Source organism: Microcoleus vaginatus HSN003 (genome assembly GCF_022701255.1).
Lineage (GTDB): Bacteria > Cyanobacteriota > Cyanobacteriia > Cyanobacteriales > Microcoleaceae > Microcoleus > Microcoleus vaginatus_B.
Genome location: NZ_CP031705.1, coordinates 3,467,672 through 3,525,342 on the forward strand (window position 1 = coordinate 3,467,672; position 57,671 = coordinate 3,525,342).

At 46.0% G+C, this 57,671-nt stretch carries 52 protein-coding genes and 2 pseudogenes (1 of these 54 cut by a window edge); 28 read left to right on the forward strand and 26 right to left on the reverse strand.

The window, feature by feature from the left end; translation table 11 throughout:
- Nucleotides 1-96: 96 nt before the first annotated feature.
- The 3 genes from D0A37_RS15020 (at nucleotide 97) to D0A37_RS15030 (ending at nucleotide 2,675) form a co-directional block, all read left to right on the forward strand.
- Nucleotides 97-1,683, forward strand: coding sequence for a chloride channel protein (locus D0A37_RS15020; protein ID WP_242715505.1), 1,587 nt, complete (start codon nucleotides 97-99; stop codon nucleotides 1,681-1,683).
- Between the two features lie 149 nt (nucleotides 1,684-1,832).
- Nucleotides 1,833-2,312, forward strand: a complete 480-nt coding sequence (locus D0A37_RS15025; protein ID WP_445242402.1) for a J domain-containing protein — start codon at nucleotides 1,833-1,835, stop codon at nucleotides 2,310-2,312.
- A 90-nt stretch (nucleotides 2,313-2,402) separates the two neighbouring features.
- Nucleotides 2,403-2,675, forward strand: coding sequence for a DUF3143 domain-containing protein (locus tag D0A37_RS15030; RefSeq protein WP_242715506.1), 273 nt, complete (start codon nucleotides 2,403-2,405; stop codon nucleotides 2,673-2,675).
- Between the two features lie 306 nt (nucleotides 2,676-2,981).
- Here D0A37_RS15030 and uppS read toward each other — a convergent pair whose 3' ends face one another.
- From uppS to lysA, 3 genes are all read right to left on the reverse strand, one after another.
- The gene (uppS, locus tag D0A37_RS15035) at nucleotides 2,982-3,728 is read right to left on the reverse strand and encodes an undecaprenyl pyrophosphate synthase (protein WP_015176364.1); all 747 of its coding nucleotides are present in this window, start codon (nucleotides 3,726-3,728) and stop codon (nucleotides 2,982-2,984) included.
- Nucleotides 3,729-3,748: 20 nt separating this feature from the next.
- The gene (gene cdaA, locus D0A37_RS15040) at nucleotides 3,749-4,642 is read right to left on the reverse strand and encodes a diadenylate cyclase CdaA (protein WP_242715507.1); all 894 of its coding nucleotides are present in this window, start codon (nucleotides 4,640-4,642) and stop codon (nucleotides 3,749-3,751) included.
- A gap of 230 nt (nucleotides 4,643-4,872) precedes the next feature.
- Nucleotides 4,873-6,291 (reverse strand): diaminopimelate decarboxylase, encoded by a 1,419-nt coding sequence (gene lysA, locus D0A37_RS15045; RefSeq protein WP_242715508.1) that lies wholly within the window; start codon nucleotides 6,289-6,291, stop codon nucleotides 4,873-4,875.
- Between the two features lie 185 nt (nucleotides 6,292-6,476).
- Between lysA and rimI the strand changes: the two genes are divergently transcribed.
- The 6 genes from rimI (at nucleotide 6,477) to D0A37_RS15075 (ending at nucleotide 14,989) form a co-directional block, all read left to right on the forward strand.
- Nucleotides 6,477-7,154 (forward strand): ribosomal protein S18-alanine N-acetyltransferase, encoded by a 678-nt coding sequence (rimI, locus tag D0A37_RS15050; RefSeq protein ID WP_242715509.1) that lies wholly within the window; start codon nucleotides 6,477-6,479, stop codon nucleotides 7,152-7,154.
- 472 nt (nucleotides 7,155-7,626) lie between these two features.
- On the forward strand, nucleotides 7,627-8,235 hold the full coding sequence (locus tag D0A37_RS15055; protein WP_242715510.1) for a hypothetical protein: 609 nt from the start codon (nucleotides 7,627-7,629) through the stop codon (nucleotides 8,233-8,235).
- A gap of 424 nt (nucleotides 8,236-8,659) precedes the next feature.
- Entirely contained in the window at nucleotides 8,660-10,378 is a 1,719-nt protein-coding gene (locus tag D0A37_RS15060; RefSeq protein ID WP_242715512.1) for an alpha/beta hydrolase family protein, read from the forward strand.
- 667 nt (nucleotides 10,379-11,045) lie between these two features.
- A complete protein-coding gene (locus D0A37_RS15065; RefSeq protein ID WP_006632591.1) occupies nucleotides 11,046-13,523 on the forward strand; it encodes an ATP-dependent Clp protease ATP-binding subunit in 2,478 nt (825 codons plus the stop codon).
- Nucleotides 13,524-13,847: 324 nt separating this feature from the next.
- On the forward strand, nucleotides 13,848-14,441 hold the full coding sequence (gene lepB / locus D0A37_RS15070; RefSeq protein WP_242715513.1) for a signal peptidase I: 594 nt from the start codon (nucleotides 13,848-13,850) through the stop codon (nucleotides 14,439-14,441).
- Between the two features lie 224 nt (nucleotides 14,442-14,665).
- Nucleotides 14,666-14,989, forward strand: a complete 324-nt coding sequence (locus D0A37_RS15075) for a DUF1825 family protein (protein ID WP_006632589.1) — start codon at nucleotides 14,666-14,668, stop codon at nucleotides 14,987-14,989.
- 55 nt (nucleotides 14,990-15,044) lie between these two features.
- On the opposite strand, the gene D0A37_RS15080 is transcribed toward D0A37_RS15075, so the two are convergent.
- Nucleotides 15,045-16,964, reverse strand: coding sequence for a transglycosylase domain-containing protein (locus tag D0A37_RS15080; protein ID WP_242715514.1), 1,920 nt, complete (start codon nucleotides 16,962-16,964; stop codon nucleotides 15,045-15,047).
- A 174-nt stretch (nucleotides 16,965-17,138) separates the two neighbouring features.
- Between D0A37_RS15080 and tyrS the strand changes: the two genes are divergently transcribed.
- The 4 genes from tyrS (at nucleotide 17,139) to D0A37_RS15100 (ending at nucleotide 20,043) form a co-directional block, all read left to right on the forward strand.
- On the forward strand, nucleotides 17,139-18,371 hold the full coding sequence (gene tyrS, locus D0A37_RS15085) for a tyrosine--tRNA ligase (RefSeq protein ID WP_242725553.1): 1,233 nt from the start codon (nucleotides 17,139-17,141) through the stop codon (nucleotides 18,369-18,371).
- 42 nt (nucleotides 18,372-18,413) lie between these two features.
- Nucleotides 18,414-19,124, forward strand: a complete 711-nt coding sequence (pyrF, locus tag D0A37_RS15090) for an orotidine-5'-phosphate decarboxylase (protein ID WP_242715515.1) — start codon at nucleotides 18,414-18,416, stop codon at nucleotides 19,122-19,124.
- 37 nt (nucleotides 19,125-19,161) lie between these two features.
- Nucleotides 19,162-19,758 carry a hypothetical protein gene (locus D0A37_RS15095; protein ID WP_242715516.1) on the forward strand — a complete coding sequence of 199 codons (597 nt, stop codon included), beginning with the start codon at nucleotides 19,162-19,164 and terminating at the stop codon, nucleotides 19,756-19,758.
- Between the two features lie 111 nt (nucleotides 19,759-19,869).
- Nucleotides 19,870-20,043, forward strand: a complete 174-nt coding sequence (locus tag D0A37_RS15100; RefSeq protein WP_242715517.1) for a hypothetical protein — start codon at nucleotides 19,870-19,872, stop codon at nucleotides 20,041-20,043.
- A 102-nt stretch (nucleotides 20,044-20,145) separates the two neighbouring features.
- On the opposite strand, the gene D0A37_RS15105 is transcribed toward D0A37_RS15100, so the two are convergent.
- Nucleotides 20,146-20,823 (reverse strand): uracil-DNA glycosylase, encoded by a 678-nt coding sequence (locus D0A37_RS15105; protein ID WP_242715518.1) that lies wholly within the window; start codon nucleotides 20,821-20,823, stop codon nucleotides 20,146-20,148.
- A 192-nt stretch (nucleotides 20,824-21,015) separates the two neighbouring features.
- Here D0A37_RS15105 and D0A37_RS15110 point away from each other — a divergent pair, with 192 nt between their 5' ends.
- Both D0A37_RS15110 and D0A37_RS15115 read left to right on the forward strand, forming a co-directional pair.
- Nucleotides 21,016-21,687, forward strand: coding sequence for a phosphoribosyltransferase (locus D0A37_RS15110; protein WP_242715520.1), 672 nt, complete (start codon nucleotides 21,016-21,018; stop codon nucleotides 21,685-21,687).
- A gap of 42 nt (nucleotides 21,688-21,729) precedes the next feature.
- Nucleotides 21,730-22,020, forward strand: coding sequence for a hypothetical protein (locus D0A37_RS15115; RefSeq protein ID WP_006632581.1), 291 nt, complete (start codon nucleotides 21,730-21,732; stop codon nucleotides 22,018-22,020).
- Nucleotides 22,021-22,165: 145 nt separating this feature from the next.
- Here the strand turns inward: D0A37_RS15115 and D0A37_RS15120 are convergent, their stop codons facing one another.
- Together D0A37_RS15120 and D0A37_RS15125 are read right to left on the reverse strand one after the other, a co-directional pair.
- Nucleotides 22,166-22,543 carry a VOC family protein gene (locus D0A37_RS15120; protein WP_242715522.1) on the reverse strand — a complete coding sequence of 126 codons (378 nt, stop codon included), beginning with the start codon at nucleotides 22,541-22,543 and terminating at the stop codon, nucleotides 22,166-22,168.
- Between the two features lie 49 nt (nucleotides 22,544-22,592).
- Nucleotides 22,593-23,213 (reverse strand): histidine phosphatase family protein, encoded by a 621-nt coding sequence (locus D0A37_RS15125; RefSeq protein ID WP_242715524.1) that lies wholly within the window; start codon nucleotides 23,211-23,213, stop codon nucleotides 22,593-22,595.
- Nucleotides 23,214-23,268: 55 nt separating this feature from the next.
- Here D0A37_RS15125 and D0A37_RS15130 point away from each other — a divergent pair, with 55 nt between their 5' ends.
- Nucleotides 23,269-23,736 carry a tetratricopeptide repeat protein gene (locus D0A37_RS15130; protein ID WP_242715526.1) on the forward strand — a complete coding sequence of 156 codons (468 nt, stop codon included), beginning with the start codon at nucleotides 23,269-23,271 and terminating at the stop codon, nucleotides 23,734-23,736.
- 146 nt (nucleotides 23,737-23,882) lie between these two features.
- Here D0A37_RS15130 and D0A37_RS15135 read toward each other — a convergent pair whose 3' ends face one another.
- Together D0A37_RS15135 and D0A37_RS15140 are read right to left on the reverse strand one after the other, a co-directional pair.
- Complete coding sequence (locus tag D0A37_RS15135; protein ID WP_242715528.1) at nucleotides 23,883-24,209, reverse strand: hypothetical protein; 327 nt, start codon at nucleotides 24,207-24,209, stop codon at nucleotides 23,883-23,885.
- A gap of 159 nt (nucleotides 24,210-24,368) precedes the next feature.
- The gene (locus D0A37_RS15140; RefSeq protein ID WP_242715530.1) at nucleotides 24,369-24,584 is read right to left on the reverse strand and encodes a hypothetical protein; all 216 of its coding nucleotides are present in this window, start codon (nucleotides 24,582-24,584) and stop codon (nucleotides 24,369-24,371) included.
- A gap of 108 nt (nucleotides 24,585-24,692) precedes the next feature.
- Between D0A37_RS15140 and D0A37_RS15145 the strand changes: the two genes are divergently transcribed.
- The 6 genes from D0A37_RS15145 to D0A37_RS15170 all read left to right on the forward strand — a co-directional run bounded on the left by D0A37_RS15145 (nucleotide 24,693) and on the right by D0A37_RS15170 (nucleotide 29,126).
- Entirely contained in the window at nucleotides 24,693-24,974 is a 282-nt protein-coding gene (locus D0A37_RS15145; protein WP_006632576.1) for a hypothetical protein, read from the forward strand.
- Nucleotides 24,975-25,283: 309 nt separating this feature from the next.
- Entirely contained in the window at nucleotides 25,284-26,111 is an 828-nt protein-coding gene (locus tag D0A37_RS15150; protein WP_039886987.1) for a PHP domain-containing protein, read from the forward strand.
- Nucleotides 26,112-26,312: 201 nt separating this feature from the next.
- Nucleotides 26,313-26,522, forward strand: a complete 210-nt coding sequence (locus D0A37_RS15155; RefSeq protein WP_190733750.1) for a CsbD family protein — start codon at nucleotides 26,313-26,315, stop codon at nucleotides 26,520-26,522.
- Between the two features lie 295 nt (nucleotides 26,523-26,817).
- Nucleotides 26,818-27,786, forward strand: a complete 969-nt coding sequence (locus tag D0A37_RS15160; protein ID WP_242715532.1) for a hypothetical protein — start codon at nucleotides 26,818-26,820, stop codon at nucleotides 27,784-27,786.
- Nucleotides 27,786-28,640 (forward strand): DUF1822 family protein, encoded by an 855-nt coding sequence (locus D0A37_RS15165; protein WP_242715534.1) that lies wholly within the window; start codon nucleotides 27,786-27,788, stop codon nucleotides 28,638-28,640. The genes D0A37_RS15160 and D0A37_RS15165 overlap by 1 nt, the downstream gene beginning before the upstream one ends.
- Nucleotides 28,641-28,922: 282 nt before the next feature.
- The gene (locus D0A37_RS15170; protein WP_242715536.1) at nucleotides 28,923-29,126 is read left to right on the forward strand and encodes a DUF433 domain-containing protein; all 204 of its coding nucleotides are present in this window, start codon (nucleotides 28,923-28,925) and stop codon (nucleotides 29,124-29,126) included.
- Here the strand turns inward: D0A37_RS15170 and D0A37_RS15175 are convergent.
- The 3 genes from D0A37_RS15175 to xseA form a co-directional block, all read right to left on the reverse strand.
- Entirely contained in the window at nucleotides 29,098-34,833 is a 5,736-nt protein-coding gene (locus tag D0A37_RS15175; protein ID WP_242715538.1) for an AAA family ATPase, read from the reverse strand. The genes D0A37_RS15170 and D0A37_RS15175 overlap by 29 nt on opposite strands.
- Before the next feature lie 629 nt (nucleotides 34,834-35,462).
- Entirely contained in the window at nucleotides 35,463-35,690 is a 228-nt protein-coding gene (gene xseB / locus D0A37_RS15180) for an exodeoxyribonuclease VII small subunit (protein ID WP_242715540.1), read from the reverse strand.
- The gene (xseA, locus tag D0A37_RS15185) at nucleotides 35,687-36,856 is read right to left on the reverse strand and encodes an exodeoxyribonuclease VII large subunit (protein ID WP_242715542.1); all 1,170 of its coding nucleotides are present in this window, start codon (nucleotides 36,854-36,856) and stop codon (nucleotides 35,687-35,689) included. The genes xseB and xseA overlap by 4 nt, the downstream gene beginning before the upstream one ends.
- A gap of 236 nt (nucleotides 36,857-37,092) precedes the next feature.
- Here xseA and D0A37_RS15190 point away from each other — a divergent pair, with 236 nt between their 5' ends.
- A complete protein-coding gene (locus tag D0A37_RS15190; RefSeq protein ID WP_242715544.1) occupies nucleotides 37,093-37,827 on the forward strand; it encodes a hypothetical protein in 735 nt (244 codons plus the stop codon).
- On the opposite strand, the gene gmk is transcribed toward D0A37_RS15190, so the two are convergent.
- From gmk to D0A37_RS15210, 4 genes are all read right to left on the reverse strand, one after another.
- Nucleotides 37,824-38,393, reverse strand: coding sequence for a guanylate kinase (gene gmk / locus D0A37_RS15195; protein WP_242715546.1), 570 nt, complete (start codon nucleotides 38,391-38,393; stop codon nucleotides 37,824-37,826). The genes D0A37_RS15190 and gmk overlap by 4 nt on opposite strands.
- A gap of 78 nt (nucleotides 38,394-38,471) precedes the next feature.
- Nucleotides 38,472-38,738, reverse strand: a complete 267-nt coding sequence (remA, locus tag D0A37_RS15200; RefSeq protein WP_006632566.1) for an extracellular matrix/biofilm regulator RemA — start codon at nucleotides 38,736-38,738, stop codon at nucleotides 38,472-38,474.
- Nucleotides 38,739-39,783: 1,045 nt separating this feature from the next.
- Entirely contained in the window at nucleotides 39,784-41,886 is a 2,103-nt protein-coding gene (locus D0A37_RS15205) for a M3 family metallopeptidase (protein WP_242715548.1), read from the reverse strand.
- A 164-nt stretch (nucleotides 41,887-42,050) separates the two neighbouring features.
- Nucleotides 42,051-42,932 (reverse strand): hypothetical protein, encoded by an 882-nt coding sequence (locus D0A37_RS15210; RefSeq protein ID WP_242715551.1) that lies wholly within the window; start codon nucleotides 42,930-42,932, stop codon nucleotides 42,051-42,053.
- Nucleotides 42,933-43,031: 99 nt separating this feature from the next.
- Here D0A37_RS15210 and D0A37_RS15215 point away from each other — a divergent pair, with 99 nt between their 5' ends.
- The gene (locus D0A37_RS15215) at nucleotides 43,032-43,214 is read left to right on the forward strand and encodes a hypothetical protein (protein ID WP_242715553.1); all 183 of its coding nucleotides are present in this window, start codon (nucleotides 43,032-43,034) and stop codon (nucleotides 43,212-43,214) included.
- A 692-nt stretch (nucleotides 43,215-43,906) separates the two neighbouring features.
- Here the strand turns inward: D0A37_RS15215 and D0A37_RS15220 are convergent.
- The 3 genes and pseudogenes from D0A37_RS15220 to D0A37_RS15230 all read right to left on the reverse strand — a co-directional run.
- Nucleotides 43,907-44,122 carry a hypothetical protein gene (locus D0A37_RS15220; RefSeq protein WP_242715555.1) on the reverse strand — a complete coding sequence of 72 codons (216 nt, stop codon included), beginning with the start codon at nucleotides 44,120-44,122 and terminating at the stop codon, nucleotides 43,907-43,909.
- Entirely contained in the window at nucleotides 44,103-44,579 is a 477-nt protein-coding gene (locus D0A37_RS15225; RefSeq protein WP_242715557.1) for a Panacea domain-containing protein, read from the reverse strand. The genes D0A37_RS15220 and D0A37_RS15225 overlap by 20 nt, the downstream gene beginning before the upstream one ends.
- A 444-nt stretch (nucleotides 44,580-45,023) precedes the next feature.
- Nucleotides 45,024-45,245: pseudogene (locus tag D0A37_RS15230) on the reverse strand (IS1 family transposase); the annotation flags it as partial.
- Nucleotides 45,246-45,356: 111 nt separating this feature from the next.
- On the opposite strand from D0A37_RS15230, the gene D0A37_RS15235 reads away from it, so the two are divergent.
- Nucleotides 45,357-46,499 (forward strand): IS4 family transposase, encoded by a 1,143-nt coding sequence (locus tag D0A37_RS15235; RefSeq protein WP_242715560.1) that lies wholly within the window; start codon nucleotides 45,357-45,359, stop codon nucleotides 46,497-46,499.
- A gap of 127 nt (nucleotides 46,500-46,626) precedes the next feature.
- Here the strand turns inward: D0A37_RS15235 and D0A37_RS15240 are convergent, their stop codons facing one another.
- From D0A37_RS15240 to D0A37_RS15260, 5 genes are all read right to left on the reverse strand, one after another.
- Complete coding sequence (locus D0A37_RS15240) at nucleotides 46,627-46,920, reverse strand: TIGR03792 family protein (RefSeq protein ID WP_242715562.1); 294 nt, start codon at nucleotides 46,918-46,920, stop codon at nucleotides 46,627-46,629.
- 26 nt (nucleotides 46,921-46,946) lie between these two features.
- Nucleotides 46,947-49,157 (reverse strand): PAS domain S-box protein, encoded by a 2,211-nt coding sequence (locus tag D0A37_RS15245; RefSeq protein ID WP_242715564.1) that lies wholly within the window; start codon nucleotides 49,155-49,157, stop codon nucleotides 46,947-46,949.
- A gap of 330 nt (nucleotides 49,158-49,487) precedes the next feature.
- A complete protein-coding gene (locus D0A37_RS15250; protein ID WP_242715566.1) occupies nucleotides 49,488-50,696 on the reverse strand; it encodes an AAA family ATPase in 1,209 nt (402 codons plus the stop codon).
- A gap of 71 nt (nucleotides 50,697-50,767) precedes the next feature.
- The gene (locus D0A37_RS15255; protein WP_242715568.1) at nucleotides 50,768-51,313 is read right to left on the reverse strand and encodes an RNA 2'-phosphotransferase; all 546 of its coding nucleotides are present in this window, start codon (nucleotides 51,311-51,313) and stop codon (nucleotides 50,768-50,770) included.
- A 323-nt stretch (nucleotides 51,314-51,636) separates the two neighbouring features.
- The gene (locus D0A37_RS15260) at nucleotides 51,637-52,320 is read right to left on the reverse strand and encodes a class I SAM-dependent methyltransferase (RefSeq protein ID WP_242715570.1); all 684 of its coding nucleotides are present in this window, start codon (nucleotides 52,318-52,320) and stop codon (nucleotides 51,637-51,639) included.
- 567 nt (nucleotides 52,321-52,887) lie between these two features.
- Between D0A37_RS15260 and D0A37_RS15265 the strand changes: the two genes are divergently transcribed.
- Entirely contained in the window at nucleotides 52,888-55,707 is a 2,820-nt protein-coding gene (locus D0A37_RS15265; RefSeq protein ID WP_242715572.1) for a diguanylate cyclase, read from the forward strand.
- 146 nt (nucleotides 55,708-55,853) lie between these two features.
- A complete protein-coding gene (locus D0A37_RS15270; protein WP_242715574.1) occupies nucleotides 55,854-56,435 on the forward strand; it encodes a Uma2 family endonuclease in 582 nt (193 codons plus the stop codon).
- 59 nt (nucleotides 56,436-56,494) lie between these two features.
- On the opposite strand, the gene D0A37_RS29465 is transcribed toward D0A37_RS15270, so the two are convergent.
- Both D0A37_RS29465 and D0A37_RS29470 read right to left on the reverse strand, forming a co-directional pair.
- Nucleotides 56,495-56,620, reverse strand: coding sequence for a hypothetical protein (locus D0A37_RS29465; RefSeq protein WP_445242550.1), 126 nt, complete (start codon nucleotides 56,618-56,620; stop codon nucleotides 56,495-56,497).
- 80 nt (nucleotides 56,621-56,700) lie between these two features.
- Complete coding sequence (locus D0A37_RS29470) at nucleotides 56,701-56,877, reverse strand: DUF6888 family protein (protein WP_445242403.1); 177 nt, start codon at nucleotides 56,875-56,877, stop codon at nucleotides 56,701-56,703.
- A gap of 215 nt (nucleotides 56,878-57,092) precedes the next feature.
- Here D0A37_RS29470 and D0A37_RS15275 point away from each other — a divergent pair.
- Nucleotides 57,093-57,671 (forward strand): annotated as a pseudogene (locus tag D0A37_RS15275) (IS630 family transposase) (it continues 377 nt past the right edge of the window).

Here is a 57,671-nt window from a genome sequence, read left to right on the forward strand (position 1 = left end):
TAATTAAGTTGTCAATTCCCCTAAAATAACTCAAAATGAAAATAAGAAATAAATTGTAATATTTATATAACTTCTCACCAAAGAATTAACCGCTAAATGAGACCCACCCCTCCTGTGGATCTGCCGCCACCTGGGCCAACCGCAGCAACTCCCCAAGCCTCCAGCCTCAGCCCGCTATTCAGCCGCCTGCACCCCAGCCCAGAAACCCTCCTGCTCATCCTCTCCCTAGTCATCGGGGGAGTTACGGGTGCAGGCGTCGTCACATTTCACTACCTCATCCACTTCATCCACAGCCTGATGCTGGAAGACTTCATGGGTGCGATCGCCTCGAAAGGCTCTTGGACGCTAGCCTGCATTCCCACCCTCGGCGGAGTCATCATCGGGCTGATGCGGTGGCGATTTCGGGATTTTGGCCCGAATATGTCTTCCTTAATTGCAGCCACCCGCGGGCTGCAAGAACTCTCCCCCCTCAAACCCATCACCAAAATGGTGGCCGCCTCAGTTTCCCTCGGCACCGGCGCCTCCCTCGGCCCGGAAGCCCCCAGCGTCGAAATCGGGGCCAACTTCGGAATGCTGCTGGCTCAAGTCTTGCAGCTTTCCCCAGAACGGCAGCGCTTGCTCCTAGGCGCGGGAGCAGCAGCAGGTTTATCCGCCGGATTTAACTCTCCCATCGCCGGAGTGTTCTTTGCCTTAGAAGTCGTGCTCGGAAGCACCTTCGCCACTTCGTCCGTCAGCGTTGTCTTGCTCTCCGCCGTAGTTTCGGCGCTCATCGCTCAAATCTGCTTGGGAGCTCAGCCGGCCTTTTCTTTGCCGATTTACGATGTCCGCAGCCCGCTAGAACTGCCTCTGTACATGGGATTGGGACTTTTGGCGAGCGGAGTGTCTCTAGCCTACACAGAAGCAATTCAATTGGCCGATGGCTGTTTTCAAGGAAAAGTCCGAGGATTTGCTTGGCTCGGACGACTGCCCCGGCCGCTTCACCCGATCATCGGCGGGGCCTGCGTCGGCTTAGTCGCCCTGCAATTCCCTCAAATTTTGGGTGTCGGGTACGAAACAGTCCAAGCAATGCTCCAAGATGTTAAATTTTCCTTGCCTTTGCTGCTGCTGCTGCTGTTTGTCAAACTGGCGGTGACAGCAATCAGCCTCGGCAGCGGTTTAGTGGGCGGCATCTTTGCTCCGGCGATGTTTTTGGGAGCTTCCCTGGGTTCGGCTTACGGCCTGTTTTTGGAAATGCTGCCGGCAATGAGCGATCGAGTCGCCGGTCCTCCCGCCTACGCAATGGTAGGAATGGCCGCCGTACTCGCCGGCAGCGCCAGAGCACCGCTGACAGCCATCTTGTTGATGTTTGAATTAACCCGCGATTATCGGATTGTCTTGCCTTTGATGGCAGCAGTCGGATTGAGCGTTTGGCTGGTGGAGTGGGTAAACCGTCGATCGACAGCCCACAGCCTCAACCTTCAGCAAATGGGCGTAGACGTGGCTCTCAATACGCCGATCAAAGCCAGAGAACAGTTGCAAGATTGGGAAGATGTTTTGGGCGATCGCATCGTCACAGAGTTGATTTCTTGCCAGCTCCCCACCGACGGCGAACACAGTATCGATCGACCAGAACCCACCGACGCCCCAGTGCTAGCCCTCGTTAATGCACACTTGTCCGAAAAAGTCAACCCCAATAAAGAATAAAAAACCGCGTGACAGCAAAAACAGACGAAGAACGGGAGAATTGAGAATTCTTCCCTCTTCCCTCTGCGCCCTCTGCGGTTAATCCCTCTTCCTTCAGATTTCAGCTAAAATAACCAAATATTATTAACAATAGGCAGAGAGGGGCTTCGGTGGCAGGAAACGAGGCAACTGCAAAAAACAAAAGTCAAAAAACACCCGGAAAAACCCCCTTGGGTTCCACTCATTACACCTTGTTAGGGCTGCATCCTTCAGCCTCAGCGATCGAAATTCGGCGATCGTACCGGGAACTGAGCAAACTCTACCATCCCGATACCACCGAGCTGCCGCCCGCAGTCGCCACCGCCAAATTTCAGCAGCTCAATAACGCCTACGCCACCCTCAGCAACCCAGAACGTCGCCTCGCCTACGACCTCAAAATAGGCTATTCTCGCCTGAACGTGATTGGGCCGCCCCCAGGCTTCAATACTCCGGTTTCGGGCTCCGGCAAAAAAACTTCCAACTCCGCTTACCTAGATCCCACGGATCGACCTCTTTCCCCCGGAGAAATGTTCGCTCTGTTTATCATGGGAGCTAGCTTAATAGGATGTTTGGTACTGGCGATCGCGATCGGCTTAATTCGCGGCAATTAAAGCCTCAAATCCCAAATGTCCAATCTAAAATCTAAAATCCCCAATCCGAAATCCCCAATCTAAAATCTAAAATCTAAAATCTAAAATCCCATGACTCTTCCTTCCGCTGACACTCCTTTGTACAACCATCCACTCCCGGAAATCGAGCAGTGGCTAAAAAGCCGCGGCTGCCAGCAAGATCGGCGAGAACTCCACTGCTGGCAGATCGAGCAAGTTACATGGAAAGCAGAACTCTCCCTTGATATTGACCAACTCACCGTCCGCTACATTGATGCTGGAGCCGACGGCCAAGACATTCAGCGAGCATTCAAATACTCCCTCTCACGTCAGGACATTGAAGCGGCCGTTTTCTCCGGCCCCTAATTTGATTTGAGATGCGAGATTTGTCCTCCAATCTAAAATCTAAAATCGTTAGGTTGAGCAAGATATGAGTGAAATTGGTATGAGATTTTAGATGGGGAATCCAGGTAAGAATCAGGAGCATCAAGCGTGCAAGCATTTACATGGGAGTGCGATCGTCCCCCTTGCTGTATTGTGCTGTGCGGGACGCTCGCAGGTCATCAAAACCTTTTTTACTTTCATGGAGATGCTCCTTCAGAATCCACACCTTTTTGGAAACTGAAAAATCCACCAAAAAATCTAAAATCTAAAATCCCAAATCCAAAATCGTTACACTTTGCCAAATCGGCGGCTGCGCTTCTGATAATCAGACAAAGCGCGGTGAAACTCCGATCGATCAAAATCCGGCCAGAGTGTCTCAGTAATGTAAATTTCCGAATAAGCCATTTGCCATAGCAGAAAATTGCTCAACCGCATTTCCCCGCTCGTCCGGATCAGCAAATCCGGGTCACAAACATCAGCAGTATACAAATAGCGTTTAAATAAAACCTCATCAATCTCCTCCGGCTGCAACTTGCCCTCTTTCACCTGAGTGGCGATCGCCCGACAAGCTTGTACAATCTCCTGACGCCCCCCGTAATTCGTCGCCACCGTAAACAAAATCCCCTGATTATGCTGAGTGGCCGTCACAGAACGCTCGATTTCCGCCTGCAAAGACTTCGGCAAAGCCTGCAAATTCCCCATAAATTGAATTTGCACGTCCTCGTCCACCATCTCCCGCAATTCTTGCCGCAACTTTCCCTCAAACAAACTCATTAAAAAATCCACTTCTCCGGCCGGCCGCCCCCAATTCTCCGTCGAAAAAGCATAGGCGGTTAAAGCTGGAATCCCCCAATCTTTGCAGCAGCGCAGCAGTTCCTTCAGAGTGCTAGCTCCTCGGCGGTGTCCCGCAATCCGCGGCAACCCCTTCTTCTTAGCCCAGCGCCCGTTCCCGTCCATAATCACTGCTATGTGCTTAGGCAGTAGTTCCTGTTGCAGATCCTCCGGCAACTTTTCCAAGCAAATTCCTTGACTCATGGTTTCTCCCGATTACCCGACTAACGGCGCAGTATCCGTTTTAATAGCGTCACTCCCTTCAATCCTATCTGGCGTCCGAGATTGCCGATCGGAATTGGAGGCACAGCTCTTTCTCCCTCCGACGGAAACAGCTTTGCTTCCAGCAATTCCTTAAGTTTGTTGCTAGTCAAAGGTCGATTTAAACTTCCCATCTGGGCTAAAGAAATAGAACCTGTTTCCTCGGACACCACCACGCACACGCAAGCTTGCACCCGTTCTGTAATCCCCATTGCCGCCCGATGGCGGGTTCCCAACTGCCGCGACGCAGTGCGATCGGACAAAGGCAAAATTACCCCCGCCGACACGATCCGCGAACCTCGAATCAAAACAGCTCCGTCATGCAGCAAAGTTTGCGGCTGAAAGATTGTCTGCAACAATTCTTTAGAAACTTCAGCATTTAGCTTTAGTCCCGGCACCGAAAAATCTCGATCGTCGATCGGAGAATCTGTTTCTATAATTAGTAAAGCGCCCGTGCGGTTTTGCGAAAGTTCTTTTACTGCGTCCACAATTTCATCTATTACGCTGTCCGGTTCGGGTTTTGGTCGGCGATCGCGTCCAAACAATTGCCGAAATTCCCCCCGACCCAATTGTTCCAGAAATCGGCGAAACTCCGACTGCAATATTACCGCCATTGCCACAGCAGAACCGGTCACCAAGCTGTTGAGGGCAACGTGCAACAGCCTCAATCCAGCCCAGTTGCTCACCGCCGCCGCCAGCATCAAAATAATAAATCCCCGTACCATCCACAGCGTTCTGCGCTCGCCAACAATGACGAGCACCAAATACGCAAGGGCAAAAACCAGTCCAATATCGATCCCTTGAATCAATAAGGACTGAACGAGGGCCAAGTCAAAGCCAGATTGTTGATTGTTCATGGTTCATCGAACGCTACCGCCTGTGAACCGCGAACCGTTATGCACTCGAACCCATGAACCATGAACAGTTGTTATAAGGAATATGCTGAAAATCCCCGTGTTTTTAGACCGGGGAGTGTCAATCCAATCGCGTGACTGAACAAGGCAAAAGTTAAAAGTAAAAAGGCAATCCTCACTAAGTAAACATGGATTGTCTTTCTTTTAACTTTTAACTTTTAACTTCTAAGTTTTTACTTTTGAGCTCCGAGTCGTTCAGGAAGGCGGTCAAGCCTCAGCAAATCCTGGTAAGTTTCCCGCTGTATAATCGTGTTAACTTCCCCATTTCTCACTAAAACCGCTGCCGGTCTGGGTACTCGGTTGTAGTTAGAAGCCATACTGTAATTGTATGCCCCTGTGGCCGGAACGGCGAGGATATCTCCTGCCTGACACTCTGGCAATTTGGCATCTTTAATCAAAACATCGCCTGATTCGCAGTGTTTCCCAGCAATTGTCACTGTTTCCGTTAAGGGATCACGCATTTTGCCGGCTGCGAGGACTCGATAAACTGATTGATAGGTAATAGGACGCGGATTGTCCGACATCCCGCCATCGACAGCTAGATACGTCCGCATTTCCGGAATGACTTTTTTAGAGCCAACGGTGTAAGCTGTAACGCAAGCTGTACCGACGAGCGATCGACCCGGTTCGCAAAGCAATCTAGGCAAGGGCAATTGCTGCCGCTCGCAAGCTGCTACCACTGCGGAGCAAATTGTACGAGCCCAATCTTCAATGCTAGGAGGATCGTCCGCTTCAGTATAGCGAATGCCCAACCCACCGCCAATATTAATTTCTGTTGCTGGCAAACCATAACTCTGTGCTTTAGTCAAGGCCTGAATTATGACTTCAGCTAAATCGTCATGGGGTTGCAGTTCAAAAATCTGAGAGCCGATGTGAGCGTGCACTCCCACGCAAAATAACGACGGCTGTTGGCTGATGAATTTAAATACTCGATCGAGCGAGTTGGGATCGAAGCCAAATTTACTATCGATTTGACCCGTCTGAATGTACTCGTGGGTGTGACACTCAATTCCAGGAGTAAACCGCACCATAACTCGTGTTGGCCCACCTGTGAGGCTGCTGACACCCAATTCTCCCAACTCTGCTAGAGTTTCTAAATCCCACCAATTGTCGGCTACGGTAATGCAGCCGCTTTCGACAGCTAGCTGCAGTTCCTCGCGGGACTTGTTGTTACCGTGGAAGTAGATTTTGTCAGGGCTGACGCCGGCTTTCAGTGCTGTGTGGATTTCTCCGGCGGATACGACATCTATGCCTAAACCTTCCGAAGCTGCGATCGCGCATATTGCCAAACAACTCCAAGCTTTAGAAGCATAAAGCACTTGAGATTCGCCCGGGTAGTAACGCTTAAAAGCATCCCGGTACTGCGTGCAAGCTGCCCGCAGCGTTTCTTCGTCTAAAATGTACAACGGCGAGCCAAATTGCTCCACCAAAGCTGTCACCTCGCAGCCTCCGATTTCCAACCGATCGCTGCTGTTAACACTGGCTGTCAGCGGTAACAGTTCTTGATTGGGCGATCGATTTTGCAGGGCTTGTTGAGACTCAGACAGATACTTAAGTCCCGATTCGACCCCGATAGATTGAGTTGATACCATCGCGCAATAACTATCCTAGGTTATTAGTCAGCAGTCATTAATCAGCAGTCAGCAGTCGGCAGTCATTAATCAGCAGTCATTGGTCGTTGGCAGTAGACTAATGTCTGGAGACTTGTGAGTCATGACTCAAAACTAGCAACAAACAGCTAATCGCTACTGTGTTTTCCAGTGTACAATTTACAGCCGTGCGTTTTCTACAAATTAAACATCTCACCGCCGAAGACCTCAACAGTGCAGTCGAACTCGATCGGCTCTGTTTTGGCGGACTGTGGACTTTAGAAGGCTATGGGCGCGAGTTAGGCAGTTCTAACAGCGATTTACTGGGTTTGTGGGCATCGGAAACCGAGGTCAGCGCATCAGAAGGATTCGACAGCGAACTTGAGTCGATCGAGCCCAACAGCATTCTCAACTCAAAACTGCTGAGTGTTGAGAATTCCTCGCCAGCAACTCCCAACTCAAAACTTACCCCAAACCTGATCGGTTTGGGCTGCCTGTGGGCAATTTTAGAAGAAGCTCACATTACAATTTTGGCAATTCATCCTCGCTTTCAAGGTCAGGGTTTAGGACAAGCTCTGCTTTGGGCTTTACTCACAAAGGCTCACTACAGACAATTAGAACGAGCCACTTTAGAAGTGCGGGGCTCTAATTTAGCCGCAGTGTCTCTGTACAATAAATTTGGTTTTAAAGAGGCAGGACGGCGGAAAAAATACTACAAAGACACCGGAGAAGATGCTCTGGTAATGTGGCGCAGCGGCATAGATAAACCTGAATTTAAGCAATATTTGACCGTTGAGAAAGTGCAAATTTGCGATCGGCTGCATCAGAAAAACTGGCATTTAGCGAGCGACAATTTTGAGTTTTAAATCTAATTTGTTGCAAATTTAATAAGACTTAGCATGAGGGCGCATCACCTTTTTTTTTTACCAAGGTGATGCGTTACAGCCTGCATATTCAGTAAAAAACCTGGGGGGTGAGCCAAGTCGAAACCCGGTTTCGATGAGTCGGAGTGCGATCGCGAACTGTTTAATAAAAAAACATAATACCCAAATCCCCAACTTCTTTAAGAAGTCTGGGGATCTAATATAATTACTGATATTTTCCCAAAATCTAGTTATTTGGGAGCCAAAACTCTAGTAAATTTACGGTATATAATACCGCTAGGAAGCTTTAATTTTTATTATTGCAAGATGTTGTTTTCGTTAATTGCTACGCGCCTAAAAAAACTCACTATTGTGGGTGAACCTTTCAAAGCAGGAATATCTAATGAACCTAAAATATGGACTGACCGCTATCGTGGCAACATATTTAATATCCACATTAGCAGGAGAGCCTGTTATGGCAACAACAATAGGAGGCACAATCAAAGTCAACGTCGTCAAAGTCACAGATCCCAACTTCGCTGGTGTCTACACCGGGGACTTTTCCTACGACGATACACATCTGACCAAAGTCGGCTCGGAGTTCATGACCATCAATGGCGGAAATGGAGATATACCGGGGCTGCTCTCTTTTAACTTTAGATTTCTGGACTTTGCTACAGGCTTAACTCCTGTCACCTATACGGCAAGTGATGATTTCAACTTCCCAGACGCTCCTGTTTTGGCTTTTGAGAACGGAATTCCCACTCAATTTGGTATCCAAGTTTCTCCTGGAAATGATGGCGGAGTTTGGGGTGGAAATAACGGATTTATGTTTGTAGATCCAGGGATATTTAAGTTCGTCTTGCGAAATGGAACTATTGGAGGTGAGGGGCTAGTGACCTTAGAAATTAACGAATCTCTTCCTACTCCCGTACCGGAGACTCCCCATTGGCCTCATTGTTGGCTTTTTTGGGGTTGGGTGCAGCTCACTTGTGGAGAAAGTCCAACAATTAATCATCTTTACCAACTTGACACTCCCCTGCCTAAAGGCGAGGGGATTCTTAATTCAGCGACTGACCATTAAGTGTTACGTCCTTTCGGCAATACTCAAACTTTTTAATCGTGGGAATCCCACCAATTAACGAGCCTGATTCGCAGCCACCCCAGAGGGTCTATCTCCAAAAGCGTACTAGGATATTGACCTAGAGTTCGGGTATGCCCTACCCTACTTAACAAGACTAAATAGTTTTTTTTTCTGGTTTGAGGTTTAGTTTTTTAGCCTCTAGCTGTTTAGAGAGTTTTCGCCGCTCTTTGTCCCCCGGTTTATGCCTAAAAGTGTGTCTCATATCCTGTTTCACGAGGGCATTGCGAGTTTGACCTTGACTATTGCAATATACCACGGTTACTGGATATCTTCGGTGATTTGCAAATGAATTGTAAAAATTAAAGCCGTCCTAGAAGGACGGGGTTTTAAACCCAATTTTCTGATAACTTGAGAGGAAGAGGCAATGACAGCGATAGATACTCCGTTTTTGGTAACAGGTGGCGAAACTAACAGACCACCTACCAATGCTTTTAGTCCTAGTCAACGTCAAATAAATATCCGTGCGCCCTTCGGGGTTCCCTCTGCGGAGCAATGGACTGGTCAAAAAGTATGGTTGCTGCTTCCTGGTTTCACAGCATCCAGCGATTCTTTTGATGCAACTGTGGCGACAGCCATCGATGATGCTAACCCAAACGATACAGTTTTAGCCCTTGACTGGACGCAAGTGAGCGGCACCCCAACAAATAATGCAGCAGCAGGGATCGCTATAGGAGACCTTTACAGGTCTGGTTCATGGATTACTCCAGTGGCAACAGCAGTCCAAAACAAACTTGTGGAGTGGGGAATGCCAGCCACAGCACTCAATATTGTTGGTCATAGTCTTGGTGCTAACCTTGCCAGCGAACTTGCCGCGAGTTTCAATACTACCTATGGGAGTCAAGTTGGTTCGGTTACAGCCCTTGACCCAGCATCAAATAGTGCGAGACTTGTCAGTCCCTACGATAGAATTAATGGCTTCGATACTGACCTATCAAATGGATATGTAAGGAATGGAGGAATTGCAGACCCAATCGAACGCTTAGACTTTGGTGCTACGGCTTCAAAAAGGAGTTTTAATGGCATCAGTAGTGTATCAGGAAATGAACCTCAAGCTGGAACTGCCAGGGAATCTTTCCTGTTTGACTTCGGCACCAATCCGCTTAATCCCGTAGACCAAGCTGCTCAACACAGCCGTGTCGTGACCGCCTACACAAATTTGGTTAAAACTGATGCAGCCGACAATTCTCGTTTAGCCACAAATATTCTCGGTCTGACTGACACGCAGCCCGATCATCAATTTCGACCAAACTTCTATAGAGGGGATTCTCTTAACTCTCTTCAAGTGCATGAAGGAGTGATTCCCGTTGATGCTCAAGATAATCCTTTGTTTCTGGTTGCTGCTAAGCTTAATGGCGGAACCAACGATCGCTTCATCTATGGGACTAACAGCAACGACGTATTAACAGGAACTGGGATTTTTGGGAAATATTACAACAACAACGGCAACCATACTTATTATTTTGGGGATGGAGACGATACTGTCTATGGTGGCACAGGTAGTGACCTCATCTTCGGCGGGGCTGGAGTTGATGCCCTTGGTGGCTCAGATGGGAATAATGTGATCTTTGGGGAGGCTGGTGGTGATTTGATCGCTGCCGGTACAGGGAATGACACCATTAATGGCGGGGCTGGAAATGACGACATTAATGCCGGAAATGGCACAAATACCATTCGCGGTGACGAGGGTAATGATATTCTCACTGGTGGAAACGGCATTAATATCTTGTTTGGTGGTTTGGGGAACGACACTCTCGGAGGTGGTGCGGGTCAGAACATATTAACAGGTTCAGAAAGCAACGGGCCGTCTGGCGTTGAGGTAGATACTTTAATTGGCACCAGCGGTAACTCGGTTAACGCATTTTATATTGGTGATAACACGACAAATTGGTACTCACTCGGTGGTGGAAATGATTACGCCCAAATGGTTAACTTTAATGCAACAACTGACATAATTGTAGGTGGCGTCAATATTGAGGCGCAAAACGTCATTACTCAAACCTTTCTCTGGTCTGGAAGTGAATTGATTGCAAAGATTGACGGTCTCTGGGCTTCGGAACTACTGTTCCCTGTAAGGATATTTTAGGCTTGACCTTTCTCCGGTTTTGCAGAGACCGCTGTGAGTTGTCAATCCTCAAAGTTTAGCAACACTACAAGAGATTTTTAGGTTTGTAGTTGCGCGATCGCGCAACTACAAACTTTCAGTCTTGGACGCACTCTGACGCTTAGAAACCGGGTTTCGACTTCGCTCAACCAGCAGGTTTTTTACGCCCGTGTGCGGGCTATAACGCGCCTTTTCGGAAAAAAAACCCGGTTTCTGGGCTCCCATGCCTGAGTCGTAACTTTTTTTCAATGTGCTAGATCGATCGCACCTAACCAATAAGTTTTGTAAAAAAACAGCCCTATACTTCGAGAATTATCAATTTTGCAGCTAGATACCACCCCAAAAGATTGTGCTAGAATCCTCAATACATAGTCGTAGGTTGGGCACAGACCGAGAAGAGCAATCTTCTTGCAGTCTAGGGGAGGTTGTAGGTCAGCCACCATTTGGGTCTTCCCAGTTGAAAGCCACCCTGCAACATGAGCCTGGAATCTGCAACCGCAGCCGAGTGCGGCAGATCGGTTGGGAGTGTCGCGCTAGAATAAGCAGTACGAGTAGGGACAGGGCATTGCCGTGTCCCTACGAGAAAATAAACGCTCGTTGTGCGAGCGTGACCTCGAAACGGGCACATAGCAGGTGATGGGAATAAATCATGTTTGAACGCTTCACAGAAAAAGCAATAAAAGTAATCATGTTGGCCCAGGAAGAAGCTCGCCGCCTGGGTCACAACTTCGTAGGGACAGAACAGATCCTCTTGGGTCTGATCGGTGAAGGAACCGGGGTAGCAGCTAAAGTCCTCAAATCAATGGGGGTCAACCTCAAAGACGCTCGGATTGAGGTCGAAAAAATCATCGGGCGCGGTTCGGGCTTCGTAGCAGTCGAAATTCCGTTCACCCCCCGCGCCAAGAGGGTTCTAGAACTGTCCCTCGAAGAAGCTCGCCAACTCGGACACAACTACATCGGCACCGAACACCTGCTCCTGGGCCTGATCCGCGAAGGTGAAGGAGTAGCGGCTAGAGTCTTAGAAAACCTGGGAGTAGACTTGTCGAAAGTCCGCACCCAAGTGATTCGGATGCTGGGAGAAACCGCAGAAGTCGCAGCCACCGGCGGCGGTGCCCGCACCAAAACCCCAACCCTCGATGAATTCGGCGCCAACCTCACTCAAATGGCGGTCGATGGCAAACTAGACCCAGTAGTCGGACGCCAAAAAGAAATCGAACGGGTAATTCAAATCCTCGGTCGCCGCACCAAAAATAACCCGGTGCTCATCGGCGAACCCGGAGTCGGCAAAACCGCGATCGCCGAAGGCCTGGCGCAGCGCATCGCTAACAACGACATCCCAGACATCCTGGAAGAAAAGCGCGTCGTTACCCTCGACATCGGCTTGCTCGTCGCTGGTACAAAATACCGGGGCGAATTTGAAGAACGCCTCAAAAAAATCATGGACGAAATCCGCACTGCGGGTAACGTGATTTTGGTGATTGACGAAGTTCACACTTTGATCGGTGCAGGTGCGGCTGAAGGGGCGATCGACGCAGCCAACATTCTCAAGCCGGCTTTGGCTAGAGGCGAGCTCCAGTGTATCGGTGCTACCACCCTAGACGAGTACCGCAAGCACATCGAGCGCGACGCAGCCCTAGAACGGCGCTTCCAGCCCGTCATGGTCGGCGAACCCACCGTTGACGAGACGATCGAGATTCTCTTCGGCTTGCGAGAACGCTACGAACAGCACCACAAGCTGAAAATCTTGGATACAGCCCTGGAAGCTGCAGCAAAACTCTCACATCGGTACATCTCCGATCGCTTCCTCCCAGACAAAGCAATTGACTTGGTAGACGAAGCAGGTTCGAGAGTCCGCCTGATCAACTCCCAACTGCCCCCCGCAGCCAAAGAACTCGACAAAGAACTGCGCCAAGTCCTGAAAGATAAAGACGAAGCGGTGCGTTCTCAAGACTTTGACAAAGCGGGCGAATTGCGCGATCGAGAAATGACGATCAAAGCCGAAATTCGCGCTATTTCCCAAGCCAAAAAAACCGACTCGGCCCGCACCGGCGAAACCGACCCATCGCCAGTAGTCACCGAAGAAGACATTGCTCAAATCGTGGCAAGCTGGACGGGAGTCCCCGTCAACAAACTGACCGAATCCGAATCCGAAAAGCTGCTGCACATGGAAGATACCTTGCACCAGCGCTTGATCGGTCAAGAAGAAGCAGTGAAAGCGGTTTCCCGCGCCATCCGCCGTGCCCGCGTCGGTTTGAAAAATCCCAATCGCCCGATCGCCAGTTTCATCTTCTCTGGCCCCACAGGCGTCGGCAAAACCGAACTCACCAAAGCCCTAGCCGGCTACTTCTTCGGTTCCGAAGACGCCATGATTCGGTTGGATATGTCCGAATACATGGAACGTCACACCGTCTCCAAACTCATCGGTTCCCCTCCGGGCTACGTCGGCTACAACGAAGGCGGCCAACTCACAGAAGCAGTCCGCCGCCGTCCTTACACAGTCGTGCTGTTCGACGAAATCGAAAAAGCCCACCCCGATGTCTTCAATATGCTTTTGCAAATATTGGAAGACGGCCGTTTAACTGATGCCAAAGGTCGCACCGTAGACTTCAAAAATACGCTGCTGATCATGACCTCTAACATCGGTTCTAAGGTGATTGAAAAAGGTGGCGGCGGCCTCGGCTTCGAGTTCAGTGACAACCAAGCCGATGCTAATTACAACCGCATTCGTTCTTTGGTTAACGAAGAACTCAAAAACTACTTCCGCCCCGAATTCCTCAACCGACTCGACGAAATTATCGTCTTCCGCCAGTTGAACAAGGAAGAAGTCAAGGAAATCGCGGTCATCATGCTCAAAGAAGTTTTCGGTCGTTTGACAGAACAGGGAATCACCCTCGAAGTGACCGAAAAATTCAAAGAACGGCTGGTAGAAGAAGGCTACAACCCCAGCTACGGAGCCAGACCCCTGCGGCGCGCCATCATGCGCTTGCTGGAAGACAGTTTGGCTGAGGAAATCCTTTCTGGCCGCATCAAAGACGGCGACACCGCTGTTGTGGATGTAGGCGAGGACGGAATTGTTAAGGTGCTGCAAGGTCAAAAGCGGGAATTGCTGCCCCAAGGCGCTGAGTAAGTTTGAGTAAGTGCGATCGCGAGTTAAGTTGGGAAATAACCAATCTCGCAGTCGCAAACCACTCAAAATCCTCACATAAAAAAGGTAGAGAATCTTATTTCTCTGCCTTTTTTATGAGTTAATATCAACAGAATGTACGCTTACTTTTCTAAGTATCTTCGTCTCAAAAAATAGGAGACAGATCGACTCGGTTTCTGTAGAACGGCGCCCCCGTGTTCGCCCTTCCGGGTTTCTGAATACCCCAACAAAGTTTTACGTTTAATTAGAGCAAGCTACTTCAATGGCCATTAGATAATTAGCAAGAACTATATAGTGGAGAAATAAATGACATCTGAAAAAAAGAATTTGGGTACAGAAGTAGCAGAAAATCCGCCTGAAAGCTGGTGGCAAAAAGCGTGGAAGTCGCAGCGAGAAAATCTTCAGATAGTGATGATTGCTTTGAGTTTAGCAATAGTGATTCGAGCCTTGGTCGCCGAACCGCGCTACATACCCTCAGATTCTATGGTACCCACTTTGCACGTGGGCGATCGCGTCGTCGTCGAAAAAATCTCCTACTACCTCGAACCTCCCAAAACTGGCGACATCGTAGTATTTGCCCCGCCCGAAAAGTTGCAAGAACAAGGCTTTACCCAAGACCAAGCATTCATCAAGCGGGTAATTGGCTTACCGGGTCAAACCGTCGCCGTTAAAAAAGGTTTAGTTTATCTCAACGACAAACCCCTCGTCGAAAAATATATTGCCGAACCTCCTAAATACCAGTGGGGGCCTTATCGCGTCCCAGAAAATGAATACTTTGTGATGGGAGACAACCGCAACAACAGCAACGACTCCAGCAGGTGGGGATTTTTACCTAAGCAGAATATCATCGGCCGTGCTGTAGTGCGGTTTTGGCCTCTAGAACGCATCGGGGAAGTTTGAACTCAGTTGACTGTTGACAGTTGACTGTTGACAGTTGACTGTTGTCATCGCAAGCCCAATGCCCAATGCTCAATGCCCATGCCTTATGCTGTACGGAAATTTCTACTTATTCTTGTACCTTGAGGGGTAGGGAGTTCCTCGGGCAACTGATAAAATAGTAGAAAAAGCAGCGGGATTTCTCGCCTCGATCGAAATTAGTTGAATATTAAAAAATTAGGAAAGCTATGGGATTTTTTGATTCAGAAATTGTTCAGCAAGAAGCCAAGCTGTTGTTTGAAGACTATCAATCTCTCATCAAACTAGGTGGCAATTACGGCAAATTCGATCGCGAAGGCAAGAAAATGTTCATCGCTCAGATGGAATCCATGATGGAGCGCTACCGTATTTTTATGAAGCGCTTTGAGCTGTCTGAGGACTTCATGGCTCAGATGACTGTAGAGCAGTTAAAAACACAGCTCAATCAATTTGGCATCACGCCCCAGCAGATGTTTGAGCAAATGAACTCAACGCTGGAGCGGATGAAATCTGAGTTGGAAAAACAATCATAAGTTCAACTGTTGACAGTTGACAGTTGACAGTTGACTGACTACTAATGACTGATAATTAAGGCCGCTCAAAAGCTGAAGGAGGTTTGAAACTTTCTGCGGGAACGCCTTCCAAAGCTTGGCTCATAAAATCGCGCCAAACAGGGGCGACAATAGTACCGCCAGTAGCACCGTAGCTCATCGGTCTATAATTGTCGTTGCCCATCCAAACAGCAACCGACAACTGTGGCACGTAACCCACAAACCAGATATCCCGTTCAGAGGAAGTTGTACCAGTTTTCCCAGCAGCCGGTCGCCCAAGTTGAGCAGCCCTTGCCGTTCCGCTGGTAATTACCCCTTGCAGGGTGCTGTTGACAGATGCCGCAGCCCAGGAATTGAGAACTAATTTGGGTTTGGGCGTATTGTCGAGCAAGACGTTGCCGCTGCTGTCAGTGACTTGCACGATAAACGTGGTGTCAGAATGCCATCCGTTGTTGGCGAAGGTAGCAAAAGCTCCGGCCATTTCTAAAGGAGTGAGGTCAACGGCACCCAAGGGCAAAGAAACCACTGGTTCCATCGGACTTCTGATGCCGAGCACGCGGCAAATCTCAATCACTTTATTCAATCCGACTTCTTGGCCAAGCTTGACGGCGGGAATGTTCAGAGATACTTCCAAAGCTCTGCGGATGCTGACTGCACCCGAGAAGCCGCCGCCGTAGTTTTGAGGGTAGTAGTAGCCGTCGCCGTCGCGGTAGCCGACAGGGGAGTCGTAGACAACTGAATCCGGGGCGTATTTGCCGCTAGCAAAGGCAGCGTAGTAGATAAAAGGCTTAAAAGAAGATCCGGGCTGGCGGCGTGCTTGAATGGCGCGGTTGAACTGACTCTTTTCGTAATCGACGCCGCCGACCATTGCTTTGACGAAGTGGGTTCGGGGATCGACGGCGGCTAGGGCAATTTGACCTTCCTCACGATCGTAAAATAGACCTTGGTAGTAAAGCCGATTGTGCCACGCTTTGACGGTTTCTTCGGCTATGCGCTGCATTTTGAGGTCGATCGTGGTTTGAACGCGCATTCCTCCCTTAACCACGGCATCTCGCCCAAAACGCCTTGTCAGTTCTTGGACTACGGCTTGTGTTACGTAAGGAACTTGAGAGCCGCCAAAAGAGGTGATTTTACCTAGCTTAATTTTTTCCTGGCGGGCAGCAGTTTCTTGGGCCGGCGTAATCCATTTAAGATCCTTCATGCGGTCTAAAACGAGGGTTTGCCGCTCTTTTGCCAACTTGTAATTGACGAAAGGACTGTATTCTTCAGGGGCAGAAATTAAGCCGGCCAGCATCGCTGCTTCTGAAAGAGTCAAATTACTTGCTGATTTGTTGAAATAGCTTCGAGAGGCTGTCTCTACGCCATACAAGTTGTGACCTAAGTAGATTTGATTCAGGTATAGTTGCAGAATTTGGTCTTTGTTGAGAATTTGCTCCAAGCGGATAGACATTACCGCTTCAGCTACCTTGCGACTAAATTTTGATTGGGGAGATAGAAACAAGTTTTTGACTAGCTGCATAGTCATAGTCGAGCCGCCTTCAACGGTTTTACCTTGTTCTAGGTTGACTATCAGAGCTCGGGCTATCCCGCCGGGGTTGATGCCTTTGTGGGTGAAGAAGCTGCTATCTTCGATCGCCAGAACAGCTCGTTTCAGGTTCGGGGAGATTTGCTCAAGGGGTACGACATCCCGGTTGGCTTCGTCGTGGATGCTGGCTAGCGGCTTGCCGTTGATGTCGTAAATGTGGGTAGTTTCTGTGGGAGAGTAGGTTTGCAAGATCCGAACATCTGGCAAATTGCGGAAGCTGATCGCTAAGCCAACCAGTCCACCAGCGACTACGGAACTGGCAAGCATTGTCATGCTGAGTATGGTTCCGGCGGTCACTTTACTGACTGACTGAACAAACTCGAATACGGGGGCTGAGTTTTCCGTGTTATTGCGGACTGCGTTGGTTGACACGTGGATTTCACTTCCTCACTCGATTTGGGTTTTAAGACTTTTAATTTTAGATGCGAACCCTAGAGACTGTCAGCTAATGAAAGCCGGTCAGCTTTGGGATTATAGTAGCGTGATAGTTATGTTTTTATGCGTCAACCAGTGAGTGTAACTAATTCTGGTGCACTTTGGCAAAATATGATGGACGATCGCTCCCCGATGATAACTCCTAACCTTTCAGCGCTTTACCGCGGCGTCAGCGAGATTTTTCCAGATCGACCTGATTCTAGCAACCCTGACGAAAATTTAGCTCAACTGCTGGCAAAAGTCGATCGACCGTTGCGCGTCAAACTCGGAATTGACCCGACAGGGAGTGACATTCACTTGGGACACAGCATTTGCGTCCGTAAGCTGCGAGCTTTTCAGGATGCCGGTCACACAGCGGTACTGCTGATCGGAGATTTTACCGCAAGAATTGGCGATCCGACAGGGAAGTCGGAGATGCGTACCCAGTTGACGGCCGAACAAGTGGCGGAAAATGCCAAGACTTATTTAGACCAAGTGCGTCCGATTCTAGATTTTGACACACCCGGACGTTTGGAAATTCGCTACAACTCCGAGTGGTTGTCGAAATTGGACTTGGCGAAGATTTTGGAACTGTTGGGAACGATGACGGTGCAGCAGATGCTCGCTAAAGAGGGATTTGATAATCGGATGCAGCAGGAGAATGCGATTTATCTGCATGAGTTTCTGTATCCACTAATGCAGGGTTACGACTCCGTGGCTTTGGAAGCGGATGTGGAGTTGGGGGGAACCGATCAAAAGTTTAATATTGCGGTGGGCAGAGATTTGCAGCGGCATTTTGGGATGAAGCCGCAGTTTGGTTTACTGATGCCGATTTTGCTCGGCACTGACGGCGTACAGAAGATGTCGAAATCTTTGGGCAATTATGTGGGTTTGTCGGAAGACCCGCTGACTATGTATTCTAAGTTGGAGAAAATTTCTGATAGTTCGATCGCCCAGTATTTTGAACTATTGACAGATTTGCCACTTGATGAATTGCCAGAAAATCCGCGAGAAAAACAGAAACTTTTGGCTTTGGATGTGGTGCGCCAGTATCGGGGGAAGGAAGCAGCCGATCGCGCACAACAAGATGCAATTGCGCTGGTTAAAGGTGCCGCGGGACAAGCTGATGCTGTGGCAGAGTTTTCTTTGGCAAACGTGCAGTTTCCGGCTAAGTTGTTTTATATTCTGAGTGCTAGCGGGCTTTGTAAAAGCAGCGGTGATGCCAGGAAGTTGATGCAGGGCGGCGGGGTGAAGTTGGAGGGCGATAAAGTTTCTGATGTTAACCTCACCTTTGAATCACCTGCTGAATTGGAAGGTAAGGTTTTGCAGGTTGGGAAGAATAAGTTTGTGCGATTGGTGTCTTGAATCTCTTTTTTAACCGCAGATGAATACTGCTGATGAACGCTGATGAACGCTGATAATCGAATTATTGTGGCTTTGGATGTTTCAAGTCAAGAAGAGGCGATCGCACTTCTTGACAAACTGCCTGATGTATCTTTCTGGAAAGTGGGTTTGGAACTGTTTGTGAGTTCCGGGCCGGGGATTTTGGAAATTTTAAAACAGCGGGAAAAGCGGATTTTTCTCGATTTAAAGTTTCACGATATCCCGAATACTGTGGCTGGTGCTTGTCGGGCTGCTGCTAAGTACAATGTGGACTTATTGACTATCCATTCTACTTGTGGTAAAGATGCTTTGAAAGCGGCACAGTTGGCTTTGACTGAAGGGGCGGCGGCGGTGGATAAACCGAGTCCTAAGTTGATTGCAATTACTCTGTTGACGAGTTTGAATTCGCGACAGTTGGCTTTTGACTTGAAAATACCTTTGGAGTTGCCGGAATATGCTTTGCACATGGCATTGTTGGCTAAAGAAACGGGTTTAGCTGGTGCTGTTTGTTCTCCGCAAGAAGTGGAACAGTTAAGAATGAGTTGCGGGGATGATTTTCTGTTAGTTTGTCCCGGTGTGCGTCCGAAATGGGCTGATGGAGGGGATCAAAAACGATCGATGACTCCAAAGGCTGCTTTGAAAGCTGGTGCGGATTATCTGGTGATTGGGCGGCCAATTACTGCTGCGTCTGATCCAGTGGTGGCTTTTGCGCGTATTTGTGAAGAGTTGGAGTAACAATAGGAATGTTGGTTTTTACCGCCGATAAACGCCGATGAACGCCCATGGAATTTTATCTGCGTTCATCTGTGTTTATCTGCGGATATTTGCGGTTGCAACTCCGACTTTGGCAGTTAATTTTGTGACAAATCATACTAACAGTATCAATGCAAGTCGGTATGGTTTGTTAGTGCGATCGCCCTGTCCCGCTGATTTAGAAATTTTGGTCGCTCGCCTGTTGCAAGATTTGCCGAGTTATGCTAATCGCGTAATTGTGCGATCGCACTTTTCTCCTAACAAAAACACACCGTTCGGTTACGCGCTGCCTCAAATAATTGTAGCCGGTCGCCCAGAGTTTGAACCGCTACCTTTAAATTCTGGGGATGCACTTCCTGAAAATGCCAGTCAAGTTTTCATTACTACTTTAGAACGGCAGTATCGCGGGGGAAAACCAGTCGAAATTCAGCAATATCATTGGTTGTTTTTTAGGCAAACTGCGAAGGGGTGGGAATTGGCAAAAATTGTTTCTCGGTTTGGTACTGCGGCGGATATTCGTCCTTTATTAGGTCAAGATAGTGAAAACGAAATTGCTGAGGCTATTCGTTTGTGGTTGCGCGATTGTCAGGCAAAAAGTAAGTTGTCCCGCAACTAAATTGTATTTTTGGGCGGGCGAGACGCCCACCCCACATGAAATATTGTTTATTGTGCAACAGGCATCTTGCCTGTTCCTGAGAGAAAATAATTTTATTGTGGAACAGGCATCTTGCCTGTTCCTGACAGAGGTATCAGAAAATCCACGAATTTTCTGTTGAGGGATTTATTGTTTATTGTGGAACAGGCATCTTGGCTGTTCCTGACAGAAAATAATTTTATTGTGGAACAGGCATCTTGCCTGTTCCTGACAGAGGTATCAGAAAATCCACGAATTTTCTGTTGAGGGATTTACCGTGGGGGCGGGTTTACGAGATTATCTGTTTTAAGCAATTATGGTGCGTGAAACCCGCCCATACAAAGGACAAACAAAAAAATATTAGAATTGCTATTTTAATTCATCCAATTTAGCCTTGATAGCCTGCATATCTTGCCACATAAACCATTTGGGAGTTTCCGGTTCTCGGGAGGGGTTTCGCAGCAAGTAAGACGGGTGGAAAATTGGCATACACAAACGATTTTCCCATTCAATCCATTGACCTCTGATTTTACTAATGGGCCGCTTGTCGCTTAGCAAACCTTTGAGGGCGGTTGCACCGGTTAATAAAATAATTTTGGGGTTTAAGATGCGAATTTGTTCGAGCAAGTATGGTTTGCAAGCTTCGATTTCTTTTGCTGTCGGAGGGCGGTTGTTGGGAGGGCGACATTTGATGACGTTGGCAATGAATACGTCGGTTTCTGCACTCAATCCCACAGATTCTAAAATCTTATCTAACAGTTTGCCCGATCGCCCGACGAAGGGCAATCCGGTTTCATCTTCGTTTTGTCCGGGCGCTTCTCCCACAATCAAAATAGAGGCTTGAGGATTGCCACGCCCGATGACGGCGTGAGTGCGCGTATTGCCCAATTCGCAGCGGTAGCAGCGGTTGCAGTGCTCGCCGATTTGTTCCATATTTTGATAAGTGCCGGGAGGAATGGGAATTTTGGCATTTGCTGGTATTGAGTCTGTTTGGAAAGTGGCACTTTGATTGTTGTCAAAAAGGCTGAGTTGCAAGTCGCTGGACATACATTTTACAATTAGGGAGATTTTTTTGAGTCTAGAGTTTATAGTTTAGATCGGGTTTGGTGATTTGAGATTGGCTAGATGCTTGTATGGGAGGCTGTCGATTCCCTACGGGATAGCTACGCTTCACGCAAAATCTCCAATTAACACTGGCAAAATCTCCAATTTTTTGGTTGAGCTCGTACAGGCAAAAATATGTTCTCTAACCCGTTTTTTGACGATCGCGCCGATGCAGGCGAAAAACTGGCCGAGGCAGTTGTGGACGAGTTCGGCAAGTTGAGTTTAATGCCACAGAAGGCGGTGCAACCGATTGTTTACGCCTTGCCGCGCGGGGGTTTGCCCGTTGCGGTGCCGATTGCGCGCCGCTTGGGCTGTCCTTTGGATGTGGTTGTTGCGAAGAAAATTACTCGCCCAGATAATTTAGAATTGGCGATCGGGGCTGCAACTGCTGACGGTCACGTCCTCTGGGAAAAGCAAAAGCAGCACAATTTACGCTTGCAAAAATTAGCGCTGCCCCTAGCCCAAAATAATGCTCAATCTCTGCTGGCAGATTTGTCTCCGGGACGCCCAAATATAAGCGCGGCTGGGGCTTTGGCGATTTTGGTAGATGACGGCATTGCTACGGGGATGACGATGGCTGTGGCGGCGAAGGCTTTGCAGTCGCAGCAACCGGCGGCTTTGTGGATTTGCGCGCCTGTCGCCCCGGCAGATTTGATGGGATTTTTGGCCGGAATGGGCGATAAGGTAATCGTCTTGGAGACTCCTCACCCTTTTTACAGTGTCAGTCGCTTTTATGGGCAATTTCCGCAGGTTGAGACGGCGGAGGCTTTAAGGTGTTTGCAGCAACAAACTGAATGGCGATCGTAGGTTAAGCTAGAAGGCTAAATCTAAAAGCTCGATCGCTAAAACATGAGACCTTGGCAATATTGGTTGGACACTTTGATTCTGTCTACTCAGCACAATCCGCCTCGCTTTGTTGAGTTGGTAATGTTAACTTTGGCGATGATTTTGCTCGGGCTGTGGAGTGTAACATTGCAGTGGCAGTATTTAACGCTGTCTCTGAGTTATATAATTGGTTCGTCTTTTTCAATTTTGGTGCGGGAATCCCTCGGCCCACGGCCTCAATTTCAGCTAACTCACCTGACAGCCTTGCTGTTATTAATTATTAGTTTTTATAGTTTTGCTGAACTGATGAGATAGTTAAGGCCGTTTTGAGTTTTGAATGGTAGGTGCTGGTTTTATACCCAGTCCGCCTTAAATATCCCCTTGATTTCTTAGCCACTCTGAGTTCGGCCGAGAAGCAAATGTAGTAGCGATTGAAATCGCCCAGTCTCCTCTACAGTCTCTACGGCTGATTGGATTGATGTAAAATTATGCGGTTGCCTGCCGGATCGAAGGCATAGATTTCTAGACCGTGAGAAGCTTTGATAATTTCTCCGTTGGGCGGATAACCTAAAGCCCAAATTCGGGCGATCGCAGTTTCGATATCGCTCACTTCCAAACACAAACTCATGCCTGTTTTGGCTCGATTTGCAAATTCCGATTTGTGGGAATCTTTTGGTTTGAATATGCCCAGTCTTAAGCCGGGGAGTTGAAATTCAGCATAAGTATTGGGAATGTAAGGGTTTGGTTCTATGTCGAGAAATTTTGTGTAAAATTTAACAAGAACTTCCTTATCAAGGTCGGCTAAAGTCACTAGGGCGGCGCTGTATTGGAAACTCATATAAATTGGGAATGGGTAATGGGTAATATTATAACAACTTTTTATTTATTTAAAATCCTCCAATTCGTCCGATTATTTGGATTTTACCTTGTCGAGATCCTTTGAGAATCACAGCTTCGCCGCTTTGCGGTACAATATCAGTAATCGCGGTAATATTTACTTGATGAGTTACCAGAATAATCGCGCCTTTTGTGTTGCGATTATCAAGAATTAATTTGCGAATTGTCCCTGTTTGTCTGGCTTCTGTGCTCCTGTCCCTAAAGAACGAGTTCAGTGCTGGGAACGGTTCGACTTTGCCTAAATTTATCAGTTTTGCTGTTTCCAAACACCGACACCACTGACTCGATAAAACTCTGACCACTTTGATGTTGCGGTTGCGAAATTCGGCTCCAATTTGCTTGGCTTGGGTTCTTCCCTGTGCTGATAAATTGCGCTGGGTGGAACAGTCACCCAACTTAAAGTTAGCAGGATCTCCCGTACCGGGGGCGATCGCGTGTCGCATTGCTACCACCAACCCCGTTTCCTCCCGCTGCAACAATTGCCACCCTGCTTGAGTTTGCGCGTTGGTTGCTGCGTCCGAATTTGCAGTTGCAATCATTAAGCCGATCGACAATACTAAAGCTAGCAACCCGAAAAAGCCTTTCCTGTTGAGGTAAATCCGCGTCGCCATTGTTCCAGAAGTTAGAAATTAACTTATCATATTCTAATACAACAAATATTGTTCTATGGAACTCACCAATTTTATTGCTCTGTCTGTTATTATTGCCCTCGTGCTGGGGATTGGGTTGGGAACAATGACTTGGGCTTACTTCGGCAAGGGCAGCATTTCTGTACTCTTTAAAGAACCAATTTTAACTTACCCAGAATTTCCAGATACCGACAGTGGCACCCAAGCTTCCGTTTATTTTCAACAAGGAATTGAGGCTTATCAGTCAGGAAAGTACCGCAAAGCAAAAGATAAATTTACCAGCGCTGTAGAACAAGTTTCAACTTTGGCAGAAGCTTACCACAATCGCGCCTTGGCTTGTGCGAATTTGCGCTCGGATGAGGAGGCCGTTGCAGATTTGATCCGTGCCAGCGAATTATACCAACAGCAGGGGGCTGGATTTGCGATCGACACGATTAAACAAAATCTTGCCGCGTTGAAGCAGCGCAAATTAGAACGAGAAAAACCAAAAGCTGTAGCGACATAAATTATTATGTTCTGCCCGTGTAACTCAGCCCAAACCTAGAGTTGGGGTCTGAAAAACCCGGTTTCTTTAAGGCTTGGGAGAAACCGGGTTTGTGGACAGAATTTTTATTAAAGTTGAAAATCAAGATTTAACATTCTCCCGATGGACTAAATTTTTCGGGCATCTTCTATTTTGTCGATTTTAGAAATCAGCATTTCTCGGCTGGATGCCACAACTCGATAATTAGTAATGGGATCGTAAGCTTCCCACTCTTGGCTCACTTCGATGTCTTGCCACAAAAACCATTCCCGGTAAATTTCGCCGTCATCAATGTCGCCGCACAAGGGAAGCCAATCATCTCCACCCAAATTATCAAAGTCTCCTCCTACTAAATCAATCCAAGCTGCAACAATACAAGATTCAATAGCATTATTGTTAACAGCAAGGGTGTTAGATTCAAGAGAAGTTTCGGGAAAACAAAGTGTGGATTTCATAAGCTGTACCTGAATGTTATGTTATTAATTTATAAAAAAATCGTCTACCGCAGTGACAGCAGAATGCCACTATCCAAACCTCCACAGTTCCCACCTCGAAAAACTTGGACACCCAAAGCGCTCAAATGCCCCTGCTGTATGACTTGAGAGCGCTTTGAGTCAAGTCGCTAGAGAGGCTAAATTGAGCCACTTTGCCAACTGGCCTAGAACAAAGCCCGATCGACCAAATATTGCTGGCGAAGGATCTCGCGCATGAAGCAGCGAAGACAGTGCAACTGGCAATTCTATACTGGGTAAGTTGGCAACTTTCAGTACAGTTTTTGTGATAAAATTAGCAGTAACCGGACTTTCGTACCGACGGCCTAGTTTGGTCAAAAGCTTTCCAACGAGCTTTCCAATCAGCTTTCCAACCGTGGTGCGATCGCCCGTTTTGATTTATTGTTAATTTTGCAAAGTCGCGATCGACTGTTAGGGGAAAAAATTATGCAAGCAACCAACCAAGAAAGAGTTATCGATCTGACAATCCACTATACCAACGGCAAACAGCAACACTTCCAGTTCATTGCGCCAGAGGGAACAGTAGGAGAGCAAGCAACTTTAGGCACTCGCCTGCACAAAATGTTGACTGCAGACCCGATAATTCTCGAATTGGCAGATAAACTGGTAGTTATCCCAGTTCACAACATACAAAGTATTGAAATATCGCCGATTCCTTCCAAATTGCCAGAGGGTGTCCTTCACCCAATGCGAGAAATCAAGAAATAAGCTGTTCAGCATTTCAATTCAACTCAAAAGGCGGAGATGACGCTCACTCTACGCAATTTTTTAATAAATATAAATGTACAAAGTTAAAGCGGCACAACTTATTACAGCTAACAGATTTAAATAACCAAAACAAATTGTTGCTTGCAGTGAAATTAGTTTCCAAAAACAACAATAATTGTAGACAAGCTCCCCACCCTTATAGCATCACTAATTTCCATCTAAAATCTAAAATCTAAAATCGCATGACGATATCTCACATGAGTGAGGGGAAGAATTGCAGGTTTAACAGACTTTAACTTACCGAAAAAAATGCTAGAACTCCACTGCCACACTACTTATTCCGACGGCACTCTCACCCCTGCCGAACTCGTAGCCGCCGCCGCTTCATCGGGGGTTCGCGCCTTGGCCGTCACGGATCACGATACGATGTCGGGTTGGGATGAAGCCTTCGCCGCTGCTGCTTTGCACGGTATCGAAATAGTCCCCGGACTCGAACTCAGTACAGTTCACAACGGCCGATCGCTGCACATTTTAGGTTTTTATCCCGATGCCAATAAGTTGCGAGTTCCTTTGAACGATCGCCTCGAAGGACGGTTTCGCCGATCGCAGGAAATGGTCGAAAAATTAGCAGCAATGGGATACGCGATCGAACTGCCAAAAACATCCCCAGGAATGGCACCGGGAAGGCCTCATATTGCCTCTGCACTGGTAAAAGCCGGTCACGCCAAATCATCGCGGGAAGCATTCGATCGCTGGCTGGGAGATGACGGCCCGGCTTATGTGCATTACGAGAAATTCTCGATCGTCGAAGGCATTGATTTACTGAAGAGTTGTGGCGCAGTACCAGTTTGGGCTCACCCTTATTTATTTCGCGGCGGCGCTGTTGAGGAAGTCTTAAAAGAATTAGTAGATGCGGGTTTAATGGGTGTTGAAGTATACCATCCCAGCCACAGTTCTAGCCAAATCCAAAAGTTGAAAGATTTGTGCCTTCATTACGGTTTGCTGGCAACTGGTGGCAGCGATTATCACGGCCCCGATCCGGAAAGGAAAGCAGCAGATAGCACCCAATTAAATATGCTGCATTTGCCGTTAGAATTACTGGAACCGATTAAAGTTGCTGCGGCGAGTTTGAAATAGTTTTTTAGAACGAATTTTGCCGACGTATACATTTGCAAAAAAAAAGGAATCCTTCGCTTTTTGAGGGAGGAATTTGCACGCAGTAAGTCATCAGAAGAAGACCGAGGTCAAGCAGAATATAAATTAATATGAAGTTAAAGACAATTGCAGGCGAGTTGATTTTACAATGTTACTAAAGGAACTTGCCAAACGGAGCTTATTATGAGTGCAGAAGACAGAGCGAAGGCGATCGGCAAAAATTTAGAAGGCAAAGCTCAGGAAATTTTCGGTAATATCACGGGCAACAGAAAAGACCAGGTTGAAGGCAAAGCCAAACAAGCGGAAGCCTCCGCCCGCCACGCAGCAGAAGATGCTAAAGATGCTGTGAAAAATCTGACAAATAAAGCCAAAAGGTCGATCGACAAATTGTAGAAACCGCGCTATAGCAAATCCTGGCTAATAGAATTCGCTTCATATCAAATCCTGTGTCATCAATTGGGTTTGATATGATTTATTTTTGGAATGTGCAGAAAACTGGGTGACTCCTGCGATATCTCTTCAAAAGCGCAATGGAGAAGTCCCTATGATTGTTAATTTTACACCCGATTAATTTCGTAGTAAGGACTTCAGTCCTTATCGCATTGCCTTTACGAAAAATTTTTGCTCTATTCTGCATAAAGCCACCAAAACCTGCGATATCAGAGTATCAACACGCAAAAACTGGACTATGACGAGACATGATACCCCCGTCGAACCCTTAGCAGGTTTAGTTCCTGTAGCGGCAAGTTTCAACTTGTTGCTTCCACCCACGGGTTGCGAACTCAAACCGATTTCCTTGACTTTGTTATTGCTGGCACGTTACAGCGCTATTTTCCCTGGGATAATCGAATTATCTCGATGTCATCCGAACGTGCCTGTGAACACCGACGAACAGTTACGCCAACTTCTACAACTCTTGAAAGACTCGCAAGAGGGTAGTAAGGAAAAAGAAAGACTCAAAAATCAATTGTGCCAACTCATTCCCCATTTGCCCGGAATTCGCAAGCATCCTTATCCTAATATTGATTTAGAGGAAATGATGCAGGAAGCTTATTGGGGTTTTATCAAAACGCTTTCGGCATTTTTGCGGGGAATTGACCTCGACAATCTCGCTGCTGATGTGTTACGAACCCGAGTGGTTCAGCGGTTCAATAAAACTCTCAAGAACAAAGTCTATGACCAATATCGCCGGATGCAGCAACAGATTTTTACTGTTAGTTTTGATACTCCGATTACGAGCAACCCAGGTGAAGAATTTGAGGCTCAACAACCGATAGACGATACCACAAAAAATGGGATTGAGCAACTCATCGAGAGAGAACAAGCTCACAATAAGCAGCGCATCGGCCGCAAACTATGGCAGTGTATTGAAGACGATCCGACGGGAGAACTGCGAAACAGTTATCCCAATGAAAAAATAGATAAGACTCAGCCAAACACTCCCGAAAATCGTCGCCCTCGACCGGATGCCAATTGTCACATACTGGCAGTGCGATTGCTGCTGAAAGACCCTCCTGATAAATTATCGGTAATTGCCAGAGAGTTAAATATTGACTATCAAACTCTCAACTCTCACTGGAAAATAACAGGTTTTGAACTCGTCAAAGAGATTGGCAATAGAATTGCTAAAGAATGTGGATATCAACCGGAGGAATAATGGTGAATAGCATGGATACTTATTTGTTACAAATTCCTCTGGAGCAAACTGCCCGCAATTTAGCTCTGCAATTTGCTTCACAGCAAGCTAATCCGCAAAAAGGCAAGCGGGTTTATTTCAATACCCTGGCGGTTTGGGCAGTTAACTATTTTTTGGAATGGATGGAAATGGAAACCGATATTGATGGGGGTGATAGTTGGAATCCAGCAATGCAGGCGGTTTTGGATGTCGGCGATTTGGTTTTGCCGGGGATTGGCAAGATAGAATGCTGTCCGATTCAGCTTGGAGAATCGGCGATTTCTCTGCCGGAAGTGCGAGGAAACCGCATTGCATATATCGTCGTTCAGTTTGCCGAACCTTTCGATAAGGTGAAACTTTTGGGCTTTATTCCGGCTGTGGAAATTCATGATGAAATTCAAGAGATTTCTCTAACTAATCTAAAACCCCTTGAGGAATTGTGGGATTATTTGGATCGAATTGAGTTGGCGATTCCGCTGTTGCAAGGTGAAATTGAAGAGTTGCTATCTGATTTGGGAGAAGATGACCCCGTACAAGCACAAGTTCGGGAGAATTTGCAAAACAAATCTATTTCGGAAATTGTGGCAATTTTGAATAAAGTTTTGCACAGTAGTGAGAAATCTGACTGGGGATATGAAGGAGGGAAGGCTTTAGCGGGAAGTGGTTCTAGCAGTGGAGGTTTGGGAAAGAGAGATATATCTTTCTCTCGTGATAAATCTTCACCTGTTGAGAAAGCTTCAGATATTGAGGAGGATGTGAAAGCGGAACTGAATCTGATTGCTGAAGATTTGCTGGAGAAGTTAGCTGAGATTTGGGGAGATGATGATGACTTGTAGGGGTTCCCATCGACTGAAGAAACCGGGTTTTTGACCACATCTGCGGGTTGAAACGAAATATTTTCGTCCATCAAACCCGGTTTCTGAGTTCCCACCGACTGAAGAAACCGGGTTTTTGGCCACATCTGCGGGTTGAAACGAAATATTTTCGTCCATCAAACCCGGTTTCTGGGCCCCCACAACTCAACCCTAAAATTCATTAGAATGAATCAATGGAAAATATCTAATTAAAAAGACATGACTCAAAGTAATTTAATGTCTCGCATCTCAATCGACTAGAATATGTGCTTTGGCCAACCCTGTATTGGCGGTCATCGCATCTGGGTTTCTCTGATTCTTGACTTTTTCGCTAGTGGAATGACTTTGGAAGAATTGCTTGAGGAATATCCGGGAATTGAACGAGAAGACGTTTTGGCTTGTATTGCTTATGGGGCTGAGTTGGCAAGAGATTGTTACTCTATTTCTGCTTCATCACCACCAAAGTAATATCATCAAACACCCTCTGAACACCAATATACTGTCGCACATCAGCAATAACAGCTTCCTGAATTTCTGCGGCTGAACGGTGACGATTTTCAACCACCACTTGCCACAACCTTTTTAATCCGTACTGCGCTTTATTAATATTTTTAGCTTCAGGAATTCCATCAGTATAAAGCACCACCACATCTCCAGGATTCAACTGCACTTCTGTTTGAGTAATAAAGTCGCCAATCTCTTCTACTAAGCCAATGGGAAAGCCTAAATCCATCGTGTCTAGGCACTCCAATGTTCCATCCGCGCGCACCACGATCACTTCCTCATGTTGTCCGCTTAATTTCAGGATACCTCCGGCATAATCTAAGATGGCTAAAGTCATGTTTTTACCCGACTTAATGCGCTGAAGATTGTCATAAAGTGTTTGGTTTATGATATCTAAAAACTTCACTGGATCTGTTTCGTTCATTTTCTGAAGCGTCCTGACAGCCGTTTGTGCCATAATCATCAACACGCCACTTTCTAGCCCATGTCCAGTGACATCCCCGATACCAATTTTGACTTTACCTTCGTGTTGTAGTACGTCGTAATAGTCGCCACCCACTTCATCGGCTGGTTCCATAAACCCAGCAATTTCTAACCCTTCAATCGCTTCTAATTCTTCCGGTTTAGGGAGAATCATTTGCTGTAATTGTTTGGTTACTTCTAGCTCGGCTCTCATCCGCAAATTGTCGGCTTTGAGCTTTTCGTTGAGCGTTATAATTTCCTGGTTGGCAAGAGCGAGTTGGGCGGTACGTTCTTTAACTTGCTCTTCTAAGGTGCGATTGTATTCGGCTATCAATTTCTCGGCTTGTTTGCGTTGGGTGATGTCTTGAAAGGCTGCGATCGCATAGACAATTTTGCCCGTTTCATCCAGAATTGGTGTACTGGAAACTTCCAAGGGGACAATTTTATCCGGTTGGTGAATTTCGATATCGTCTACCTTAACTTGTTCGCCAAAAAGCGATCGCGCGATGGGTAGTTGCGCGTTGGGGTACAATTGAGCGGTGCCAGCCCGATAAACGTGATATGCCTGTGACAATTGCTCAGTTTTAGCTTCTAGTAAAACGTTTACGCCTAACAATTCCTGTGCTAACTGATTGGAATAGTAGGTTTGTCCATTCGGCTCGTGAACGGATACGCCGATGGGCATCGCTTCAAAAAATTGCGTCAACTGCTGTTCACGTTCGATAACCTTGGCGTAGAGTTTGGCATTGGTAATCGCGATCGCTGCTTGTCCGGATAATAGTTGCAATACTTCCAATCTCTCAGCGGTAAAAGCTCCAACTGTCAGATTATTTTCTAGATAAACAATACCACTGAGTTGACCTTGATTGACGAGCGGCGCACACAAAATAGATTTGGTTTGATGCTGTTTGATGTAGGGGTTATTCGGAAATTTTTCTTCGCGAGTCGCATCGTTCAACACAACAGTTTCCTTGGTGCGGACAACATAATTGATGATGGCGATAGGCAGGCTATCGTTAATAGGAATTGACTGCAACACGGTAATGTGATCGGATTCTACCTCCCCAAAAGCTTCAATCAGCCATTGACCCTCACTTTCTAAAATCAGAGAACCAACTTGCGCCCCGGCATTCTCAATGAGAATTCTCATCAAGGCAGTGAGTAATTTATCCAGTACAATTTCGCCGGAAATGGCTTGAGAGGCTTTCATCACGGTGGCTAGATCCAAAGCTTCCCCTGACTGAGTGCTAGTTGAGCTACTGCTAGGTACCATGCGCGTGGAAGTAATGCTCTTTCCAGCAGATGATTTTGGCAGCAACTGCGGGTATTTTTCCTCCAAATCTTCCACCTTGCGTTTAGCGCCCCAGCGTTGGTAGCCATAGTGGGCTTCCCTCATGTAGACTTTAGCAATCTTCTCTTTACCTTTACCTAACCAAAACTTAGCTGCTAGTTCCGACGCTAGCGCTTCATTCTGCAAAAATTTATTTTCTCGGGCTGACTCGATCGCTTGGTCATACAAATCCTGCGCTTCCAGAGTATTGCCTGTAATTCGCGCCAACTCAGCTTCGATTAGCAGACGTTGATGAAGGTAGGTACTCGGACAATGTTTACTCCAGAGTTTGAATTTCTCAAGATTCGATTTAATCTTCTCCACATACTGTGCCTGTTTTTCACCATCAGCATAGTCATACCCAACTGATAAGGCCAGACATTGATGAAAATGGAAAGCCGTATTACTGAAACTTCCCGCCGCGCCTATCAAATATTTTTCGGCAGAGTTAGCATAGTCTATCGCTTTCTCGGAATCTGAATACCAGTTGGCTAAAGACAATTTACAGGTTGCTTCTAAAAATACCGTGGTTAAATCATTTTTTTCAAGGCAAGACTTAATGATCTCCTTGGCATTCGGCCATAAGGATTCATCAAGAACACTCCAATCCTCAACGGGTTCAATCAAATTATATATGGTCGCTTTAATCGCATAATAATATTGCACCATGTTTGGATCGACTTTTTTCAATCCGGGTGTAATCTTATCAATTTTTTCGGATAATTCTTTTAACGAATCAGTCCCCCAAAAACACATAAACAAAAAGTTGGCGGCACAATATCCTGCCCATTGATAGGCACCGTTTTCTACACCGCTATAATAACCTCTCATTAAATGATCTTTAGAGCGATCGAGATGTTCAGTGTAATGGGAAACAAATCCGCCCCACATATTCAAAATTAATGCTTCATAAGGCTTCATTTGATACTTGTCATCGTTCAATCTCAAGGCTAAAATTCCAAATTTATAGGCGGTTTCAAAATCTTGCGCTACAAAGGCAAGTGTTAACGAATAATATATATACCCAACTGAAGAGTGAGGATTGTTCCCATAGGCGAGCGATAGTTCAATCATTTTTATGCCTAGGATGAACAGCAATCTAGACCCTAAAAAGTAAGAGGGAGGTACGCATTCTCTGAGGAGTACCATAGCAGCAAGTTTTTCAGGGTCTTGCATTTCAGGAAGGTCTATAAAATTTTCAATTTTCCTGGCAGCGATTGTCTCATTAGCATGATTCACTTCTGCTATAAGTTCATCTTCTTCAGGAAAAGCTTTCAAGTTGATTCCCAATAAATCGAGGGTCTGTACTCCCAGATTTAAAGAGGATTCCAGATCATTTTTCATTCGATATAACGTCACTTTATATTCATTGACTTTACACCGATCCAACAAACTATTGATATGCTCAAGAGCTTCATCAAAAGTTGATAAAGCTTCGTCCCAGCTAGCATTCAAATATTCTATTTCACCTTTTTCAAGGTGATATGAAAATGTCAGGTGATAGTCTTCTTCCCAGCTATTAGGGGAGAAAAATTTCATCCCGTTCGTTATGTAGAGTAATGCGGGTTGATAGGCTGAAGAGAATTTAGCTTTTCTTCCAGCGATTAGATTCAATCTAGCTAATTGTTCTTTTTCCGATTTATCACTGAGCAATGATTCTCCTTGGTTGAGGTGATTGACTATATCAAAGATTCGTTCTTCTAACTCATATTTTTCAAATTTTTTCAACAGAATGCCACCAATTTTTAAGTGGATTTGTTGTTTATCTTTTTCGTCAATCAGCGAGTAAGCTGCTTGCTGCACCCGGTCATGCAGGAATTTATAATCTTGAATTAACAGTTCTTCATCTAACTCGGATGTGGGCAAGATTAACCCGGACTGAACTGCTGCTGTTAGGTCTTTATAAACTTCCGATGTGGATTTTTCACTGATGATAGAAAGGGTGCTTAAGTCGAAATCAGCACCTACACAAGCTGCTAAGCGTAAAACTTGCTGTGTAACTGGAGGCAGTTTCTTCACCTTACCAATCATCAACTCCACCACATTGTCAGTAATGCCCTGAGCTTCAATGTTTGAAATATCCCACTGCCAGCCGTGACGTTCAAAATCAAAAGTTATCAGGTTTTCGGTATGTAGGGTTTTGAGAAACTCATAGACAAAGAAAGGATTGCCTCCAGTTTTATGCACTACCAACTCAGCCAAGGGTTTTACTGAAGAGGCATCACTGTGCAAAGTATCGGCAATTAACTGGCTAATATGCTTGCTATCTAAGGGAGCTAAGGTAATAAAGTTGATAGTTGCCCCAACATTCCGTAGCCCATCCAGAGTCATCATCAACGGATGAGTGGGGTTGACTTCGTTATCCCGATACGCCCCAATTAGAAATAGGTATTGTGTATCCGTATCCGTCATCATCAGTTCGATTAACTTGAGCGTTGCCGAGTCTGCCCACTGCAAATCGTCAAGAAAGATAACTAAAGGATGCTCTTTTGCACAAAATGCCCGAATGAAGTTTTGGAAAACCAGATTAAAGCGATTCTGGGACTCAGCGGGGCTTAATTCTGGCACGGGTGGTTGCTTGCCGATAATCAGTTCCACTTCGGGAATCACTTCAATAATCACTTGTCCATTGGAACCAAAAGCAGCCAGGAGTTTTTCTCGCCAAAGGTTTAGTTGTGCTTCGCTTTCCGTTAACAGTTGGCGCATCAATCCCTGAAAGGCACTGACAACAGCTAAGTAGGGAATATTACGCTGAAACTGGTCAAATTTTCCGGAGATGAAATAGCCGCGCTTTTGAGTGATGGGTTTATGAACTTCTGCCACCAACACTGATTTACCGATGCCGGAATAACCAGCCACTAGCATCATTTCAGTTGTGCCTTGACTCACTCGGTCAAATGCTGTTAGTAAGGTTTTAACTTCTGACTCTCGTCCGTAAAGCTTTTGGGGAATTTGAAACTTGTCGGAAATATCCTTAGAACCGAGCGGGAAATCTGTTATAGTCCCATTAGCTTGTAACTGAAAGAGACATTCTTCTAAATCAGCTTTGAGTCCCCAGGCACTTTGATATCGTTCCTCTGCCGTTTTCGCCATCAGCTTCATGACAATATCCGAAACAGCTTGAGGGCAAGGTTCTCCCCCTCTGCCTCTCTCCTCCTCTCCTCCTCCTAAAAGATGAGGGGGTATTGGCTGTTTGGCGATATGATAATGCACCAGTTCCAACGCATCGGTACTGTCAAAAGGTAATTGTCCCGTCAGTAGTTCATAGAAGGTAACGCCGAGAGAGTAAAAATCAGTCCGGTAATCTAAAGAACGATTCATTCGTCCCGTTTGCTCCGGTGACATATAGGCTAATGTGCCTTCTAAAACATTGGGATTTTTCAGCGTAGGATTTTCGCGGGTTAATTGAGTGGAGATACCAAAGTCGATGATTTTGATAATTTCTGTTTCTGGGTTAAAGACGATGTTGGCAGGATTAATATCTTTATGAATAATATTGGCGGCGTGAATCGCGCCCAATATCTCTGCTGTTTGGATGGCTAACTTGAGGAATTTCGCTAGAGATAAGATATGCCCTGCATCTACAGAGTCCTTGAATAATTGCCTTAAGGATGATGCGCCAAAATCCTCTAAGATAATGACCAGAGTTCTTTGATAAGTTTCTAAGGTATAAGCTTTAACCACACCCTCTATGTTCAGATTGCGAGTGATTTCATATTCCTGCTTATATCGAGTTAGTTCAGAGGGGGTGGGATAGTCTTGTTTCAGAACTTTGAGAATTACTGCTTTGTGGTCTTGTTCTCGAATCCCTCGATAGACAACAGAATTGGCACTTTCATAGATTGGGGCTAAAACTTTAATTCCACGGAGTTTAATCATGTTTGGCTCTCCATCTTTGGCAGTTATGAACGTTACGGGCGATGGTCAACGACTGGTGATGGTACTCAATCGCCTTGGCCGAGTTGCCCAGGGAAGCGTAAACATTTCGCAGATTACCCAATGCTGACCCCTCACCTTAACGGTCTTTAATCTCTCGCTAGATCATCAAGGTCTGTTGACAAGACTCAAGGCTTCTTGAAATTGACTTGTCTGACCCTACTGAATTTGCTCCAACAACTTAGTATCGCAGCCAACAGGCTAGTATTGTTTCTAATATTCGTCTAAGGATAGCCGAGACGCTTGCGGATAGTATGGAGACTGACTCCTTCATTAACCAGTTCGGTCGCGTGTGCGTGTCTGTGTTCATGGATGGTACAGCTTAAGTAGGTAGGCGGTGTAAAACCCAACTATGTAAACGATGGTAAAGTATCCTTAGCCCTAAGCGTGGCTGACTGAGCAATCTTTACATACAGTTACATGGTTCAGTTTAATCCCGCCTACTTATTTAGTATCATGAGTTTAACACTCCTCATAGCGAGGACTTTCGCTATGAGACAGGAAATTAATTCCCTGTCGGACTTTCGGCAAAACGCGCTATTTCATCCACATTAATCCGAGTTTATCTCCGCTTAAAAATCGGGTTCTGCGGCCAAAAGCTCGATCGACAAATCCATCTGTTCCTTTCCCCGCGCCAAAAATTTTTCGCACTCCTGCCAACACTCCACAGCCACCCCAAACTGCTCGAAAACCTCCTCTAGAGGCAACTCTCCCGATTCCACCCGATCGATAATGGCTTCAATTCGATCGACCGTTTCCTCATAATTCCAGTCAGACTGGCGCAACTGCGAATCAATCATAACTTTTCTTCTGCATCCAATACTTCTACAATCTTAACTTTCAGCAGGCCCCGACTCAACCTCACAGTCAATTCCTCTCCCAATTCCAAACCGTCAGTTGTGCGGACGATCGTACCGTCACTTTGGATTACCGCCGCATAACCCCTTTGCAAAACCGCCGCCGGATTCAGTGCGGATAACTTTTCTTGCAATACTTCCAGTTTACCAGTTGCTTGCCGCAAAGTTCGGGATGTCGCAGGCAAACGTTTTAATCGATTTTGTAACAGTTGCAAATGCTCTTCTTCTGTCTGAAATCTTGCCCGCACAGCGTTTGCTAAATTGACCATTCGCTGCTGGTGTTCAAAGTAAAGATCTGCTAAAATTGGTACAGCTTGAGCGGCCGCCGCAGTCGGAGTATGGGCTCGTTTATCTGCTACTAAATCGGCGAGAGATTCGTCTCTTTCGTGCCCGATACCGGTGATAATTGGAATCGCACAATTCGCGATCGCCCTGACAACTCTCTCATCATTAAAACAAGCCAAATCTTCCGCAGAACCGCCGCCGCGCCCTAAAATGATCACATCGGCCCTACCGTCCAATTCTACCCGGGCGATCGCCCTAGCAATGGCAGCAGCAGCCAATTCTCCCTGCACTCCTGTGGGCGACAGCAACACCCGCAAACCGGGATATCTTTGAGCTAGAGTCCGCTGAATGTCTCCCCAAGCAGCGCCAGTATCTGATGTCACCACGGCCACAATTTGCGGGTGTGCGGGAATCGGGCGCTTTCTGGCGGGATCGAAAAAACCCTCAGCATCCAAGCGCGATCGCAATTGCTGCAACCGCAAAGCCTGCAATCCTGCCCCAGCCGGTAGCGATTGCACAACCGTCAACTGGTATTCGCCACGATTTTTGTAAACCCGGATGCTTCCCAAAACCAGCAACTGTTCCCCTTTTGCGGGCATTTGCACCAATTTTTGCTGCTGAGAATTCCACACCACGCAGCGAATAGCAGCGCTTTTGTCGGTGTCGCACAGAGTGAAAAAGCAGCCGCTGGGGTGGTGCGAAACGTTCGACACCTCGCCTGTCAGCCAAACTGATTGCAGGTTGCGATCGCCCTCCAACAAGTCTTGCAGGTATGATGTTAGTCCGGCAACAGATAAAGCTGTATCGGGAAGAATTGAAGTCATCCAATTTTAGATTTTAGATTGTAGATTTTAGATTTAGGCTACTATCAATACTTCGGACAGTGTGTGATTGCCAAGGGTAAAATAAGGGTTTCAGGGCGATTGTACAATCTCGTTCATAACGGAAAATCAAGGGTTTCCCACTAGGATCTCAAAATAGTCCGGACTATTGTAGTATATCTAAGGTAATTTATTTGTAGGCTGAGCGGGCGATCGTAAATTTAACTGCAAACAAACTAATGATATCAGATACAATGACTTCGATGAATGTGCTGCGCCAAGAGGCGGCGGCGATCGGCATTACTGAGGAAGAAGCCAGAAAATATGGCGACCTCCGACATAAAAGAACTTGGTCTTTGGCGATCGAACATCACCTCTCAATGCAAGATTTTGCCGATCGCATAGAACAATCCTTCACAACTTCCGAACCCGATTCCTCCAGCGCACTCAACCACTCTCAGACTGCCGAGTCGAAGGACTATGGTATTCAGCTAACTGCGAACCTAGGCGAATCTAGAGTAACCAGGGACAACCAAACAGCCTCTCTTGCTTCGCCACAACAGCAAGCAGTAGCAATCGGGCGATCGCACGGTAATTCCGACCACCGCAGCAACCAAAACCGAGGTTTTAAACAAGTAGTTCAAAATCATATTAAAGCATTAACAATTGCATCCGCCTCCCGCACAAATCTGCCCAATTCACACCTGGGCAATTGGGTTTGTCCTGAGTGTGGGCCGGAGGGCGAATTGGGCTGTCACCTTTGCGCCGGAGAAGGCAGTGTAGGGGATATTGCCGCTATTGGGTGGACGCTAGCTTATATGGAAATGTTGGGCTGTTCTCCTCGCGAAATTGAACCGTTGAGAAAAATTTCGCCTTCCTTAAATATTCTGGAATTGAATTTAAAAGTTTGTGTTGCTATCAAACAAAGTAGCGAAGTTTTAGCCAGGACGGAGAAATGGGTAATTAGTCATTAGTTACCTGAAAACTCAACCAAATTAAGTATTGATTCTAGCTTTTTCAAAGCAACTTCCAAATCATCATTAACAACTTGGAAATCAAATTCCCCCGCCGCTTCAATTTCCTCTTTAGCACGCAGCAACCGACGGGCGATCGCACTTTCGGAATCTTGACCCCGACTCCGCAGGCGCCGTTCCAATTCTTCCCAAGAAGGAGGTAAAATAAAAATTCGCAGCGCCTGTGGAAAATTATTCCTAATTTGCCTAGCCCCTTCCAACTCAATTTCGAGGATTACCCATTTTCCCTCACCTATTCCTTGCTTGAGACCAAAATAAGGAGTACCGTAAAAATTACCGGCAAACTCAGCCCATTCCGCCAACTCTCCAGCCTCAACCATTTGTTCAAAGCGGCTGCGGCTGACAAAATAGTAGTGCTGTCCCTCAATTTCTCCCTCACGGGGCGATCGAGTTGTCACGGATACCGAAAGATACAATTCGGGATGGCGATTGAGGAGCGATCGTACTAAGGTGCCTTTCCCCACACCGCTAGGCCCCGTCAGAACAATTAATTTACCGGATTTCATTTTTAGAAGAGAAACGTGTAACAATTCAAGTTTTCGCTTACTCTAAACTGTAAGCGCTCAAATTGCAACTGACAAACCTCAATCATCCCGACCTTGACCGTCTTTGCTGATCACAAAACGATTAGCAACCGTTTCCGGCTGAATCGCCGAGAGGATGACGTGACTCGAATCTGTAATAATTACCGCTCTCGTGCGGCGGCCGTAAGTCGCGTCAACCAGTTGTCCCCGCTCCCGCGCATCAGTAATAATCCGCTTAATTGGCGCTGACTCGGGACTGACAATGGCAATCACTCGATTAGCAGACACAATGTTACCAAAACCGATATTAATTAATTGAATATCCATGAAAATCTTAATAGGTAGGTGAACGATTGAGTATCAATCCTTACTTTTTATCATATAATATACAAAAATTTTTTATGATAATCCTTTAATTAATCTCAACTAACTTTTTTAGTTTCTACCTAAAATTTTTACCATTTTGACGCCGAGTACCCCGTTCTTTATCAAAAATTTAAAAAAGACTCGCTGTTGCCACTCTATCTTAAAGATTCCGTAAAAGCATCGATTTTTAGTTGCAAATAAAAGCATTAGCTGTATCGAGAAAATAGCCCGTCAATGTTGCGAAATATAAAGTTAATTTCCGGGAGAGGGAAAGTTAAGTCTAATTAGTGTTAAATGACAACAAATATTTGCAAATGCTGCTTGGATGAGCCTTCAACCTAAACTAAAAGCTGCTGGCGATCGCACTTTCTGCCCGATTTTCCACAAAAATGGTATGTAGTTGCGCTTCAGCGCTCTTTCCTAAGCTAAGAGCGCTAAAGCGCAACTACATACCTAAAATTTAACCCCTATTTGGGACAGTTGCGTAAGTCCTAAAAAAGATTCGGGATGATGTGCCAAACTACAGATGTTTCTTGTAAGAGCGCTGAAGCGCAACTACATACCTAAAATTTAACCCCTATTTGTGACAGTGGCGTAAGTCCTAAAAAAAATTCGGGATGATGTGCCAAACTACAGATGTTTATTGCATGATGTTCTACAATAAAATGAGTTTGTAGTGATAATTTTAGTTTTATTAATACCACTAAAAAACTGTGGCTTTAATTATCAATTTTATAACATTAAAACTTACGCAAAAAGTTGTTTTACGCATGAATTATAGCGTATTCCACGTTTATGAAGTGTAGGGACACGGCATTGCCGTGTCCCTGCGGGGAACGAACGATCTGTTGTGTGCTTCATAAACCTGGAATCGGCTGGTAGCGGTAAGACTTCATCCACGCCGCGCCCTACACATACAGGAGATGTATAAATCTTATTCAACAAAAAACAGGGATTAATGCAGATAAATTCACCCGCATTAATCCCCAGTTATTCCACACTTAAATTAAGCCGCAACTAAACCGCTGTGTCTCAACAAAGCTTTAGTGCTCGGTTCGCGTCCCCGGAAAGTTTTAAACACTTCCATCGGGTGCAAACTGCCGCCCAATCCTAACACTGTATCTCGGAAGCGCTTGCCTGTAGAGGCGATCGCACTTTCATCTTCCAAACCCGCTTCCTCAAACGCCGCAAAAGCATCAGCGCTGAGCACTTCCGCCCATTTATAACTGTAATACCCCGCCGCATACCCGCCCGCAAAAATGTGTCCGAAAGCGCACAAAAATGCGTCTTCTTCCAGAGGAGGCAAAACAGTCGTAGTTTTAGCGATGCGGTTGCGGACATCGGCCACAGTTTCGCTGCCACCCGATCGATAGCGGTGGTGCAATTCGATGTCAACGCTGCTAAAATGTACTTGCCTGAGCATGACGCTGCCACTCATGTAGTGGCGCGCTGCTAGCAGCTTTTGGTAGTAGTGTTCCGGCAAAGTTTCCCCGGTTTCGTAATGCTTTGCCATCCCGAACAAAGTCGCGCGATCATAACACCAATTTTCCATAAATTGACTGGGCAATTCCACCGCATCCCACTCAACATTATTGATGCCCGAAGCCCCCGGATAGTCTACCGTTGTCAGCATATGCTGCAAACCGTGACCGAATTCGTGAAACAAAGTTTCGACTTCCAAAAAAGTCATTAAACTCGGTTTGCCGTCAACCGGAGGACTTTGGTTGCACACCAAATAAGCCACCGGCAACCGCGTGGTTGTTTTTCCGGCGTCCACAAATTTAGCGCGCACCACGCACTCATCCATCCAAGCACCGCCGCGCTTTTCCTCGGGGCGGCTGTAGGGGTCTAAATAGAAATTGGCGATCGTATTTCCTGCTTCATCATCTATTTGGAAATAGCGCACATCTTTGTGCCAGACAGGAGTTTGACCGTCCGCCGCAGTTACTGTCACGCCGAACAGCCGCTTTACTAATCCAAATAACCCCTCTAATACCTGTGGCAAAGCAAAGTAAGGTCGCAATTCTTCGGCACTAAAAGCAAACTTTTCTTCCCGGCGCCGTTCCGACCAAAAACCTACATCCCAGTGCTTTAAATCTCCTGCTTCCGGCGCGCCTTTTTCGGCAGCAAAAGCTTTCAATTCTTCTAAATCTTTGACAGCAGCATCATAACTAGCCTGGCGCAATTCTTCTAACAAAGCTTCCACTGCTGTCACGTCGGGAGCCATTTTGCTCGCCAAGCTCAATTCGGCATAACTGCTAAACCCGAGCAAAGCAGCTTTTTCGTGGCGCAAAGCTAAAATGCGATCGGTCAACGGCCAGTTATTCAATTCTCCGCTACTTGCTCTGCCGATAAAAGCTTTGTACAACTTTTCGCGCAAGTCGCGGCGGGTGCTGTGCTGCATGAAAGGGCCGTAACTCGGAAAGTCTAAAGTGATTCGCCAAGGGCCGTTTTCGGCATCCGCATTTTCTTCGCCGGCGCTGCGAGCGGCTTGAGCTGCTAAACTCAACAAACTCGGCGGCAAACCGTCAATTTCGTCTTTGTTTGTGAGGGTGATGCTGAATGCTTTGGTAGCGTCGAGGACGTGATTGGAAAATTGGGTAGTAATTTCCGCCAATTCTAATTGAATGGCATTAAAACGCTCTTTTTGCTCGCCTTCTAAACCCACGCCGGACAGTTGAGCATCTCGGAGAGCGGCTTCGACAATTCGCTTTTGAGCTGATTCTAAGCCGTCCCAATTTTCCCTAGCCCGCAGCGCTTTAAAAGCTTCATAAAGCGGTTTGCTTTGACTGAGCTTGCTCCAAAATTTTACTACTTCCGGTTGCACTGTTTCGTGAGCCGATCGCAGTTCCGGGCTATTTCTCACACCCATCAAATGTCCGACAATGCTCCAGCTCCAATTCAAACGCTCTCCGAGTCGCTGCAATGGTTCTACTAAGCCGCTCCAAGTCGGCTCTACAGACGATTCTAAGTCAGCTAGCGAGGCTTCTAGTTCGGTCAGCAGTTGGGTAACAGCGGGGGCTACGTGTTCTGGTTCGATCGCGTCAAATGGAGGCAATCCTTGACCGATTAGTAACGGGTTATCAGCAATAGTTACGGTTGCAGTCATTTAATTTTCTTGTAACAGGTTGAAAACAGGTGAACTAGACAGATTAGCTTTTAATCTTTTAACACAGTTGTCGAAAAAGTAGGACTCGATCGGGCGTGAGTCGCAGAATGTCTGAGTCGAAAAATCTTCCTTCTGACTGATGACTAATGACTGCTCACTAATGACTAATGACTACTCTCTTGTGTGTGCTGCAACTCCCTGACAACCGAGATTAAGCGCTTGAGGTGAGGTTTGACAACTTCTTGCTGCTCGTGTTCCAAACGGTGGATTTGAGCTTGGACGATCGACAAATCTGGAGTCGATTGGTGCGCGGGAGCTTGCAGTTGGCTTTGCAAATTGGCCATGACTTTCTGGATTTCCAAAAATCGAGTATTTACTACTTCCCAGTCGTCTCGGCTGATAGAAGTTTCTGTCAAGCCTTGCGTGACGCTTTGCAGTTGCTCTATAGCCTGTTCCACAGCTTGGAGATTCGCCCGTTGGCCAACCGATAAATCTTGCAGTTGTGCGCTCACCTGCTGACGGACATCGATCACAGCAGACGCCACGATTTCTTGCAAAGAAGCTACCGACTCTCCTAAACTCAGCAACTGTCGCTGGATGTCGATCGACTCCTCAAAGCCTTCTGCCCTAGGCATGGCAGCCATTTGCTGACGCAGCGCTGCAATATCTGCTGACAACTGCTTGCGTAATTTAACAATTACCGTCACCGCCGTTTTTTCGACTTTATTGACAGACTTTTGGACTTGGGCCATTTCCGAATTTTGATGCACCCGCACTTGCTGCTCGAAGCGATATCGGTTAGCAACATTCAGCGACAAAGCCAAAGTTAGGGGAGCCACCCCGTAAAAAGCTTGACCCGACAGTGCCACCGCCAGGGAACCCACACCAGAGGCCGCCAGAGAGGCGTACTCTGCCACCTCCAGCCAGTGCCTTTGAGGAAAACTTGGTCTCAAGTGGTTTGCAACAGAGGGTTTTGGCTTCCGCACGGCTCTTTGAGTCATAATATTTTCTCGTTGTTGGTAAGGTTGCGAGATTGGGTGGAGCATCGATTTCTATCCTTTTTTCAGTTATATGTTTTAGATTATTTCCTGAAACTCTTCTATTTTTACCTTTGTGAGTAAGCTAAGGATGATTGACATATTATTATGTATTTGGGATCGGACGGCGATCGCCCCCAATTCCGGCTGTTAAAAGGTTCGCCCCAACGCGCTCTCTATTTTACAGGACGCGCGCGCGATCAAGTTCGGGCGATCGACAAAGCCGGTGCTGTGCCCAACCGAACAATGCCTAATACCATTTTAGATTTTAGATTTGAGATTAAAAGTTAAAAAATGCGACCTACTGAGGACGATCGTCGTTTGGAGCTGCTCGGGAGTTGCCTTTTTGTTCGCGCATTGGTATAATCTACTCTTTCTCAATTGCCCCTCTCCAATTTACTGCCAAAATTAACCAATGAACTCAGAAAAACCCGGAATTGGCGATCGGCTAAAGTCTATTTTCAGTATCGCAATTTTTATCATTCTCGTACTAGCCGTAGGCTTTTTAAGCATTAATTTTATTTTCGCTCTCTCTGCAAAATTTTATTAAAATTAAGCCTTAAGCATGGGTTCCAGAAACCTGTTTTTTTTACGATAATAGTTCGTCGCCCCCCGCCCAATCGGCAAAAGAACCGGTTTCGTTAGTCGGAGTGAGTCCCAGACTGTTTGAGATTCCCAACTTCTTCAAGAAGTCTCGAATCTTAAGCACGAGATCATTTGTTTGGATTGCATTCTCCTTCTTCCTTCTTCCTTCGCCTATAATTTCAACTATAAAGATTGTGGTCTGGGTCTAGCCAGACAATATAAAAAACATTTTCACTAAAAAAACCATGCACCCTGCCGTATTCATTAGCAGATATTTGAAACTGGTACGGAACATTTACTAGCTCGTCTTCATTGGGAATTCCGAAGCCCTTAGGCTCAGTTGTATCTAGCCAGACAATTCCATGACAGCGCAGGCTTTTACTCTGATTATTAAGAATTTATTGAGCGTTCAATTGTGACAAATCGCGCATCCTTCTCAAGAGAGATGCTAGATACTTAGCATCTCTACCGCTAATTGAAAACTTATCTTTGTCATCCTGATAATACCTGAAAGAAAAACTAACTCCTTGCGGTATTTTTACATCGAGACGCTTGATGCTAGATAAAGATTGCTGGCGGCGTATATCTGCTTTTTTAATTTTCTTCGATGGCACGGGTTTTGTAAAATTCTCTCATTGATTCCTTAGTAATAATAGCATGAGAAGGTTCATCTCTTGGCAACTCACCTCTTGCCTTAATCCAAGGGTCTTCGCGGCGCACCATCAACTCTAACTCATAAGCGTCCAGGAAGAAATACTCGTCGGATAACTCGTCTAAAAACTCTTGTACTTCCTGTGGAAATTCGGGTTTTTCTATTTCTTTGAGAATTGGCTTCCAGTCAAATTGTTCTTTGTATTCATAAAATAAAGCCGGGATAGTCGGCCCGTGCATCCAAGCTTCAAAATCTTCATCAAAAAGCGGTGTATCTTCAAATGCTAAATACCATGCTTGAGCGTAGTACAATAGTTTTTGTAGCTTGTGGTTGCTGAGATAAGAACCTACATCATTCGCGAACCAGATGTAATAATCAGCGAGCTGGGAGGCTGTTGTAATTGTAGTTTTTGTGGTCATCTAACTCGATTCAATAAGTTTGGTATTCTATGATAGCACAGGGCGATCGTTCGATTTGGGATTTTAGATTTTGGTCGCAACTCACATCTTGTACCATTTTTAAGAACAGGCAAGATGCCTGTTCCACAAACAATTAATTTTCTTGTGGGTGGGCATCCTGCCCGCCCATTAAAGGCTTATTGAGCATGGTGCAACATCTCAGTTACAATCCTTTGATATATTGCTTCATTACAAGTGGCAAAGTGTAAAGACTTTCCTGTTTTTCGATTAAGCAGCGCCGCGATAAAGATTGCAATGCGTTTAGCAAATCTGATGATAATAGTTGTCAGTTTTGTAGCAATTGGGCGAAGTTGACAGGCTGGTTTTCTGTCGTCAACAATGAGATAACTTGTTTTTATAGTTCGGAAGTGGGTAGTCCTGCATAGTCATGAAAAAATAAGGCATTCACTCTATAGATAAACAGGCGTTATACTCATGAATAAAATACCATCTTGCTCCAATATGATTGGAGAGTTTTTTAGAAAAGAAAAGAGTTTTTCTGACTAAACGAGATATGCTTTGTCTCATCGTATTGTTAAATCTTTCTATATAGGAAGTTTGGCCACTTTCCTTGACTACTGATTGGTGTCTCTTTTTTGGAAAAACTCTCTGATAAGCACTCCAAAAGCTGGGGGGGTGACAACCAGCCTGAAACCCAGAGGTGGTGAGGATTGAGCCAATGTGTGCTAAAAAAAGATAGGCAGCATAATTGTTACACGCTTGCCTATCCAAAAAATAATGATACCAACATTTTACCAGACTCATTTAAAAAAACAACTGACCAAAGCTCAGTTTCTTGTAATGACAACTTTGCTATCTGTGATGCAATCAGAAAAACAAGTGAGATTAGAACGACTGGCACGGGTATTTCCTTACCCAATTACAACGGAAAGTCGGCGTAGAAAACTACAAAGATTTCTGGATTTACCAAACTTAACTATCTCATTAATTTGGTTCCCCTTAATTACTTATTGGTTGACCACTTATTGCCGCATTGGTACTCGTTTATCAATTGCAATCGACCGCAGTCAATGGGGGTGCATTAATCTCTTTATGGTTAGCCTGATCTGGGAGCGAAGAGCAATTCCATTATACTGGTCGTTGTTGCCCAAATTAGGAAATAGTAACTTCGAGTCACAAACTACCAATTTAGAGCAAGTTTTACCATTATTTTCAGAATATAAAGTCATCGTTTTAGGAGACCGTGAATTTTGTTCTGTTGATTTGGGAAACTGGCTTAAGGAAAAGGGTGTGTCTTTTTGCTTAAGACTGAAAAAGAATCTTTGTATCGAAACAGAACATTTAGTTTGGCAACGGTTGGATGAATTAGGAATAGTACCCGGAACTTCTTTGTATGTTCAAGGGAAAAAAGTGAGGAAAACTCTACCTACTACCGGATTTGAGCTTGCTTGTAAGTGGAAAAGGAACTATGGGAAATATCAAGTTAAAGAAGCCTGGTTTATTCTCACGGACTTAGGCTCATTGCGAGCAGCGCTCAATGCTTATAAGCAGCGGATGGGCATTGAAGAAATGTTCCGAGACTGTAAAACAGGAGGCTACGATCTTGAAGGAACAAGCCTCAAAGGGAACCGACTTATTAACATGATTCTGCTCATGACACTTGCGTACAGTTCAGCAATATTTCAAGGTAATGAACTGAAGAAAAAGCAGGTACAAGAATATGTATCTCGTCGCACAGAACCAAAGAAAAAATATCGCAGACGGAGTACATTTGGTGTTGGATTAGATGGAGAAAAGTGGGTTAATTATCTAGAACAATATTCTTTGGAGGTGGAACAGTTAATGAAGTTAACTCCTTCTAAACGCCGCTTTTATCAACAAGGTATGCGGGCTGCAACCCTTATACAGTCTATCTCGTAGACCTCTTTGTCACCCCCCCAGCTCCAAAAGTCGCTCAAAAAACAAGCACATTGACTCTGGAACTGTCGGTAGAGAATCCCACAATCCTTGAGCTACTAAATGGTGACTAATGGCTGATGACTGATGACTAATGCAAAAACGTGGGAACTTGATATTCGCGACTTTCGGCGATCGCAATTTGCAAATCGCCCATTTGGGCATCCAACTCATCGATTGTGCTTTGTGGCACCGACTTCCACTTCTCCTTAGTTTCCCAGCGAATCAACATCACCACCTCATTTTCCACCGGATCTACCCAAATTTCTTTGCCTAAAAAACCGTCCCAACTTTTTAGGCCCGCCGTCCAAACTTCCTGATCTCGCTGAATAAACTGCTCCCACTTTTCTTGAGGTACTTTAAATTTGAGCCACTCAATTACCATATTATTTTCTATGGGTAAATAGCTAATTAATCGTTGCCGATCGCAATTTTAATTATCAACTCAGTTCCCTCTCCCGGACGCGAAACACAGTGCAACTTACCGCCGTGCTTTTCTACTACTAAATGCTGAGATATTGCTAGACCCAAACCTGTACTCGTGTCCTGACATTTAGTGGTAAACAAAGGGTCAAAGATGCAGCCGAGGACTTCTTCAGTCATGCCAGGGCCGTTGTCACTAATGGCGATCGCAACTTCGTTTTCCCCTACCACAGAAGTCCGAATCCGAATTTCGGGATTGAATACTTCAGCTCTCGATTTGGCTGAAGACAACAAAGACTGACTTTGCATTTTACCATACTTTTCAGGATTTCTCCCCCCTTCTTCTAAAGCGTCGATCGCATTTGTCAACAAGTGCATGAACACTTGGTTTAAGTGTCCCGCATAGCAGTGAACTCGCGGCAAATCTCCGTACTCTTTAACTAGAGAAATCCCCGGTCGTCCCCCTTTAGCTTGCAGGCGATTTTGCAAGATCAGCAAAGTGCTGTCCAAACCTTCGTGGATATCAGCCGGCTTCATTTGGGCTTCGTCGGTACGCGAGAACAAGCGGAGCGATCGCACGACATCGCGAATCCTTTCGGAACCGATTTTCATGGAATTTAGCAGTTTTGGCAAGTCTTTTTTGATGAAGTCTAAGTCTAATTCTTCCATCAAATCTTGAATTTCCCGCACGGGATGGGGATAATATTTTTGGTAAAGGTCGATCGATCGCAGCAGTTCTTGAATGTAGCCAGTGGCGTGGCTGACATTCCCAGAAATAAAACTAACTGGATTGTTGATTTCGTGCGCTATTCCTGCTACCAACTGCCCCAGAGATGACATCTTTTCTGTTTGAATCAGTTGAGTTTGAGTTTGCTGCAAAATTAACAGCGTATGCTCTAATTTAGCTGCTTGTTGTCGCAGGCGTTCTTCTGATTCTTGCAAAGCAAAAAGAGACTGTTTGCTTTCTGTAATATCCAATCCCACAAATACCGCCGCCCTATTGTGATGGTATTTTTGAGCCACTATTAAATAAGTTTTATTTTCTCCTCTGATGCTCGCTGTTACTTCTTGAGATGTTTTCTTTTTATGGTTGGCAAAGAAATCGTATACTAAATCGTTAAATTTGGGACTTGTCTCTAAAAAACCTACTTTTTGACCGATAAATAGTTCGGCCGGCATTTTGTAAGCGCTAGCTAAATGTCGGTTTACTCCCAAGTAGCGCAAATCGGAACTTACCCAAGAAACTAATCCGGGCACGGCGTCCAAAACGGCTTGAAGTTGCTCTTTTGCCTCTACGAGCGCTGATTCTGCTGTGAGGCGAGCGGAAATGTCGCGGGCGATCGCGCAGCGGTATTCGCAGCCGCCGTATTCTAAATAATTGACTTTAACTTCGACGGAAAAACTGGCGCCGTCTTTGGTTTTGTAACTGGTTTCAAAAGTGAGGTTGGTTTGCTGCTTCAGTTGAGCCCAGTGTTCTCGCCAACCCGATGCTGGCAACTGCGAATCGATGTCGCTAACCCTCATGTTTAGCAGTTCCGATTCCGAGTAGCCGAAAAGATGGCAAGCGGCTTTGTTCGCGTAGCAAATTTGACCGTCTGAGGTACTAAAAAAGATTGTATCAGCCGCATTTTCGAGGGCAATTTGAGTTAGTTGTGGTATTGTTTCTAACTGCTTGCTTTTGACCTCGGACTGAAATTTATTAGAGCAATTGGTGTGAGCGGGAGCCTCAGCTATCTTAGATGCAAACAAAATCAAACCGCCGATCGCACCTTCGCTATTTGTCCAAGGCTGAAATACCCATCTTATCGACTCGCTGACAGAGCAGCTTGCGGTTTTTCCTGATACAGATGCGATCGCTCGCCCTGCCACAAACTCGCTGTATTCCAAAATTCCAGCCAAACAGGCCTGGGCATTTTGCTCCCAATATTCCGGGAGATTCGGGAACAGTTCCCAATGAGATCGGCCGATCGCCTCGCCCTCTCCCAAACCGCAATCTGTTTCCCAGCGACGAGAAACCGACAGATAGCGCATTTCACAATCTACCATTGCCACGGCCTCGGCGGAGCGCTCGACAAACCGCCGAAATCTGTCTTTACTTTCGGACACGGCTGCCTCTGCGGGTTGTTGGGCGAGCGGGACATTCCCGTCAACGTACCTTCCCAGTCCCTGACTTTTTTGCTGAACTGGCTTAGTTTGCACGGTTTGGGATTTCCTCCATAGCTGTCAAGTTTGAAAAACTCTATTTGAGACGAAAAATGCTGTTTTCCCCTGATGTGCTCTCTCGGACGATCTCCTTAGAGGGTATCACCCATCATTGATATCATTTTTGATGGCGATATGTCTATAGGCCTTTGTATCATATTAAGACCAAAGCTAGTGTCCGCTTGCTGTTTGACGATTCGCCATAGAGCGCGCGCGCGCGCCGAATAATAATAGTCGCAGGGGACTGGAGTGCTCTGTTTTGTCCCCCGACTATGAGATCGTGTAGCAAGTGCGATCGCCAGATAGCTTTAGAATGCAAGAGAGCGCTCAAACAAATTTGTGCGTAAATTCACTGGTAAAATCCACTCTCCCTTTCCGCAACATTGCTGGATCTAATCTTTCAGTGGTGTTGCAAGTCATCAAAACTACGAGTTTTTGCTGAAATTGAATGCCGTGTTCGTCAATGACGCTTTGATACAAAGTTCCATCCAGCAAACTCAAAATATGTTCAGTTTTGTTAGTGCGTTGGGCCTCTGCAGTCGATCGATCTTGAGCCAAGTTATCAGCCTCATTGATAATAATACAAATCCGCTCTAAATAACTCGGTGGCACAAAATTTTCCACAGCATCGTGGTCTAAGATAAAAATTACATAACCCAGCGGCACTAAAATTTCCTTTGCTACCGCTTGCGTCCAAGCAGTTTTGCCCGTACCCGGTTCGCCACTAACCAAAACAGCCAACTGATTTTTATCCAAAATTGCCTGCTGAACTGTATCGGTAAAACTTTGAACCTCCGCAGAAAACGTGCGAATTGGGAACTGGCTGTGAACCTGTCCGACGCGGCTTTTGTACCCCCCCAGAATCACCGCTAAATTATAAGTTGCCTTGCTAACGAGCGGCGCAATATCTTGGCAAATCAGAGTGTAGCAGCGTCTTCCCCTGTCGTAGCTGTCAATTTGCAGCCAGCAGCCGAATCGAGCCCAAGAAGCATAAACAGTACCCAAAACTTCTAAGCGTTCCCAGCTAACAAACCGCTCCGGAGGATAAGAAAAATGTCGCTCCATAAAAGACTGGGTAATTGCATCCGGTTTCCCTAGCAAAGCCAGAACTTTGAAAACAGTAATCTCTTGGAGTTTATTGAGAACGTAGTCGATGGGAATGCTAGCGCGGCTGACCAATTGCACCACAGGCGTTTCGGTAACTAAAACGTCTTTGTAGCGGTAATCCGGGTAAACTGGCTGCGGAGTAATGTAATCCCAAAAATCATCAATTTCGTAGCGAGTATTTTCCGAAAATACATTTAACATATTTGCCCACCAAGTATATTGGTGTCGTCCCATTGCGTCGGCAATGTCGCTAGCTGCACCTAAAGTTTTTTGAGCTAGTTCTAAGGGATCGCTAGAGGCTAAATGTAGCACGTGTTCCCAATCAAATTGACGGTAAAAAGGTCGCCAACCAGAGCCTAGCAGACCTCTATTTGGAGAATTGTTTTGATGAAAATTGTTTTCGCGATCACCCATATCTTCCGCACTCATTTTGCAAAACTCCTACTTCCTATTATTTTACAGTTTTTGTGCTACACATTCTACAAAAAAACTGAAAATTATCAACTTATTTTGAGATAAGCGGGCGGCACAAAATCTACTAACCAAACTTTGTTTGCCGAGCAGTAAAATGTATGACCATCACGTTGCATGGCTGCGGCATCTACAGTAAAGACCGCCGGGATGCCATGTCTTGCACCTACTTGGCGCGCCGTCTGTATATTCACCGACAAATGAACATGATGCCGCGACATTTTCCTAATTCCTTGACTGAGAATAGACTCCACAGCAGTGCTACCTGTTCCATGATATAAAATATCTGGGGGAACAGCCGGTTCTAACTGCAAGTCAACCTCTACGCTGTGTCCTTGGTTAGCACGAATTAGAGTGCCTGTGGAGTCAAATGAAAAGCGCTGCTTGTCATTTTGCGCGACTACTTCCTTGAGTTCTGCAAGCTGAAGTGGAAAGTTATTTTTTTGGCACGCATCGAGTAATTTGCTAACAGGAACCCAGCCACCTGGAGCTAGTTCAATGCCGAGGCGCGAGGGCGCGTGACGCAGGTGTTTGCTGAGATATCGGCTGATTTTTACTAATCGAGAATCGTTCATCGTTTTACTTTATTTATTGAGCTTTTAAATCACCTTTTACAAAATGTCATTAGCGGGTTATATCGTTGATGGGAGGCGGGTTTGTGGAATCTGTTTGCACTGCCAGAGGGCGCTTGAGTGAACCCGCTTCTACAGGTTTTGGGAAAATGATTCCCGGACATAAAAAAATTGTCTTGCGCGCGAATTAGATCGGTAAGGTGCGCCCTTAAGTACCTACAGAATTAGGTTCTGCGCCCGCGAATAAAAAAGTGTTCGCCGTGCCAGTTTTTCGGAGCTTTATCTTTTGATAATTATCAAATACTTGGCCTCCTGCCGAATCCCTTCTACCTTGGGATAACTCCGCCAAAGATTGCAAAATTGAGATAGCGCCAGTGACATCCAGCCTCTGCAAAACCCGCTTCTGCAAGCCACTTTGTCTGCTCTTCCACAGAGGAAGGAATATCTTCTTCTCGATATTTTTGAAACCAGGCTGCATCGTCTTCTCCGTTAGCTTTCATGTACTGCCGCCACAATTCTTCGTATTGCTCAGTCAGCCGGGGAGTAGCACCTGTCACAATATCTCGAATTAGCAATATTCCCCCTGGATTCATCGAGTGGAAAAGTTTGTGAAATAGCTGTTGTTTGCCTGCGCTGTCGAGGTGGTGAATTGCTAAGCCTGAAACTACCAAATCGTAACCGCTGCCGAAATCATCTTCGGCAAAGTTTCCTTGCTGCAAGGTCAGCCGTTCTCGGAAAGCGAACAAGTTTGTTTCGCAAATTTTCAGCATATTTTCCGCCATGTCAAAGGCTAGGACATTTGCTTGAGGAAATGCGGACAAAATCGTTGCCGACAGTATGCCTGTCCCCGCCCCTAAATCCAGAACTTTTATGTTAGCATTAGTTTGAAAAGGGATTAACTGCAATATTAAATCGTGTTGTTCGCGATAGCGCGGAATGAGGCGAGGAATTAAGCCGTCATAATCAAATGCTCTTTGTTCAAATTGCTCGCGTATAGTGTCTAAATTCACAGACTACTTTCCTGAAGTTGTTAATAGTTGAGTGCGCCAATGCAGTTCGGCTGTTCTATCGTTTGAGTTTATATTACATCTTATAATACAAAAAAGGTACAGACCTGTCAAGATGTATAAGAAAATAATTTAAAAGAAGTTACGGACGATCGCCAGATACGGACTTCGTGCACCCAAACCCTCCCCTGATTTGGGAACTGTCTAGCCCTGCACATATTGTCTTTCAGTGCAGATGAGACAGAATGCCACAGACCCGAAAGCCAGCCTAAGAGGAGACTTTGTACCAGCTACCAGGAGTCATTGTGAGAAAAAAGTTGACCGTTATGATACCCGTTTAAAACAAGAATGCAACTCTAGGTGCGTGCTCCCCACCCTAAATTTATCAGTAATTCCACATAGAAAAATATAAAATATAAAATATAAAAGGGAATTAGCAAGCAGCCGATGATGGGCTAGATAGGAAAAAAATCAGTCCTCAGATTGACAAAATTTAGCCCCCTATAAACAAAAATTGAGGTTACTCCCGAGTGGATGTGGTGTCTGCTAATTTTTCCGGAAGATAAAGAGATGCAAAATATTGCACCCGCAGGCGCGGGAAAGAAAATAGTGATAATGAATCAGGATGCGAGTAGATTAGGTGTCAGCCGTCAGGGGAAGATAGAAGCAATGGAAATCCAACAACGGAGTAAGGATAAGCCCGATCGCCAGCAACAAAACGCGCCCGATCGCTCAGGTCAAATTTCTACGACAAAAGAACTAGATTCGTCGCTACAAGAATGTTTAGATTTTAAAATAGCGATCGACCGATGGGCACTGGCCGTGAGGACTGACGCGCGAGGAATTATCAACTATGTCAGCGAACGAGTTTGCAGCATCTCCAACTATTCCCAGGTCGAACTAATTGGCAGCCACTTTGGCATCCTCCATTCGGAATATAAATCTTCGGAATTAATCAAAAATCTGCTATCAACTGTTGCCAAAGGTGATGTTTGGCAAGGAGACATTAAGAATAAAGCCAAGAATGGAAGTGATTATTGGGTGTACTCAACAGTAGTTCCGCTGTTGGACTGCAAGGGAAAACCCTGTCAGTATTTGGCGATCGGATTCGACATCACCGATCGCAAAGCTGTTGAAGCCGCCCAAATCGAAGCCAACCGGGCAAAAGACGAATTTCTGGCGATCGCCTCCCACGAACTGCGATCGCCCCTGAGCGCGATTTTGGGATGGGCGCAGCTAGCTCGATCGCGCAATTTCAACGAAGCCACCAGCCGCCGCGCTTTGGAAATCATCGAGCGCAACGCCAAATTACAAAACCGACAAATAGACAATCTCCTCGACCTCTCGCGGCTGCTGCGGGGGAAAGTGTGCCTGAACCTCAGCCGAGTTCACCTCCCGTCGATCGTAGAATCTGCGATCGATACCCTCCGTCCCGAGGCCGAGGCTAAAAACATCCGCGTAGAAAAACATTTCGACCCCGCCGTAGACTACATTTTGGCAGATGCAGAACGCTTGCAGCAAGTAGTCTGGAACCTCCTTGCCAACGCCATCAAATTCACCCCAGAATCGACACCAAACCCAGTTCAAGTGAGGATCGAGCCTAGTCCATCCGGCGTCTTGATTCGGGTCAGCGACAGCGGTTGCGGTATCGACCCCAAATTTCAGCCACACCTCTTTGACTACTTCCGCCCCGCAGACAGCTTCCAGAGCAAGGAACAGCACCGGCTGGGGCTGGGGCTCTCAATTGTGCAGCAGTTGGTGGAACTTCACGGGGGAAGTGTTTGGGCTTCGAGTCCCGGTATCGGTCAGGGGGCGACCTTTGGGGTGCTGCTACCGATTGCCAACAAAAATGCACCCGATGATCGCACTTCTGCGATCGCCCAAAGTGAAAGCAGACCCGGATCGGTTTCCAAACCCCTAGCGGGAAAGCAAGTCCTGGTGGTGGAAAGCAGCGCCGAGATCCGGAAATTTCTCAAAACAGGCCTCGAAGCATTTGGAGCCAAGGTAACAGCGGTGGGTAGCGCCTGCGAAGCGATGGCCGAGTTGCAAAAGTCGCGGCCCGACGTGTTGGTGAGCGATATGACGGTATCGGGAGCCGACGGCTGCGATTTGATCCGCCGCATCAGAGCAATGGAAATGTCCGAGCACAGGGAACTTCTGCCGGCCGTGGCGCTGACGGAAGGCATCGAGGAAGAAGATTCGGCATCGGCGCTGGAGGCGGGGTTTCAGAGGCATTTGTCGAAGCCGGTGGAAGCAAATCAGTTGGTGAGCGCGATCGCCCAATTGGCTGGACTGACTGGATTCGGCGCCGGAGAGTGGGGTTCGGGAAATGTCGGCGCCAGCGGATCCCAGACCCCGCTGCGGGAACCTAACAGTTCTGACGACAAAAATAATGGGGAACTATTAACAACTGACACCAGAGAATTACCGCTGTTGCTGGTAGTAGAAGACAACAATTTTTTGGTGGCTTACCTCCAAACTTTATTAACTACGTACTATCGAGTCGCCGTGGCAAGTGACGGAGTTGAAGGTTTAGAAAAAGCCAAAAGTTTGCAGCCAAATTTGATTGTGAGCGACCAAATCATGCCCAGACAAAACGGGCTGGATTTGCTTAAGGAGATTCGGAACACGCCAGAATTGAAATCGACTCCGGTAATCTTTTTGACAGCGCGATCGGGGATGGAAGCTCGGATCGAAAGTTTGGATGCGGGTGCTGATGATTATATTTCCAAGCCTTTTGACGAGAGGGAATTGCTGGCGAGGGTGAGAAATTTGTTGCGATCGCACTCAGCCGAACAGCAGTTGGCGGAGCTCAACCGTCAGTTGCAGCAGCAGAAAAAGCAGTTAGAAACGGTGAATCGAGCCTTGCACTATTTGGCAACTTACGACAGTTTGACTGAGGTAAGAAACCGTCACTCTTTTAATGAATACCTCGATACGGAATGGCGGCGTTTGGCGAGGGAAGAAGCACCGCTGTCTTTAATTATGTGCGACATTGATTATTTCAAACTTTACAACGACACTTACGGTCATCAAGCGGGAGATGAATGTTTGCGGCAAGTGGCGGGGGTTATCCAGCATTCGGTAAAGCGACCAGCAGATTTAGTAGCGCGTTACGGTGGAGAAGAATTTGTAGTAGTTTTGCCGAATACGGATATTGAAGGTGCGAGTTGCGTAGCTGAAATGATCGCACAACAGGTGCGGGGTTTGCAAATAGCTCACGCTAAGTCTGCTGTCAGCGAATACGTCACGCTGAGTTTGGGTGTAGCTTGCTGCATTCCGGGGGTGAGGTCGCAGCCGGGCGAGCTAATTGCGATCGCCGATGAGTCGCTTTATCGGGCAAAAGAAGCAGGGCGCGATCGAGTTTCGGTTGCCGCATTTGAAGGATAATTTAATAGTTAAATCAACTTCTATGGTGCGCCTGACATCGCTCGTTTCGATTTAAACAAGTTTTTTGGATCGGACGCACCATACAAATGTGCTTGCCAACTTGTGCGAATTCAAATGGCTATAAAATAGTTAAAGGAGGTCGTACCATGACAGCAACCTTAGACAAACCAAAAGACCAGCGCCTAATTCACTCCGGGATTGATTGGCAACAATTCAAGCTAATCGAGCAGGGGTTTTCTGACTCCCCCGGCATCCGACTTTTTTATTTCAAAGGTGAGGTAGAAATCTTGGCAGTTTCGGAAGAACATGAAGTCTTCAGCGGTGTCATCGCCCTGTTGCTGGGTACGTATTTGGTAGAAAAAGAAATCGATTTTACTCCCACAGGAAGCTTTACCCAGGAAAAAGAAGGAAAAGCCTCCGCACAAGCAGACCAATCTTACTTAATTGGCAAAGCATCGGGAGGCATTGCAGACCTCTCGATCGAAGTTGTATTTACTAGCGGCAACGAAAGCAAGTTGAATCGTTACCAAGCCTTGGGAGTCCCCGAAGTTTGGTTTTGGGAGGATGGAGTATTTGGTCTGTATCATTTGCGATCGTACGGATATGAAAAAATTGACCAAAGCGAAGTTCTGCCCGGTTTAGACATCAACCTGCTGTCTCGCTGCTTGCTGATGGCTTCTAGGGTTGAAGCAGTTAAGGAGTTTCGGCGCGGGATTTCGGCGGTTTAGAGAAAACGTGGTTTGGGCGATCGCTCCCGCATTTATAAATATATTGTTAGGATGCAAGACTAACCTTTATATTCTTTCATTTGCTGGCGAATGGCTGCTTCAATCTTAGTATCGAAATCCGAATCTCCCACTTTCGTTATGATTAAATTCGAGCGCTTTTTCCGCCTGTCTAAGTAGGCTTGCAGTGCTGCTTTATCCGCTCAATTTTTAATAAAATAACGCTTCACTTCTCCATCTGACATTGCAGTATAATCTACTTTGCTGATTAAAATACATCCCCATTTCGAGCAATTTCAATCTCAATTTCCTCGTCATATCTAGCCAATACGAACAAGTTTTTGCTTCTCTTGTCAACACAGACCAGGTGAATAGGTTGCAATGCCAAATAGGTCAAGTAATAACTGATTCGATACAAACCCTCTAGCTGCGCGTAGGTAGGCATTCAAACCTATAGCCTTTCTCAGAAAGATGAGGTATGATGTTACTGACACTCACTCGTGAGGGTCAAACAGAGAAGATAAGATCAAATGAACTATAATTACATGGTTGAGTAAAGCCACGCGAAAGCGATACCACACATAATAGCATTTTTTTGAAAGCACACGATGCTTGACTCACAACACGTTTACTTGTACCAAACTTCATACATTGTTAAAAATGAAAGCTTATTCGATTGATGTTAGGCAAAAAATCCTTGATACTTATCATACTGAACCCATTTCACAAAAAGCAATAGCTAAGCGTTTTTCTGTAGCCCTGAGTTTTGTACAAAAATTGCTTAAACAATATCGTGAAACAAAAAACATTACTCCGAGAACTGACCGATGTGGAGTCAAAGGCAAACTGAATGCGGAGCAACTACTCATCTTGGCGGAATTGATTGAAGGAAATAATGATGCAACTCTTGAAGAACTCCGTTATTTACTTTATGGGAGAATTGGATTTTCTGTTAGTAGAGCAACAATAGGAAGAATGATAAAACTCTTAGACATTACTGTCAAAAAAAACTCTCTTCCCTTCAGGGAAAGGGACAGAGCGAGTTCAAATCCTGCGATGTGAGTTCTGGAAAACAATTAAAGAGATTAGTTTGAAAGACTTAATATTCATTGACGAATCGGGAGTTAATTTGGCAATGGTTAGGTTATATGCTAGGTATGCAAAAAGGTGAAAGAGCCAAGGGGTCAAAACCAACTAAACGTGGCAAAAATGTCTCAATAATTGGAGCAAGGTCAGTCA

Coding starts and splice junctions, on each gene's coding strand:
- D0A37_RS15020 (WP_242715505.1), top strand. CDS start 97: ATGAGACCCACCCCTCCTGTGGATCTGCCGCCACCTGGGCCAACCGCA.
- D0A37_RS15030 (WP_242715506.1), top strand. CDS start 2,403: ATGACTCTTCCTTCCGCTGACACTCCTTTGTACAACCATCCACTCCCG.
- uppS (WP_015176364.1), bottom strand. CDS start 3,728: ATGAGTCAAGGAATTTGCTTGGAAAAGTTGCCGGAGGATCTGCAACAG.
- cdaA (WP_242715507.1), bottom strand. CDS start 4,642: ATGAACAATCAACAATCTGGCTTTGACTTGGCCCTCGTTCAGTCCTTA.
- lysA (WP_242715508.1), bottom strand. CDS start 6,291: ATGGTATCAACTCAATCTATCGGGGTCGAATCGGGACTTAAGTATCTG.
- D0A37_RS15055 (WP_242715510.1), top strand. CDS start 7,627: ATGGCAACAACAATAGGAGGCACAATCAAAGTCAACGTCGTCAAAGTC.
- D0A37_RS15060 (WP_242715512.1), top strand. CDS start 8,660: ATGACAGCGATAGATACTCCGTTTTTGGTAACAGGTGGCGAAACTAAC.
- D0A37_RS15065 (WP_006632591.1), top strand. CDS start 11,046: ATGTTTGAACGCTTCACAGAAAAAGCAATAAAAGTAATCATGTTGGCC.
- lepB (WP_242715513.1), top strand. CDS start 13,848: ATGACATCTGAAAAAAAGAATTTGGGTACAGAAGTAGCAGAAAATCCG.
- D0A37_RS15075 (WP_006632589.1), top strand. CDS start 14,666: ATGGGATTTTTTGATTCAGAAATTGTTCAGCAAGAAGCCAAGCTGTTG.
- tyrS (WP_242725553.1), top strand. CDS start 17,139: ATGATGGACGATCGCTCCCCGATGATAACTCCTAACCTTTCAGCGCTT.
- pyrF (WP_242715515.1), top strand. CDS start 18,414: ATGAACGCTGATAATCGAATTATTGTGGCTTTGGATGTTTCAAGTCAA.
- D0A37_RS15095 (WP_242715516.1), top strand. CDS start 19,162: ATGAACGCCCATGGAATTTTATCTGCGTTCATCTGTGTTTATCTGCGG.
- D0A37_RS15105 (WP_242715518.1), bottom strand. CDS start 20,823: ATGTCCAGCGACTTGCAACTCAGCCTTTTTGACAACAATCAAAGTGCC.
- D0A37_RS15110 (WP_242715520.1), top strand. CDS start 21,016: ATGTTCTCTAACCCGTTTTTTGACGATCGCGCCGATGCAGGCGAAAAA.
- D0A37_RS15115 (WP_006632581.1), top strand. CDS start 21,730: ATGAGACCTTGGCAATATTGGTTGGACACTTTGATTCTGTCTACTCAG.
- D0A37_RS15120 (WP_242715522.1), bottom strand. CDS start 22,543: ATGAGTTTCCAATACAGCGCCGCCCTAGTGACTTTAGCCGACCTTGAT.
- D0A37_RS15125 (WP_242715524.1), bottom strand. CDS start 23,213: ATGGCGACGCGGATTTACCTCAACAGGAAAGGCTTTTTCGGGTTGCTA.
- D0A37_RS15130 (WP_242715526.1), top strand. CDS start 23,269: ATGGAACTCACCAATTTTATTGCTCTGTCTGTTATTATTGCCCTCGTG.
- D0A37_RS15135 (WP_242715528.1), bottom strand. CDS start 24,209: ATGAAATCCACACTTTGTTTTCCCGAAACTTCTCTTGAATCTAACACC.
- D0A37_RS15145 (WP_006632576.1), top strand. CDS start 24,693: ATGCAAGCAACCAACCAAGAAAGAGTTATCGATCTGACAATCCACTAT.
- D0A37_RS15150 (WP_039886987.1), top strand. CDS start 25,284: ATGCTAGAACTCCACTGCCACACTACTTATTCCGACGGCACTCTCACC.
- D0A37_RS15155 (WP_190733750.1), top strand. CDS start 26,313: ATGAGTGCAGAAGACAGAGCGAAGGCGATCGGCAAAAATTTAGAAGGC.
- D0A37_RS15160 (WP_242715532.1), top strand. CDS start 26,818: ATGACGAGACATGATACCCCCGTCGAACCCTTAGCAGGTTTAGTTCCT.
- D0A37_RS15165 (WP_242715534.1), top strand. CDS start 27,786: ATGGTGAATAGCATGGATACTTATTTGTTACAAATTCCTCTGGAGCAA.
- D0A37_RS15170 (WP_242715536.1), top strand. CDS start 28,923: ATGTGCTTTGGCCAACCCTGTATTGGCGGTCATCGCATCTGGGTTTCT.
- D0A37_RS15175 (WP_242715538.1), bottom strand. CDS start 34,833: ATGATTAAACTCCGTGGAATTAAAGTTTTAGCCCCAATCTATGAAAGT.
- xseB (WP_242715540.1), bottom strand. CDS start 35,690: ATGATTGATTCGCAGTTGCGCCAGTCTGACTGGAATTATGAGGAAACG.
- xseA (WP_242715542.1), bottom strand. CDS start 36,856: ATGACTTCAATTCTTCCCGATACAGCTTTATCTGTTGCCGGACTAACA.
- D0A37_RS15190 (WP_242715544.1), top strand. CDS start 37,093: ATGATATCAGATACAATGACTTCGATGAATGTGCTGCGCCAAGAGGCG.
- gmk (WP_242715546.1), bottom strand. CDS start 38,393: ATGAAATCCGGTAAATTAATTGTTCTGACGGGGCCTAGCGGTGTGGGG.
- remA (WP_006632566.1), bottom strand. CDS start 38,738: ATGGATATTCAATTAATTAATATCGGTTTTGGTAACATTGTGTCTGCT.
- D0A37_RS15205 (WP_242715548.1), bottom strand. CDS start 41,886: ATGACTGCAACCGTAACTATTGCTGATAACCCGTTACTAATCGGTCAA.
- D0A37_RS15210 (WP_242715551.1), bottom strand. CDS start 42,932: ATGCTCCACCCAATCTCGCAACCTTACCAACAACGAGAAAATATTATG.
- D0A37_RS15215 (WP_242715553.1), top strand. CDS start 43,032: ATGTATTTGGGATCGGACGGCGATCGCCCCCAATTCCGGCTGTTAAAA.
- D0A37_RS15225 (WP_242715557.1), bottom strand. CDS start 44,579: ATGACCACAAAAACTACAATTACAACAGCCTCCCAGCTCGCTGATTAT.
- D0A37_RS15235 (WP_242715560.1), top strand. CDS start 45,357: ATGATACCAACATTTTACCAGACTCATTTAAAAAAACAACTGACCAAA.
- D0A37_RS15240 (WP_242715562.1), bottom strand. CDS start 46,920: ATGGTAATTGAGTGGCTCAAATTTAAAGTACCTCAAGAAAAGTGGGAG.
- D0A37_RS15250 (WP_242715566.1), bottom strand. CDS start 50,696: ATGAGTGCGGAAGATATGGGTGATCGCGAAAACAATTTTCATCAAAAC.
- D0A37_RS15255 (WP_242715568.1), bottom strand. CDS start 51,313: ATGAACGATTCTCGATTAGTAAAAATCAGCCGATATCTCAGCAAACAC.
- D0A37_RS15265 (WP_242715572.1), top strand. CDS start 52,888: ATGCAAAATATTGCACCCGCAGGCGCGGGAAAGAAAATAGTGATAATG.
- D0A37_RS15270 (WP_242715574.1), top strand. CDS start 55,854: ATGACAGCAACCTTAGACAAACCAAAAGACCAGCGCCTAATTCACTCC.
- D0A37_RS29470 (WP_445242403.1), bottom strand. CDS start 56,877: ATGCCTACCTACGCGCAGCTAGAGGGTTTGTATCGAATCAGTTATTAC.